The 55,220-nt window shown below is 61.6% G+C and carries 54 protein-coding genes and 8 pseudogenes (2 of these 62 only partly in view); 35 read left to right on the top strand and 27 right to left on the bottom strand.

Translation table 11 applies throughout. The annotated features are described in order from the left end of the window. On the bottom strand, window positions 1-331 hold the 5' portion of the coding sequence (locus BB934_RS39945; RefSeq protein WP_173909563.1) for a class I SAM-dependent methyltransferase. 482 nt of this gene lie to the left of the window's left edge; only the first 331 of its 813 coding nucleotides appear in the window; its start codon is at window positions 329-331; its stop codon lies off the left edge, out of view. Window positions 332-605: 274 nt separating this feature from the next. Further along, window positions 606-2,300, bottom strand: coding sequence for an AMP-binding protein (locus BB934_RS39940; RefSeq protein WP_099515189.1), 1,695 nt, complete (start codon window positions 2,298-2,300; stop codon window positions 606-608). Between the two features lie 762 nt (window positions 2,301-3,062). On the opposite strand from BB934_RS39940, the gene BB934_RS39935 reads away from it, so the two are divergent. Next, a complete protein-coding gene (locus tag BB934_RS39935) occupies window positions 3,063-3,431 on the top strand; it encodes a phasin family protein (protein WP_099515188.1) in 369 nt (122 codons plus the stop codon). A gap of 155 nt (window positions 3,432-3,586) precedes the next feature. On the opposite strand, the gene BB934_RS39930 is transcribed toward BB934_RS39935, so the two are convergent. After that, entirely contained in the window at window positions 3,587-4,477 is an 891-nt protein-coding gene (locus BB934_RS39930; RefSeq protein WP_099515187.1) for a LysR family transcriptional regulator, read from the bottom strand. A gap of 60 nt (window positions 4,478-4,537) precedes the next feature. After that, a complete protein-coding gene (locus BB934_RS39925; protein ID WP_099515186.1) occupies window positions 4,538-4,792 on the bottom strand; it encodes a hypothetical protein in 255 nt (84 codons plus the stop codon). Window positions 4,793-5,512: 720 nt separating this feature from the next. On the opposite strand from BB934_RS39925, the gene BB934_RS51315 reads away from it, so the two are divergent. Beyond that, window positions 5,513-5,701, top strand: a complete 189-nt coding sequence (locus tag BB934_RS51315) for a DUF1127 domain-containing protein (protein ID WP_418294833.1) — start codon at window positions 5,513-5,515, stop codon at window positions 5,699-5,701. Between the two features lie 26 nt (window positions 5,702-5,727). Further along, window positions 5,728-6,150, top strand: coding sequence for an acyl-CoA thioesterase (locus tag BB934_RS39915; RefSeq protein WP_099515185.1), 423 nt, complete (start codon window positions 5,728-5,730; stop codon window positions 6,148-6,150). Window positions 6,151-6,358: 208 nt separating this feature from the next. Here BB934_RS39915 and BB934_RS50485 read toward each other — a convergent pair whose 3' ends face one another. Continuing rightward, entirely contained in the window at window positions 6,359-6,928 is a 570-nt protein-coding gene (locus BB934_RS50485) for a hypothetical protein (protein WP_157934617.1), read from the bottom strand. Window positions 6,929-7,271: 343 nt separating this feature from the next. On the opposite strand from BB934_RS50485, the gene BB934_RS39905 reads away from it, so the two are divergent. Beyond that, complete coding sequence (locus BB934_RS39905) at window positions 7,272-9,092, top strand: PHA/PHB synthase family protein (protein ID WP_099515183.1); 1,821 nt, start codon at window positions 7,272-7,274, stop codon at window positions 9,090-9,092. A gap of 86 nt (window positions 9,093-9,178) precedes the next feature. On the opposite strand, the gene BB934_RS39900 is transcribed toward BB934_RS39905, so the two are convergent. Next, window positions 9,179-10,039: a class I SAM-dependent methyltransferase gene (locus BB934_RS39900; protein WP_157934616.1), complete on the bottom strand. Its 861-nt coding sequence runs from the start codon at window positions 10,037-10,039 to the stop codon at window positions 9,179-9,181. Window positions 10,040-11,212: 1,173 nt separating this feature from the next. Between BB934_RS39900 and ltrA the strand changes: the two genes are divergently transcribed. Next, entirely contained in the window at window positions 11,213-12,496 is a 1,284-nt protein-coding gene (gene ltrA / locus BB934_RS39890; RefSeq protein ID WP_237050102.1) for a group II intron reverse transcriptase/maturase, read from the top strand. Window positions 12,497-13,058: 562 nt separating this feature from the next. Continuing rightward, on the top strand, window positions 13,059-13,349 hold the full coding sequence (locus BB934_RS39885) for a hypothetical protein (protein ID WP_099515181.1): 291 nt from the start codon (window positions 13,059-13,061) through the stop codon (window positions 13,347-13,349). A 78-nt stretch (window positions 13,350-13,427) separates the two neighbouring features. Here the strand turns inward: BB934_RS39885 and BB934_RS39880 are convergent, their stop codons facing one another. Then, on the bottom strand, window positions 13,428-13,730 hold the full coding sequence (locus BB934_RS39880; RefSeq protein WP_099515180.1) for a hypothetical protein: 303 nt from the start codon (window positions 13,728-13,730) through the stop codon (window positions 13,428-13,430). Between the two features lie 635 nt (window positions 13,731-14,365). Between BB934_RS39880 and BB934_RS39870 the strand changes: the two genes are divergently transcribed. The 5 genes from BB934_RS39870 to BB934_RS50345 all read left to right on the top strand — a co-directional run bounded on the left by BB934_RS39870 (window position 14,366) and on the right by BB934_RS50345 (window position 19,806). Then, the gene (locus tag BB934_RS39870; protein WP_099515178.1) at window positions 14,366-14,803 is read left to right on the top strand and encodes a hypothetical protein; all 438 of its coding nucleotides are present in this window, start codon (window positions 14,366-14,368) and stop codon (window positions 14,801-14,803) included. A 216-nt stretch (window positions 14,804-15,019) separates the two neighbouring features. Then, the gene (locus BB934_RS39865; RefSeq protein ID WP_099507922.1) at window positions 15,020-16,315 is read left to right on the top strand and encodes an ISNCY family transposase; all 1,296 of its coding nucleotides are present in this window, start codon (window positions 15,020-15,022) and stop codon (window positions 16,313-16,315) included. Between the two features lie 160 nt (window positions 16,316-16,475). Continuing rightward, window positions 16,476-17,774: an ISNCY family transposase gene (locus BB934_RS39860; protein ID WP_099515177.1), complete on the top strand. Its 1,299-nt coding sequence runs from the start codon at window positions 16,476-16,478 to the stop codon at window positions 17,772-17,774. 318 nt (window positions 17,775-18,092) lie between these two features. Beyond that, window positions 18,093-19,088 (top strand): ABC transporter substrate-binding protein, encoded by a 996-nt coding sequence (locus BB934_RS39850; protein WP_099515176.1) that lies wholly within the window; start codon window positions 18,093-18,095, stop codon window positions 19,086-19,088. A 583-nt stretch (window positions 19,089-19,671) separates the two neighbouring features. Then, window positions 19,672-19,806, top strand: coding sequence for a hypothetical protein (locus BB934_RS50345; protein ID WP_257792391.1), 135 nt, complete (start codon window positions 19,672-19,674; stop codon window positions 19,804-19,806). A gap of 969 nt (window positions 19,807-20,775) precedes the next feature. Here the strand turns inward: BB934_RS50345 and BB934_RS39840 are convergent. Further along, on the bottom strand, window positions 20,776-21,363 hold the full coding sequence (locus BB934_RS39840) for a helix-turn-helix domain-containing protein (protein ID WP_099515174.1): 588 nt from the start codon (window positions 21,361-21,363) through the stop codon (window positions 20,776-20,778). Between the two features lie 193 nt (window positions 21,364-21,556). Between BB934_RS39840 and BB934_RS39835 the strand changes: the two genes are divergently transcribed. The 5 genes from BB934_RS39835 to dps all read left to right on the top strand — a co-directional run bounded on the left by BB934_RS39835 (window position 21,557) and on the right by dps (window position 24,390). Further along, a complete protein-coding gene (locus tag BB934_RS39835) occupies window positions 21,557-22,051 on the top strand; it encodes a fasciclin domain-containing protein (protein ID WP_099515173.1) in 495 nt (164 codons plus the stop codon). A gap of 90 nt (window positions 22,052-22,141) precedes the next feature. Continuing rightward, window positions 22,142-22,588 (top strand): response regulator, encoded by a 447-nt coding sequence (locus tag BB934_RS39830; RefSeq protein ID WP_157934615.1) that lies wholly within the window; start codon window positions 22,142-22,144, stop codon window positions 22,586-22,588. Between the two features lie 183 nt (window positions 22,589-22,771). Beyond that, the gene (locus BB934_RS39825; protein WP_237050762.1) at window positions 22,772-23,149 is read left to right on the top strand and encodes a hypothetical protein; all 378 of its coding nucleotides are present in this window, start codon (window positions 22,772-22,774) and stop codon (window positions 23,147-23,149) included. A 261-nt stretch (window positions 23,150-23,410) separates the two neighbouring features. Next, a complete protein-coding gene (locus tag BB934_RS39820; RefSeq protein WP_099515170.1) occupies window positions 23,411-23,806 on the top strand; it encodes a thiol-disulfide oxidoreductase DCC family protein in 396 nt (131 codons plus the stop codon). Window positions 23,807-23,901: 95 nt separating this feature from the next. Then, window positions 23,902-24,390 carry a DNA starvation/stationary phase protection protein Dps gene (dps, locus tag BB934_RS39815; protein ID WP_099515169.1) on the top strand — a complete coding sequence of 163 codons (489 nt, stop codon included), beginning with the start codon at window positions 23,902-23,904 and terminating at the stop codon, window positions 24,388-24,390. Between the two features lie 122 nt (window positions 24,391-24,512). Here the strand turns inward: dps and BB934_RS39810 are convergent. The 3 genes and pseudogenes from BB934_RS39810 to BB934_RS39805 all read right to left on the bottom strand — a co-directional run. Continuing rightward, window positions 24,513-24,932 (bottom strand): annotated as a pseudogene (locus BB934_RS39810) (DDE-type integrase/transposase/recombinase); the annotation flags it as partial. A gap of 39 nt (window positions 24,933-24,971) precedes the next feature. Further along, a pseudogene (locus tag BB934_RS50745) lies at window positions 24,972-25,499 on the bottom strand (L,D-transpeptidase); the annotation flags it as partial. Between the two features lie 42 nt (window positions 25,500-25,541). After that, the gene (locus BB934_RS39805) at window positions 25,542-25,865 is read right to left on the bottom strand and encodes a hypothetical protein (RefSeq protein WP_099515168.1); all 324 of its coding nucleotides are present in this window, start codon (window positions 25,863-25,865) and stop codon (window positions 25,542-25,544) included. A 353-nt stretch (window positions 25,866-26,218) separates the two neighbouring features. Between BB934_RS39805 and BB934_RS39800 the strand changes: the two genes are divergently transcribed. The 3 genes and pseudogenes from BB934_RS39800 to BB934_RS39795 all read left to right on the top strand — a co-directional run bounded on the left by BB934_RS39800 (window position 26,219) and on the right by BB934_RS39795 (window position 28,568). Beyond that, window positions 26,219-27,001, top strand: coding sequence for a Crp/Fnr family transcriptional regulator (locus BB934_RS39800; protein ID WP_099515167.1), 783 nt, complete (start codon window positions 26,219-26,221; stop codon window positions 26,999-27,001). A gap of 73 nt (window positions 27,002-27,074) precedes the next feature. After that, a pseudogene (locus BB934_RS51310) lies at window positions 27,075-27,401 on the top strand (PAS domain-containing protein); the annotation flags it as partial. Between the two features lie 147 nt (window positions 27,402-27,548). Next, window positions 27,549-28,568, top strand: coding sequence for a sensor histidine kinase (locus tag BB934_RS39795; RefSeq protein WP_237050760.1), 1,020 nt, complete (start codon window positions 27,549-27,551; stop codon window positions 28,566-28,568). A 51-nt stretch (window positions 28,569-28,619) separates the two neighbouring features. On the opposite strand, the gene BB934_RS51305 is transcribed toward BB934_RS39795, so the two are convergent. Continuing rightward, window positions 28,620-28,871, bottom strand: a complete 252-nt coding sequence (locus BB934_RS51305) for a helix-turn-helix domain-containing protein (RefSeq protein ID WP_418294838.1) — start codon at window positions 28,869-28,871, stop codon at window positions 28,620-28,622. Here BB934_RS51305 and BB934_RS49860 point away from each other — a divergent pair. The 3 genes from BB934_RS49860 (at window position 28,752) to BB934_RS39780 (ending at window position 31,654) form a co-directional block, all read left to right on the top strand. Then, entirely contained in the window at window positions 28,752-29,279 is a 528-nt protein-coding gene (locus BB934_RS49860) for a hypothetical protein (protein ID WP_237050752.1), read from the top strand. The genes BB934_RS51305 and BB934_RS49860 overlap by 120 nt on opposite strands. A gap of 262 nt (window positions 29,280-29,541) precedes the next feature. Then, window positions 29,542-30,609 (top strand): IS110 family RNA-guided transposase, encoded by a 1,068-nt coding sequence (locus BB934_RS39785; RefSeq protein WP_099509475.1) that lies wholly within the window; start codon window positions 29,542-29,544, stop codon window positions 30,607-30,609. A 598-nt stretch (window positions 30,610-31,207) separates the two neighbouring features. After that, window positions 31,208-31,654, top strand: a complete 447-nt coding sequence (locus BB934_RS39780) for a DUF6789 family protein (protein WP_099515164.1) — start codon at window positions 31,208-31,210, stop codon at window positions 31,652-31,654. A gap of 372 nt (window positions 31,655-32,026) precedes the next feature. Here the strand turns inward: BB934_RS39780 and BB934_RS39770 are convergent, their stop codons facing one another. After that, complete coding sequence (locus BB934_RS39770; RefSeq protein WP_099515162.1) at window positions 32,027-32,518, bottom strand: YsnF/AvaK domain-containing protein; 492 nt, start codon at window positions 32,516-32,518, stop codon at window positions 32,027-32,029. 287 nt (window positions 32,519-32,805) lie between these two features. Here BB934_RS39770 and BB934_RS39765 point away from each other — a divergent pair, with 287 nt between their 5' ends. Continuing rightward, complete coding sequence (locus BB934_RS39765; protein WP_099515161.1) at window positions 32,806-33,096, top strand: hypothetical protein; 291 nt, start codon at window positions 32,806-32,808, stop codon at window positions 33,094-33,096. A gap of 114 nt (window positions 33,097-33,210) precedes the next feature. Beyond that, a complete protein-coding gene (locus BB934_RS39760) occupies window positions 33,211-33,771 on the top strand; it encodes a hypothetical protein (RefSeq protein ID WP_157934613.1) in 561 nt (186 codons plus the stop codon). Window positions 33,772-34,948: 1,177 nt separating this feature from the next. On the opposite strand, the pseudogene BB934_RS39750 reads toward BB934_RS39760, so the two are convergent. Both BB934_RS39750 and BB934_RS39745 read right to left on the bottom strand, forming a co-directional pair. Beyond that, window positions 34,949-35,798: pseudogene (locus BB934_RS39750) on the bottom strand (IS110 family RNA-guided transposase). Between the two features lie 107 nt (window positions 35,799-35,905). Next, window positions 35,906-36,586 carry a sensor histidine kinase gene (locus tag BB934_RS39745; RefSeq protein ID WP_099515158.1) on the bottom strand — a complete coding sequence of 227 codons (681 nt, stop codon included), beginning with the start codon at window positions 36,584-36,586 and terminating at the stop codon, window positions 35,906-35,908. 562 nt (window positions 36,587-37,148) lie between these two features. Between BB934_RS39745 and BB934_RS39735 the strand changes: the two genes are divergently transcribed. Next, a protein-coding gene (locus BB934_RS39735; protein ID WP_418294697.1) for an IS3 family transposase occupies window positions 37,149-38,290 on the top strand; the annotation gives its coding sequence in 2 pieces (ribosomal slippage) (window positions 37,149-37,407 and window positions 37,407-38,290; 1,143 coding nt in all). On the opposite strand, the gene BB934_RS39730 is transcribed toward BB934_RS39735, so the two are convergent. Next, the gene (locus tag BB934_RS39730; protein ID WP_335645682.1) at window positions 38,266-38,955 is read right to left on the bottom strand and encodes a recombinase family protein; all 690 of its coding nucleotides are present in this window, start codon (window positions 38,953-38,955) and stop codon (window positions 38,266-38,268) included. The two genes, BB934_RS39735 and BB934_RS39730, sit on opposite strands and share 25 nt — an antisense overlap. A 292-nt stretch (window positions 38,956-39,247) precedes the next feature. Further along, the gene (locus BB934_RS39725) at window positions 39,248-39,793 is read right to left on the bottom strand and encodes a GAF domain-containing protein (RefSeq protein WP_099515157.1); all 546 of its coding nucleotides are present in this window, start codon (window positions 39,791-39,793) and stop codon (window positions 39,248-39,250) included. 310 nt (window positions 39,794-40,103) lie between these two features. Here BB934_RS39725 and BB934_RS39720 point away from each other — a divergent pair, with 310 nt between their 5' ends. Beyond that, window positions 40,104-40,631, top strand: coding sequence for a response regulator (locus BB934_RS39720; RefSeq protein ID WP_099508433.1), 528 nt, complete (start codon window positions 40,104-40,106; stop codon window positions 40,629-40,631). Window positions 40,632-40,922: 291 nt separating this feature from the next. Here BB934_RS39720 and BB934_RS39710 read toward each other — a convergent pair whose 3' ends face one another. From BB934_RS39710 to BB934_RS39700, 4 genes are all read right to left on the bottom strand, one after another. Continuing rightward, on the bottom strand, window positions 40,923-41,261 hold the full coding sequence (locus BB934_RS39710; RefSeq protein ID WP_210422133.1) for a Crp/Fnr family transcriptional regulator: 339 nt from the start codon (window positions 41,259-41,261) through the stop codon (window positions 40,923-40,925). 216 nt (window positions 41,262-41,477) lie between these two features. Beyond that, the gene (locus BB934_RS47990) at window positions 41,478-41,663 is read right to left on the bottom strand and encodes a hypothetical protein (protein WP_157934015.1); all 186 of its coding nucleotides are present in this window, start codon (window positions 41,661-41,663) and stop codon (window positions 41,478-41,480) included. 470 nt (window positions 41,664-42,133) lie between these two features. Next, complete coding sequence (locus BB934_RS39705; RefSeq protein WP_157934612.1) at window positions 42,134-42,517, bottom strand: hypothetical protein; 384 nt, start codon at window positions 42,515-42,517, stop codon at window positions 42,134-42,136. A 250-nt stretch (window positions 42,518-42,767) separates the two neighbouring features. Then, window positions 42,768-43,427, bottom strand: a complete 660-nt coding sequence (locus BB934_RS39700; RefSeq protein WP_099510067.1) for a DUF7986 domain-containing protein — start codon at window positions 43,425-43,427, stop codon at window positions 42,768-42,770. A 45-nt stretch (window positions 43,428-43,472) separates the two neighbouring features. Here BB934_RS39700 and BB934_RS39695 point away from each other — a divergent pair, with 45 nt between their 5' ends. From BB934_RS39695 to BB934_RS39685, 3 genes are all read left to right on the top strand, one after another. After that, window positions 43,473-44,828, top strand: coding sequence for an IS701 family transposase (locus BB934_RS39695; RefSeq protein ID WP_099515649.1), 1,356 nt, complete (start codon window positions 43,473-43,475; stop codon window positions 44,826-44,828). A 346-nt stretch (window positions 44,829-45,174) separates the two neighbouring features. After that, window positions 45,175-45,402, top strand: coding sequence for a hypothetical protein (locus BB934_RS39690; protein WP_237050750.1), 228 nt, complete (start codon window positions 45,175-45,177; stop codon window positions 45,400-45,402). 9 nt (window positions 45,403-45,411) lie between these two features. Beyond that, complete coding sequence (locus BB934_RS39685) at window positions 45,412-45,666, top strand: hypothetical protein (protein ID WP_099515155.1); 255 nt, start codon at window positions 45,412-45,414, stop codon at window positions 45,664-45,666. Window positions 45,667-46,064: 398 nt separating this feature from the next. Here the strand turns inward: BB934_RS39685 and BB934_RS39675 are convergent, their stop codons facing one another. Together BB934_RS39675 and BB934_RS51300 are read right to left on the bottom strand one after the other, a co-directional pair. After that, window positions 46,065-46,808 carry an IS630 family transposase gene (locus BB934_RS39675; RefSeq protein ID WP_237050034.1) on the bottom strand — a complete coding sequence of 248 codons (744 nt, stop codon included), beginning with the start codon at window positions 46,806-46,808 and terminating at the stop codon, window positions 46,065-46,067. 134 nt (window positions 46,809-46,942) lie between these two features. Beyond that, window positions 46,943-47,074, bottom strand: a pseudogene (locus BB934_RS51300) (helix-turn-helix domain-containing protein); the annotation flags it as partial. Between the two features lie 188 nt (window positions 47,075-47,262). On the opposite strand from BB934_RS51300, the gene BB934_RS39665 reads away from it, so the two are divergent. Beyond that, on the top strand, window positions 47,263-47,502 hold the full coding sequence (locus BB934_RS39665) for a hypothetical protein (RefSeq protein WP_099515154.1): 240 nt from the start codon (window positions 47,263-47,265) through the stop codon (window positions 47,500-47,502). A 247-nt stretch (window positions 47,503-47,749) separates the two neighbouring features. Further along, window positions 47,750-48,403: pseudogene (locus tag BB934_RS39660) on the top strand (alpha,alpha-trehalose-phosphate synthase (UDP-forming)); the annotation flags it as partial. 121 nt (window positions 48,404-48,524) lie between these two features. Here the strand turns inward: BB934_RS39660 and rsgA (BB934_RS39655) are convergent. Further along, window positions 48,525-49,010: pseudogene (rsgA, locus tag BB934_RS39655) on the bottom strand (GTPase RsgA); the annotation flags it as partial. Window positions 49,011-49,161: 151 nt separating this feature from the next. Here rsgA (BB934_RS39655) and istA point away from each other — a divergent pair. Beyond that, window positions 49,162-50,700 (top strand): IS21 family transposase, encoded by a 1,539-nt coding sequence (istA, locus tag BB934_RS39650; protein ID WP_099509451.1) that lies wholly within the window; start codon window positions 49,162-49,164, stop codon window positions 50,698-50,700. Between the two features lie 18 nt (window positions 50,701-50,718). Beyond that, window positions 50,719-51,480 (top strand): IS21-like element helper ATPase IstB, encoded by a 762-nt coding sequence (gene istB, locus BB934_RS39645; RefSeq protein ID WP_099509450.1) that lies wholly within the window; start codon window positions 50,719-50,721, stop codon window positions 51,478-51,480. Between the two features lie 93 nt (window positions 51,481-51,573). On the opposite strand, the pseudogene rsgA (BB934_RS39640) reads toward istB, so the two are convergent. Beyond that, a pseudogene (gene rsgA, locus BB934_RS39640) lies at window positions 51,574-52,098 on the bottom strand (GTPase RsgA); the annotation flags it as partial. Between rsgA (BB934_RS39640) and BB934_RS39635 the strand changes: the two are divergent. Together BB934_RS39635 and BB934_RS47985 are read left to right on the top strand one after the other, a co-directional pair. Next, window positions 52,009-52,983, top strand: coding sequence for a YihY/virulence factor BrkB family protein (locus BB934_RS39635; RefSeq protein ID WP_237050749.1), 975 nt, complete (start codon window positions 52,009-52,011; stop codon window positions 52,981-52,983). The pseudogene rsgA (BB934_RS39640) and the gene BB934_RS39635 overlap by 90 nt on opposite strands. Before the next feature lie 232 nt (window positions 52,984-53,215). Then, window positions 53,216-53,404 (top strand): hypothetical protein, encoded by a 189-nt coding sequence (locus BB934_RS47985; RefSeq protein WP_157934611.1) that lies wholly within the window; start codon window positions 53,216-53,218, stop codon window positions 53,402-53,404. Here the strand turns inward: BB934_RS47985 and BB934_RS39630 are convergent. After that, window positions 53,394-53,810: a DUF1236 domain-containing protein gene (locus tag BB934_RS39630; RefSeq protein ID WP_099515152.1), complete on the bottom strand. Its 417-nt coding sequence runs from the start codon at window positions 53,808-53,810 to the stop codon at window positions 53,394-53,396. The two genes, BB934_RS47985 and BB934_RS39630, sit on opposite strands and share 11 nt — an antisense overlap. Window positions 53,811-54,193: 383 nt before the next feature. Further along, window positions 54,194-55,220, bottom strand: the 3' portion of a protein-coding gene (locus tag BB934_RS39625; RefSeq protein WP_099515151.1) for an alpha/beta hydrolase. The gene runs 197 nt beyond the window's last position; the window shows 1,027 of its 1,224 coding nt (coding positions 198-1,224); its start codon lies beyond the right edge, outside the window; it ends in the stop codon at window positions 54,194-54,196.

Genomic DNA, 55,220 nt, shown 5'->3' with positions numbered 1-55,220 from the left:
AGTCGAAAGCGCCCCACTCGCCGTCGGTCAAAGGTGCGATCTCTGCATTTCCCTGCCGCATATCGATGAGATGGGCTTCGCCGTCAGCGTCGGCCTGCCTCTTCGCTTCGAGGATCTGCTCATTGCTGCGTTCGATCCCCACAACCGGCACGCCTGTTACCTTGGCCATGGCTCGCGAGAACTGGCCCAGACCAGCGCCGAAATCAACGATGCGTTCTCCGGGGGCGAGAGCGGCTTGTGCGAGGAACCGCTCGTTGAGGAGATGGTTCATCGCCGTGAGCCGTTGCTGCTCCTCGGGGCTGGTTCCATGGGTGTAGTGAGACGAGGACATGCAGCGCTCCCCGGACGGTCTGGTGAGACGTCCCAAGCCATAGCGACTCGCGTGCACAGCCCGGTTCCTCAGCCTGCATGAGGCCGCAGCGCTGCCCGATCATGATACCACCGAGGCATCGTACTGGCGACGTTGCTGGATCAGCAGTCGTGGGGTCAGCGAGGCGCAGTGGGCCGGGCTGCGCAGGCAGCGCGGATCGCGCAGTAGACCCTTCGCCTTGCGACGAGCGATGATTCCACACAAGTGGAAACAACTCCAACACAGATCCTTGCTTCTATGCGGTCTCGTCGGGCTTCAACCCGAGCTGCTCTTCCACCGCCTGACGCATGATGAACTTCTGGACCTTGCCGGTGACAGTCATGGGGAACTCGTCTACGAACTGGACGTAGCGTGGGATCTTCTGGTGGGCGATTTGTCCCCGGCAGAAGGCCCGCACCTCCTCCTCCGCCATCGTCTCACCCTCGCGTATCTTGATCCAGGCGCAGAGTTCTTCGCCGTACTTCGAGTCGGGGACGCCAAAGACCTGGACCTGCTGGATTTTTGGGTGGCGGAAGAGGAATTCCTCAATTTCGCGCGGGTAGAGGTTCTCGCCCCCACGGATCACCATGTCCTTGATGCGGCCGACGATGTTGCAGTAGCCTTCGTCGTCTAAGGTGGCGAGGTCACCGGTATGCATCCAGCGCGCGGCATCGAGCACCTCGGCCGTCTTCTCGGCATCGCCCCAGTAACCGAGCATGACGGAGTAGCCCCGCGTGCAGAGCTCGCCCGGCTGGCCGCGCGCCACTACGCGTCCCTCTGTGTCTACAATCTTCACCTCGAGGTGCGGGTGGATCCGGCCGACTGTGGAGACGCGCCGCTCCGTCGGATCATCAACGGCGCTCTGAAAGCTTACCGGGCTGGTTTCCGTCATGCCGTAGGCGATGGTGACCTCGCGCATGTTCATCTGCTCTACCACCCGTCGCATCACCTCAATTGGGCAGGGCGCACCTGCCATAATTCCAGTGCGTAGGGCGCTGAAATCGAAGCGTGCGAACTCCGGATGGTCCAGCTCAGCGATGAACATGGTGGGTACGCCGTAGAGCGCAGTGCAACCCTCAGCCTGCACCGCCTCCAGGGTCGCCAGCGGGTCGAAGCCCTCGCCTGGATAAACCATGGCGCAGCCGTGGGTCAGCGCCGCGAGGTTGCCCATGACCATGCCGAAGCAGTGATAGAGCGGCACCGGGATGCAGATCCGGTCCGCCGCAGTCAGCCGCATGGCACGGCCGACGAAGTAACCGTTGTTGAGGATGTTGTGATGGGTCAGCGTGACGCCTTTCGGCGAGCCGGTGGTGCCACTGGTGAACTGGATGTTCACCGCGTCGTCGAACTGGAGCTCGCGTAGCTCGGCACGCTCGGCCTCGCCGCCCCGGGCGGCGACCTCGTCAAAGGGGATCGCGCCTGGCACGGGCGGTCCGCCGATCTGGATCACAGCACGCAGCTGCGGCAGCCGCGCTGCGGAGAGGTGGCCCGGCACCGAAGCGGCGAGCTCCGGCGCAAGGGCATTGACCATCCCGATGTAGTCGCTGTTCTTGAACGCGCTCGCTGTCACCAGGGACGCGCAGCCGACATTGTTGAGGGCGAACTCCAGCTCGGACAGCCGATAGGCCGGGTTGATCGTCACCAGGATCAGCCCTGCCCGCGCGGCGGCGAACTGGGTTAGCGCCCATTCCGCGCGGTTGAGAGACCAGATGCCGATCCGGTTGCCGCGCCGGAGGCCGAGTGCGAGCAGGCCAGCTGCAAAGGCATCTGCTTGGTCCCTCAGCTCGCGCCAGGTCCATCGAATATCTTGGGCGCGTGCAATCAGGGCGGGTTGGTCTGCCCAGGTAGCAGCGGTACGGTCCAGCGCTTGCCCGATGGTCAGGCCGAGCAGCGGTTCGTTGTTGGCACCATGGACATAGCTAGGGATAAAGCCAGGCAGTAAGTTGTCCATTTTGTCCTCCCTCTTCACCGTGAATGGCCTGCGGTCAGCCGAGGCTGGCTAAGCCAGCTGCCGGACAAGATTAGATGGCATTTCGGCTCGGTAAGCCTGCAAGACCTGCACCTACGACAGCATTGTCGAATTCCGTCGATTCACGGGCGGGCCAATCGGACGTCTCGTCCTCCATCCAATCTGAAGCAATTTGTCCGGATGAGCCTTTGTTAACTCCCTTTGGGCTCCAGAAGTGTCGATTTGCACTTCTTGAAAGGACTGGGCAATTTGGACGGTAATTCGCGCACTTCATGTGAGCCTGAGGAGGCTGTCAGTCCCGCATGAACTGCAAACAAAAATTCGCCCATTGTTAACTGCGAGCTGCCACGTCTCGCTGAGCCGCTCAGGAGTGGCCTCCAGCGAATGGAGGCTTCCGAGCCCGCCATGCAAGTTTCGCCACCCCGCGTGAACCGGTTGGCCAGTCTCAAATGAAACGCAAAAAGTCTCACCTGAAATACAAAGCTTTGCACTTCAGTCTTGGCTAAGTCCTTGATTTGTCACTGGCTGCCAGTCCAATCATGAGGTGCAAATCGACACCGGCGATAGGAGTTGGGTTACCCCCGTGCCTACCGCGCATCGGACTTACCCGGCAGGTGTTCCCGCAACAAGATCCTATCGAGGCTGACCTCTGCGCATATTGTGCATTGCACAATAAAGGATCAGCCGAGGACTTGAACGGCGAGACCCACCAGCGGGCGCCGCGCCCAGCTTCGGAGAACCATCATGAACCAGCAGTTTGAGACCATCCAGAAGCTCGGCAAAGACAGCTTCGGCACCACCCTGAAGACTTTTGAGGTTGCCTCCACCGGCACGAAGGCGATCGCTGTTGAAACAGCCGATTATGCCAGAAAGTCGTTCGAGCAGAGCGCGGCCATGTTCGAGAAGCTCGTCGGCGTCAGGTCGCTCGAGAAGGCGATCGAGATTCAGACTGAGTACGTCCAGAGCACCCACAAGGGCTTTGTCGCTCAAGCCACCAAGACCCGTGAACTCTATACCAAGCTGGCTCAGGACAGCTTCGCGCCCTTCAATGCTCTTCGCTCGACCGCGATGGCCGCAATGGTCCCGGCCAAGGCTTCAGCTCACACTAAGTAACGCGTTCTTCATCCGCCTGTTCAAAACGCCCGGCCCCTATGCCGGGCGTTTTTGTCTGTTGGGTTGGCATCAGATTGATCCAGCTTCCGGATCGGTCTCGTTCCCGACGCCTCATACCGCATTTTCCGGGTTTGGCCACCTGATCTGGCAGAACTCTAGTAGACCCAGCGCTGCGCCTTCGTGACGAGGAAGTCGCGAAACACCTGAACCCGCGCGACCGAGCGCATTTCTTCCGGATACACCAGGTAGCTGTCGAGCGCTGGCATGTCGACCTCCTCCAGAACCCGTCGCACCTTCGGGTTGTCGCCCATGGCATAATCCGGCGCCATGCCGATCCCGGCGCCTGTCTCGATCGCATGCCGGAGAGCCAGGCTGTCATTGACCACAAACCGACTCGCGCGTGGGGACTTGGGGTCTCGCCCGAGGGTTGGCAGCCGGTGCAGGTCGAGGATGAAGGCAGGCTGGTTGCCGCCCAGGCAAACAATGCGGTGGTGGTCGAGATCCTCCAGGCACTTGGGCTCGCCGAAGTGATCGAGATACGCGTGCGCGGCATAGGCATGGTAGTGGATGGTGAACAGGCGCCGCTGGATCAAATCCGGCTGAACCGGACGCCGGAGCCGGATCGCAAGATCGGCCTCGCGCATGGCAAGGTCGAGATCGTCGTTGGTCAGGATCAGCTGCACGTTGACCTCCGGGTAGAGGTCGAGGAATTCCGCGATGCGGTTGGTGAGCCAGATGCCACCAATCCCGACGGTTGCCGTGACCTTGAGATCGCCGACGGGCCGTTCACTGGTTTCGGCGAACCGCTGACGCGTCACCTCCACGGACCGGCGCATGTCGAGCGCTGCCCGGAACAGGGCATCACCATGCTCGGTCAGGATGAGCCCACGGGCGTGACGATGGAAGAGCGGAACGTTCAGATCCCGCTCCAGGGCACTGATGCTGCGGCTGAGAGAGGACTGGTTCAGGTCGAGCTTTTCACCAGCCCGGGTAAAGCTCCCGGCTTCCGCCACCTCATAGAAGAGTTTGATCTTGTCCCAATCCAAGGCAGTCCCTCGCGATGACAGCGGAATACGGGGACGGGAGACGTGGCGTCCCCGTTGACGTCAGCCTGTGAGACGTTGGGCGTTCGCCTGCACGTGCCGGCGGTAGCCCCGCACGACATCATGGGCCGACCCACCGGTGGCCAGCGTCGTCGCGGCCTCGCCAAGCGCAAAGACCTTCTCGGACACCATCCGCTCGGCCTCTGCCATGGCGGCCGGTCCGCCGAGGGTCAGACGGGCCAGCCTGATCCCGATGATGGTTTGGCTTTCCAGTGCCAACAGTGCCATGTCCGCAGCAAGGTTTAGAAGAAGGATCATCGGACACCTGCTTGACAAAAGGGGCCGCTCCGGAGAGCGGCCAAGTTCAGGGAGGAAACGCCCCGAAGGGCTGCAACATCAAAGACGCATGATGCTGCAACGCACAATACATGTTGCAATGCACAATAGACAAGGTCAGCATTGCCGCAGGGCGTGGTGTCCTGAACGCCACCAGTGGAACAGTCCTATCCTTCGGCCTCATGGCGAAGTTCCGTGCCGGTTGCGCATAGGTCATATGCTCTGACCTGTATGCCGCAACGCAGCAAACACGCGCATGCTCTTCACAAGAACACTCACGGAAGCGCTCGGGATCATCGGTGTTTGACACCACAGGAGATGGCCCATGCCAGTTCAAACGGTTCCGCCCGGGTCCCTCAGGGCCGACCTGCACCCCAGGCTTGAGACCCAATGTCGTTCTGCAGAGCCTCCATGCACTGTGCTCCTGCCCACCATTCATGCGAATCAGACCACGACGGTGTCCGCCTCGTTTCCATCGGCGGTTGATCACCGACAATCTGGCGCGAGTCCGCACCAGGTGCTTGGTCGAACCCGCGCTCGGAGACTTGCCGTGATCGTCCTCACCTCGCTCCGCATGGCCACCAGCGTCTGGACCGAAGCCCGGGCGATGCAAGCTGAAATGATGCGGCGCTACCCGCACCTCAGGGACTAGAGGCTGTCGGCGCTGAGCCCCATTCGAACTCTCACAGAGGTAGCCTGCCCATGTTGATGTCGCTTGTTCTCACACAGGTTCAACGATGGCTCACATACCACAAGACCATCCGAGAGCTTGAAAGCCTCAGCGAACGCGAGTTGTCGGACCTTGGCATCGGCCGCGCTGACATCAGACACATCGCGCGTCAGGCCGCCCGATCGCGTCCCACCGCCATTGATGGTGTTCCCACCCATTGAGGCGAACCACACCTGAAGGATGCAGCATGAACCACGCAGTTCAGAAGCGAGATATCGTCGACGAGCCGCGGGGCGCCTTGGCGTCCCGCACCCTTGCCATGCCGGCCAACACCAATCCCCGCGGCGACATCTTTGGGGGCTGGATCATGGCTCTGATGGATGCTGCCGCCTCGATGACGGCAGCCTCGCACGCACAGGATTCGGTCGTCACGGTTGCGGTGTCCAACATCGCGTTCCTCCAACCGGTACAAGCCGGTGACGCAGTCTGCTGCTATACCGATCCGATCCGGATCGGACGGACATCCATCACCCTCAACGTCGAGGTGTGGGTGCTGCGGCAGGGCCGAGGAACCCGTCTCAAGGTGACTGAGGCGGAGTTTGTCTTTGTGGCCGTGAACGAGAACGGGCGGCCCTGCCCTTTGGGGGGAACAGGCGAGCGCCCCTCATGACATTCTGCTGTGCATTCGATTACGCCCGAACGGTCCGATCGATCAGGCCCGAAGGTGGGATGATCAGGAGAGTAGGATTGAGGATCTCTCGGCGGCACGAAAGCGCGCCTGCCCTGTCGCGTATCAGCAGGACCCGATAGCCGTTCTCGTGACGTCCAATACAGAGAGCGCACGTCTTGTATCTGCGCGGGCATCCCGCTGTTGTGTCTCACGCAGCTTGGCGGAATGCTGCATTCGGATGCTCGTTCAGGAGGTGCCGCAGCGTCGAGACAAGTTGCCGGGCATGAGCAACATCGTGCTGCCGAACGGCCGCGCGAATCTCATCCATCACCATGTCGCGGATCGTTTCGCACCTGCGCGGGCTTTGGAGCAGGTAATTGCCAAGCACAGCAGCCGCGGCCTGTGAGACATGCTCGTGCTCGGCCACGACCTGGACCTCCTCGGGCGTGAGATCACAGAAGCCGATCAAATCTTCAAGGGAGATCATGTGCGCCTCCGCTACCACCGAAGGATCACTCAGTTGTACCTGATTATCCGTGGTCTTCAATCTCCGGCCTGCGGCACAGCTGCATGTTTTGGGGCCTTCCTGCTGGTTCTCCAAGCCTCCGTCTGGCGCCCCATCCGCGCGCAAAGTCGCGGACCAGCCCTCCGGCCGTGATGGGTTGCGCACCTGTGAGTCAGCCGCGGTTTGAGGCTCATCGCGGGTATCTGGGAGGCTGCTTGCGGCGGATGGCACTTTCACAAGTGCCTCGCCATCGAAGACGATCTCCTCATCCACGTGGCGCGTACCAGCATGGCGAGTGCGAAGCCGCTCAGGGATAATGCCGATGCCCTCCACCTGAACGTGCACCGGATCCCCTATCGTCACCGGAGCGCGGAAGGTCAGCGTCTGAAACGGGTCAACATAGGCGGTCATGCCTCATAGCCGTGGAGCGGTGCGCCAGGGGCACAAAGCTTGGCGGCATGGCCAAGCCCAAAGCAATTGATCATTGGGCCGGGATGAACTCGCTCGGACACGGTCCGTTAAGTCAAGTTTAATATTTTACAGCAGGACTCGTGGTATGATTGACTGGGATCTCGTCCTGCGGTGGGCAGTGACAGCCTGTACTTGAGGCTTCAGAATGGGCCAGGAACAATATGAGGCAGCACGAACCCTCGGCTTCGAAATCAGGAACCCGCAGCGTTTTGCGCACAACATGGCACGGCTGAGTGAGGAAGCAGGCAAGGCCGCCGCAGTCTTTCTGCACCCCCATGCGATCAATCTGACGCATTTCACCCTGCACGATGATCTCGCTCCAGCTCTCAAGACACTGTCTCAACTCCAACAAGCCTGGCTGCAACAGCCCCACAAGGTGTTGGAAGCCCAAGTTGTACTCTGGAATAACTGTTTGGAGTTGTGGCATTCCTCGATGTGCCGGCTCATGGGACTGGAGAACGGCGACGTAAGGCCCCTTGCCGTCTCGCTGCCCGAAGATCCCCGGTTTCAGCATCCGGCTTGGTCAGAAAACCCCTATTTCGATCTGCTGCGGCAATCGTACCTGATCACCTCGCACTGGGCCGAATCCCTGGTCGATACGGCCGAAGATCTCGAACCCCGCACCCGGAACAAGGCTCGCTTCTACCTGACGCAGATCATTAATGCGATTGCGCCCTCAAACTGGGTGTTCACGAACCCGGAGCTGCTGCACGAGACCTTCGCGTCCGATGGTGAGAACCTGGTGCGGGGCATGCAGCTCCTGGCCGAAGACATCGAGCGCGGGAGCGGCCACCTCAAGATTCGGCAGACCGACACGACTAAGTTCGAAATCGGCAAGAACCTGGCGATCACCCCCGGCAAGGTCATTTTCCGTAACGAATTGATGGAGCTGATCCAGTACGCTCCGACGACCGAGAAAGTCCTGAAACGGCCCCTTCTGGTCGTGCCACCGTGGATTAACAAGTTCTACATCCTCGACCTCAGCCCGGAGAAGTCGTTTGTCAAATGGGCGGTGGACCAGGGCCAGACGGTGTTCATGATCTCCTGGGTCAACCCCACCAAGGAACTCGCCCACAAGTCCTTTGAGGACTACATGCATGATGGCATTCTGGAGGCGCTGGGCGCGGTCGAGCAGGCCACCGGCGAGCGGGCGATCCATGCGCTCGGCTACTGCGTCGGTGGAACCCTGCTTGCCGCCACGTTGGCCTATCTGGCAGCGACACGGGACACCCGCGTCCAGAGTGCCACCTTCCTCACCACTCAGGTCGACTTCAGCCAGGCCGGCGATTTAAGGATCTTCATGGACGAAGAACAGGTCGCCGCGATCGAGAGGGACATGGCCCGGCACGGGTATCTAGACGGTCACAAGATGGCGGCAGCCTTCAACCTGTTGCGCTCCAACGATCTGATCTGGCCCTACGTCGTCGACGTGTACCTGAAGGGTCAGACGCCGCTGCCTTTGGACCTGCTGTACTGGAACTCCGATTCGACCCGCATTCCCGCAGCGAACCACCGCTTTTATCTGCGGCGTTGCTACATCAACAATGATCTCTCGCAGGGACGCATGAAGATCGGCGGCGTCACCCTCGCCCTTTCGAAGGTGAAGATCCCGATCTTCCACTTGGCGGCGCGGGAGGACCATATCGCACCGGCGCGGTCGGTGTTCTTAGGGGCACGGTTCCTTGGTGGTTCCGTCCGATTTGTCGTTACCGGCTCGGGCCATATTGCCGGGGTTGTGAACCCGCCGACACGGAACCGGTACCAATACTGGACCGACGGGCCGCCCGTGGGAGAGCTCGAGACTTGGCTCGAAGCCGCAGAGGAGCATCCGGGCTCGTGGTGGCCGGACTGGCAGGCCTGGAGCGAGGCACAGGACAGGAGGCAGGTCCTGGCCCGGGAGATCGGCGGCGGTAAGCTCACGCCCATCGAGGATGCGCCCGGCAGTTATGTTCGGGTGAAGAGCTGAGCACCGAGGCACCTGCCGTTGCCACTCATACGATCAGCTTCGTCGTTCAGACGGCTGTCGGCCCGTCTCGATCGCCACAGCTTCCTTCAAACACTCGATCCGCATGCCCCTGGGGCGTCGTCCAAGAGCTTCAAATGGGCGATGCCATAGGGTCGAACGCCCGTGAAGAAGCGAAACGACGACCAGAGAATGTCGTATGGCCAACCCAGCCGCTCCATCACCGGGTGGGTGTCGATTACACACCAGTGCGGCTCGCCGAGCGACAGCTCCTCCGGGCCCGCCAGACCCCATTTGAACTCGGCCCCGAGCCGGCGCATGGACGAGTTCAGCCACGCCTGTCCCACCATCTGGGCACAGTAGTAGTCGTAGGCGAACTCCACCGGGCCGCCATTTTGCACCTCGGCGAGGTCTCGCGCCAACTGAAAAACCTGCGCGCGCTCAAGATACATCAAGAGACCTTCGGCCACCACGAAAGTCGGGCCTTGCAGATCTCCGAGGATGGAGGTCCAGCCTGCCTCTGCGACTGAGGCGCTCACGAGGCGCCTGCGCGGGTGGGGCGGGAACAGGGTGCGTCGCAACTCCGCGACCGCGGGGAGATCGACATCCAGCCACTGGAGCTGGCCGTTATCAAGGCGCTCGAACTGGGTCGATAGGCCGGACCCGAGGCTGAGCACTTGAGCGTCAGGGTGGTGGTTGAGGAAGTCGCGTAAGAGCTGATCCAAGATCAGACTGCGCTCGACCAAGCCCCGCAGCATCTCGCGATCGGCTTCGAACGGGGTGAGGTCGCAAGCAAGGCGCGCGGCGATCGCTTCGGCAGCCGGGTCAGCAAAGCCCTGGTTGGGAAAAAGGCGGCGAGCGAGCACGCGTGCGGCCAGGGGAATGAGTAAGGTCTGCTCGACGCAGTCCAGATCCGCAGTAGAGCGGCCGGTTTTCGGGCGGATGGTCAACGCCGTGCTCGCTCTCTCGATGGCGGTAGGGGCCGCCTCAGAGAGAACCTTGCTGCCCTGGCGAGCTGCCGCCGGGCATTCGCGCGATCCCGGATATTTAGATCCTGCACTGGCATAGCTTTAGCCTCTGCGGAGGCGAGGCGGGCACGCGTATCGTCCTGTCCCCCTTGAAGGTGAGTTCCTGGACCATCAGGGACGAGGGCCACCAGGCTGAGAGTGCGGCCCGCCCGGTTCGGAGATGCCTCTCAGAGCAGTCTCGGCATAATGGCCGTCCTATATCACCGCGACGTCACCCAGCGAGATGATGCAACGGGGCGCTTGTCCCTGTTCAGGACCGGCAAGCGCCGATCGGAATATATCGCGCCGACGCGGATGCACGGCCGCATGCTCATGGGTCATAGTACGCCTATCGCCCTGCCCCTACAATCTGCCGATGACTGCCCACTGGTCTGCCCCCTGGAGAGTGGTCCTCCATGACGTATGGCTTTTAAGCCGATGGTCCAATCCCCCGATGTAGTGGAAAGAAGACGGTGGTTCTGACCGAGTGGAGGCTGGACGACGAGGATGCGCCAGGGACTTGCCGATTGAGCTGACCCATTCCTGAATCTAGACCTCGGAAGGTCTGTAACGGGTGTGCGCCGTGACAAGGCGGCGCTTTCCAGTGGGTGCAAGTCCCACCCGGCCACCGCTCCAGCCGGAAGCAACCGGAGCAGTCATGGAGGTAACGAAATGGCTGAAGCCTTCGGATAGCGGGTCACGAATTGGTGACCGCGCGAGTGTGCAGGCCGCAACGTGAGTGAACGCTGAGCAAGCCTCGAAAAGGACGATGTGCAGGCCGACCCGACAACCCTTTCGGGGAAGGCTGATACGGCTGGGTGAATGAGCAAAGAGTACGCCCAGGCGCTGCACCGGGGTAGTGGCGGCAGCATGGACACAAGGAAAGCGCACGCAACACGGGAAGCCCCAGGACGTGGTCAGGGATGACCAACCGGAGGCCCGCGAGGGACAGGCCGGGCGCCCTGGGGTGGCGGAGAGGTCCGTAGTACCGCTGAAGCCAGTCAACGCTGGTCGAGGAAAGGGACCTCAGTTCAAGACAGACGCACGACGTGGTGAGGGATCTGGAGATTGGGCAACCTATCAACTCCGAAGAGTGTTCAGAAACTGCAGACGGCGTTGCACGCGAAAGCGAAGGCAGAAGCCGGTTATCGCTTCTACGCCCTGTACGACAAGATCAGCCGCGAGGACATTCTGGCGCATGCCTATGCCCAGTGCCGCTCCAATAAGGGCGCACCGGGTGGCGACGGTCAGGACTTTGCGGACATCGAGGCGTATGGGGTCGAGCGGTGGCTGGGTGAACTGGCGCTTGCGCTCAGGCAGGAGACTTACCGACCGGACCCGATCAGACGCGTGTTCATCCCGAAGGCCAACGGCAAACTCAGGCCGCTGGGCATCTCGACCGTGCGGGATCGGGTCTGCATGACAGCAGCGATGCTGGTGCTGGACCCGATCTTCGAGGCCGACCTTCCACCAGAACTCTACGCCTACCGGACTGGGCGCAATGCCCAGCAGGCGGTGATCGAGGTGGAAGAGCTGCTGTTCCGAGGCCATCCGGACGTCGTGGACGCCGACCTCGCGGACTACTTCGGGAGCATTCCCCATGCCGAGCTGATGACGTCAGTGGCGCGCCGCATCGTTGATCGGCGCGTGCTGCACCTGATCAGAGGGTGGCTGGACTGCCCCGTGGAAGAAACCGACACACGAGGACAGACGACACGGACAACGGAGGCGCGCGATCAACGGCGCGGCATCCCGCAGGGTTCACCCCTCTCACCCTTGCTGGCCAATCTGTACATGCGCCGGTTTGTGCTGGGATGGAAGAAGCTCGGGCTGGAGCACAGCCTCGGCAGTCGCATCGTGACCTATGCGGATGACCTCGTGATCCTGTGCAGGAAGGGCAAAGCCGAAGAGGCCTTGCACCGGCTGCGCGAGATCATGGGCAAGCTGAAGCTGACGGTGAACGAGGAGAAGACACGCATCTGCAAGGTTCCGGAAGGTGAGTTCGACTTCCTGGGATACACGTTCGGACGGATGTATTCGGCGAGAACCGGCCAGGCCCGCCTGGCGCAACGGCCCTCGAAGAAGAGCATCCGGCGCATGGTCGAGAAGATCCACGCGCTGACCGCCCGAGCGGGAACATGGCAAGAGACCACAGTGCTGGTGGGCAAGTTGAACCGCACGCTGCGCGGGTGGGCGAACTACTTCTCAGTAGGCACCGTCAACCCGGCGTATCGGGCGCTCGACACCTACACAGCGGTGCGGTTGCGCCGGTGGTTGCGCTCCAAGCATAAGCTCAGGCGACGCAAGGGCGGGGCTTATCCCCTCTCGCATCTTTACGGGCACTTCGGGCTCGTCCGCCTGAGCCGGCTTGGGCACGACGTGCCGTGGGTGAAGGCGTGAGGTCTTGTCCGAGAGCCGGATGCGGGAGATCTGCATGTCCGGTTCGATGAGCGGGGTGTGGAAACGGAGCAACGGCTCGGCTAGTGAGGCACCGCTCGGCGAAAGCGGCGGAAACAGATAGGCTGATCCTACCGCCACCGCGCCACACCTCGACTCTACCGAGAGTGTGTCAAAACGCGAACGGGCCGCTCCATGGAGCAATTTAATTTCTTGCAAGCCCTTATAGACCGGGAAATCCCCGGTACATGAGCGTGAACTTGTACGAATAGTTCGTCGAGGCGGGGCATGTAAGAGTTTTGACACACCCTCGGTCAGGCTGAGAAATTACCTGCCCTTCCAGGAGGTCCGGTGTTCCTGTCCTAGGCGGACCCTTGGCTTACTTCCGTCCCGTGCCGATAAGCGCTCGTTTGGGACCAGCCCCTGATGCCGCGCTGCCATCATCGCCCTCCCTGCCCATGAGCGATACTTGTAGACGCGCCCTGTCCGAAAGCGCACAGTCGCCTGCGCGATCCGGGGCAATCGTCTGTGTCATTCGCAGAAACGCTTAACGGAGGACCGAGCCATGCACGCCGTGATCAGAACCTATTCCGGTGAAGGCGCCAAGGAACTCTTCGATCTGCTGGAGACGCGTAAGTCCGATGTCGAGAGCCTGATACGATCGGTCAAGGGATTTGTCGGTTACTCCCTGATCCGCACCGGCGATGGCGGCGTCTCCGTCACGGTCTGTCAGGACAAGGCGGGCACGGATGAGAGTGTGCAAAGAGCGAAGGACTGGATCGGACAGAATGGGTCAAACATCGGCGCGAGTCCGCCGAAAGTGTCGGAAGGTCCGGTCATTCTTCAATTGAAGTAGTCGGGGGCGGCCACGCGATCCCATCACGTCGCGTCACCACATCCGGGGAGCCGGATGTGAAGGTTGGCACGAGGGGTGCTAATTCGCCGTTGGTTGCGGGCATTCGGGCAGAATGATGCGCTTGGCAATCGTCGCAATCCCCTCGGGCGGCGCGCATGCAGGAAAGCCGGCCGTGCGCATCGTCTCGATGAGGCGCTGGCGCTTGGCTTCGCTCCAGTCCGGCGTGCTGACATAGCCCTGGATCGTGATGCCCGGAAAGCGCTTGAGCGTCTCCGCGACGGCAGCTTTCGCTTCGTCCATCCGTCCGAGGGCAGCGAACACCGCAGCCCGCCGCACCGCAAAGCCGCGACTCCACTGATCCGGCGTCCGCCGCTCGATCATGTGCAACGCATCGTCATATCGCCCCGCATTCACCCCAAGGACCTTTTTTCATCAGCGAAGCAGCCCCGGAAATGCGAGCAGAAGCCCCGCACAGGCGACAAAAGACCCGAAGGCGATCAGAGCAACAGCGACGACAAATCCGCCCTGGCTCATGCCCCGGCGGCGTCTCATTGCCCGCTCGTATTCATGCCATATCGCCGCAAACCGCCGCTTCAAGCGGCGGGCCTCGTAATCGGGATCGCGGGCCCGGAAAAAACGAATGAACGGGACGTGGCTCATGATTGCCAAGCTTAGTGAGCGCTGGCAGGTCTCGCAAGTAATTGCCCCCGCGCCGGGTCCGCCTTCGAGGCCGTTTTTACTGAATAGGCGACGGCGCGCCCGCAAAACCCGCCCGAAGACTTCCCGAAACCTTCAAATCGCGTTCCATACTGCGGCTTACGCGCAAAATGACCTGACGCGCAATTCGCGGATAATCTTCTCACGCGCACGAGGCTGATATTGGCTGCGCTTGCCATGAGCAGGATACCAAACGCTATCCAGCCGATCTATTGTTGCATCAAAGAATTTGACATTCTGGTAGGCGGGGTTTCGACTCCTCTGGTGTGGATTTCGCACACGAGCTGTAGGAGGAAATCATGACAGAGCTCATGAGCCGCAGATCGGCAGTAGCACTTGGTTTGACAACAGCCGCCGCTCCCCTATTCGCTTTCGTAACCCCCGCAGGCGCTGCGGGGGTCCCAGCTTATGGTCCCAACGATGGCAAGGAGCTCAGCCCAGGGCGTCGGTTGGTGGAAGTCGGCACAGCACCCTCTGAGATGGCCGCCTACAAGAGCTTAAAAATCATCGACATTATTTTCCAGCCTGGAGCCGCCGATCCCACGGAGGCGATGATGGACATGGATATGATGTGCTATATTCTTGCAGGCGAGTTCAGCATCAAGAAGATGGGGAAGGAACCCTACACCGTGAAAGAAGGTGACTTCTACACGTGCGGGAAAGGCAGGACCGATCATGCCACTAACATCGGTAATGGGGTCGGAATCCATCGGATTGCCATTTTGATCCCCGCCTAACCAGACTGCAGCCCTGGCTTAGCTACTGGTGTGCAACGGGTCACAGCCGAGCCAGGGCAGTTCTACGCCGCACGATTGCGTAGGAAACGCGCGCAGTGCCATTCCATAAACGGCCTTCTCGGAAATTCACGTGTAGAACCCCGTTAGAAAGGTCACTCCTCTCCCCGTTACAAATGTCACTCTCCCTGGGTGATGGTGCTGGGGAGATTGGGTCTGATGACGGTGATCGGGATGAGCCGGCCGGAGATCGATCGGGTTCACATTCTGCGGGACGTCGTGGCGGAGCGAATTACGGTGCGCGAAGCTGCCCAACTGCTGCGGATCACACGGCGCCAAGTGTTCCGATTACTCAAGGCCTATCAGACCGGTGGTCCCACGGCCTTGGTGTCGCGCCGGCGCGGCAAGCCCAGCAACCGCTCCTACCCGGCGGCGCTGCGGACCGAGGTGCTGGCGCTGATCACAGCCAACTATGCCGATTTCGGCCCGACGCTCGCCTGCGAGAAGCTCGCCGAGCGGCACGGCATCGATCTGGGTGTCGAGACGATCCGGCGCTGGATGATCGCGGCGGGTCTCTGGCAGGAGCGCCGGCAGAAGCTCAAAGGGGTGCACCAGCCGCGCTATCGGCGCGACTGCGTCGGCGAACTCGTCCAGATCGACGGCTCCGAGCACTACTGGTTCGAGGATCGCGGCCCACCCTGCACGCTTCTGGTCTACATTGACGATGCCACCAGCCGGCTGATGCACCTGAAGTTCGTCGAGACCGAGTCGACCTTTGATTATTTCCGATCGACCCGGGAGTACCTGGAGGCCTACGGCAAGCCGGTGGCGTTCTACTCCGACAAGCATGCCGTCTTCCGCGTCAACGGCAAAGGAGCGGTGGGCGGTGACGGCATGACCCAGTTCGGGCGGGCGCTGCATCAGCTCAACATCGACATCATCTGCGCCAACTCGCCCCAAGCCAAAGGCCGCGTCGAGCGCGCCAACGGCACCTTGCAGGACCGCCTGGTCAAGGAGATGCGACTGGCTGGGATCTCGACCCTTGAGGCGGGCAATGCCTTCCTGCCGGCATTCATGGCGGACTTCAACCGCCGCTTTGCCAAGGCGCCCTACAGCGACAAGGACCTGCATCGCCCGCTCAGCGAAGACGATGAGCTGGATGACGTGTTCGCCTGGCGCGAGGAGCGGACGGTCTCGCGCAGTCTGACCCTGCAGTACGACCAGGTGCTGTTCATTCTCGAGCCGAACGCGATCACGCTGTCCCTCGCCCGCCAGCGGGTGACCGTCTACGACTATCCGGATGGGCGCTTTGCCATCAAGCACAAGGGCCTGGAGCTGCCGTACAGGCCCTTTGACCGCCGTCAGCAGGTGGATCAGGCGGCAGTTGTCGAGAACAAGCGGCTGGGCCCGGTTCTGGCCTACATTGCCGAGCGGCAGAAGGAGCTCGACATGAGCCGGAGCAACAGCGCCCCGCGGCGGCGCGGCCAAGGCAAGAGCCTGTTCAAGGTGGGTTGAGCTCTCAGCAGTCACTCCCCGGAGGTGACATCTCTAATGAGGACAATCAGAGACTTGTCTAACGAGTTCTGACACTGTAGACGCAATATAGAGATGACACCCCTCTGCAAAGTTCAAATGGCACTCTCCTGCTTTTCGGGGCTGCAGGAGGACGTGCCGTATGACGGTGGTGTCGATGAGCGCCAAGGAGTTTTCCCGGCTGGATGTGCTGATGGATTTAGAAGCCCGTCGGGTGACCGTTCGGGACGCTTGCGGCCTGCTCCGGCTCAAACGCCGACAGGTCTTCCGGCTGTTGAAGGGCTTCCGGCAGCATGGAGCTGTCTGCCTCGTGTCGAAGCGGCGCGGCCAGCCCGGCAACAACCGGCTTCCCGCGTCAGTCCGCGACTTGGTCATGACGATCATCAAGGAGCGCTATCCAGACTTCGGTCCGACGCTGGCTACTGAGAAGCTGCGGGAGACCCATGGTTGTCCCGTGTCCCGAGAGACGGTCCGCAAATGGATGATCGAGGAAGGTCTGTGGCTGGATCGCCGCCGACGGCTTCCTTCCGTGCACCAACCACGCAATCGCCGGGAGCGCATGGGCGAACTGATCCAGATCGACGGCTCCAAGCACTGGTGGTTCGAGAACCGCGGCCCGCAATGCACCTTGCTGGCCTATATCGATGATGCCACCAGCCAGCTGGTGCATGCGGCTTTCGTGCCCTCGGAGTCCACCTTCGATTATCTGCGTGAGACCCATCGATACGTCGCAGCCCATGGCCGTCCGATCGCCTTCTACTCGGACAAGCACGCCATCTTCCGGGTCAGCAACACAGAGGCTGAAAGCGGCGACGGCATGACCCAGTTCGGACGCGCCCTGCATGAACTCAACATCGACATCCTCTGCGCCAACACACCGGCTGCCAAGGGCCGCGTCGAGCGCTCGTTCGGCACCTTGCAGGATCGCCTGGTCAAGGAGATGCGGCTTGCCGGCATATCGACGATCGAGGCAGCAAACGCCTTCCTGCCGGGGTTCCTGGCCGATCATAACCGGCGTTTCGCCAAGGAGCCCATCAGCCCCTCGGATGCGCACCGTCCGGTGCCGCAGGACATGGTGCTGGAGGATATCTTCGCCTGGAAAGAGGAGCGCACCGTCACCCGCAATCTGACGCTCCAGTACGACAAGGTGCTGTTCCTGCTCGAGCCCACTGAGCTGACGCGCCCTCTCGCCCGCCAGCGTGTGACGGTGATCGACTATCCGGACGGACGGCTGGCGATCCGGCACAACGGGGTCGACCTGCCATACCGCACCTATGACAAGCTGCGGCGGGTGACGCATGCGGCGATTGTCGAGAACAAGCGCCTGAGTGAGGTGCTGGCCTATGTGGCGCAGCGTCAGCAGGAGCGGGACGAGCAGCGCTCGGCCAAGGCGCCGCGCCGGCGGGGGCAGGGCGAGCGTCACATGTTCAAGACACCGTAAGGCGCCCCGGCGGAGCAACCCCGACCAGCTCCGCCGGGGCGCCCTCCCCAACCGGTTTTAGACCCAGGGTGTCATGTCAACTTTGCACGCTAAGTGCCATTTCTGGATTGCGCCGAGACGGCTCTCGCGCGACAGGAACTCGGATCGGGAGTAGGATCACCACAGCCAAGCCCGACAACCGGCAGATCATCACATGCCCCACCATGAGCCGTGGCAACTCGAAGGCACCGCCGCAGAACCGTACGAGCGGTATCTCGTCCCGGCGATCACCGCCCTCTGGGCCGCTGATCTGGTCGAGCGGGTCGCTCCTGCGCCCGTATGCTGCGCGAGGTGCAAGGAAAGCTCATGAGAAGGCGGGAATTCATTGGGTTTGCCAGTGGCGCGCTGGCTTTGGCCGCTCCATGGCGCGCGGCTGGACAGGCGGCATCTCGCACTTATCGGATCGGTTTCCTCTCCCCCGGCGAGCTTGCGCCAGTCAATCCGGTGTTCGACGAACTGCGCCGGCACGGGTTCGTCGAAGGTCGAAATCTCACCATCGATCGGCGTGACCGGAATGCCGGATACCAGCAGCTTGCGGCCGCCGCCCTGGAGCTGGTCCGAACCAGCCCCGACGCCATCGTTACCGCCGGTCCCGAGGCAACCCGTGCAGCCCAAGCAGCGACGACGAGCGTCCCGATTGTTGCCATCACCGACGACATGGTCGGTGAAGGCCTGGCCCGCTCCCTGGCGCAACCGGGAGGCAATACGACGGGCATCAGCCTGCTCGCATCGGACCTCGACGGCAAACGTCAGGAGCTGCTGATCGAATTCACTTCAGGCGCGCCTCGAATCTCGGTGCTGGCCGATACACGGACCACGGGTCCTCAACGGCTTCAAGTCCTCGCCGAAGCCGCGCGAAGCCGGGGCGTCATCCTTCTGGTCCACCGCGTCGAAAAGGGCGAAGAGATCGGACCCGCGATCGACATGGCGAAAGCCGAGGCAGCTGCCGCGCTCAACGTCCTCGCCTCTCCGCTGCTGCACGCCTACCGCCACGTCATCATCCGGAAGACCGCCGCACTGCACATCCCCGACATTTACCAGTGGCCGGAGACTGCGCACGAGGGTGGATTGCTGGGATATGGACCGCGTCTCGACGACGTCATGCGGCAACTGGGACGCCAGATCGGCGAAATACTGGGCGGAGCCAGTCCAGCCAATCACCCGATTTATCAGCCCATGAAACTTGCGCTGGCGATTAACCTGAAGACCGCAAAGGAGATCGGCCTCACTATCACGTCATCGCTGGTTGTTAGCGCCGACGATGTGATCGAGTGAGACGGCGTGAGTTCATTGGGGGAGTTGTCGCAGCGACCGAATTTCCGGCTGCTTATACCAGGGGCGCTGGCATCTGACTCTCTGGGCGATTCCCCTCGCTCGTGAAGCGTGATTCCTTGGGCGAAGGAGGTCGACGTACCCGGTTTCGCTCAAGCCCTTGCGGTAGGCACGCATACGGTCCCCATCCGCGTCAGGCGAACCGCTGTCGAGGATCCCAATCACCGGCGGTGGTGCCTGCTGCCCTCGGGCGGCCAACGGCCACGCCACGGCGCCCCGAGCATCCTGATGAACTGCCGCCGCCTCATGCGATCACCTCGGATCGGAGTGGCCCAAGACCAATTCTATTCCAATACCTATGTACATTGAAGAGAACCGTTCCATAAACGGCCTTCCGCGAAATTCATGGCCGGCAAATAAAACGCCACAGCCGAGAAGGGTAGAATTCCCATACCAGTCGCCGATCATTGAGTTTCCGGACGCTCGATAGTCGGATGGATCTTGTGGGGCCTCTGCGACGTTTGTTTGTCCCCTGTGGATTTAGCTTGTAGGCAAACGCATGCACGACTCCAACTTCGACTCTCGCATGCAACTCAGCGACATCGATGCGAGGCTTGAGCGGTTTGAGAGGCAGGACGTGGTCGCGCTAACCTCCCTGTCTGGTCTGTTCGTGATGCTTGCCGTGACGGGCTATGCAATGGTGATGGGGACGCCGCTATAGGTGTTCTCACAAATCCCAGTAGCCCTGCTGCCGCTTCGCCTGGGCGATAGCCTCTGGCGTCGGTCCGTGTTCCATAAAGGCCCTTCGGAATTACGCAGCCCCACGGTGCTGTTGAGGATTAGGAGGCTGCTCTTCGAGGAGTGCGACACGAGCAAGCTCTGCTCTGATCACTTGTGCCGTCTTTACCCCAACGCTCGTGAACTGCTCGATCCGGTGAGCAACAGCCTTCAATCGGTTGAGCGTCATGATGTTCTCTCTGCGCAGCACGGCCCAGGCTCTTAAAGGCAGGCGGAGACCTTCAATGGGCCCGGAGCAGTTTTCATAAGCATGATGCACTTGCTTCACCTTCGGGAGAGGACGGTGCGAACTTGGGTGGCGACCAGGGCTGCTTGCTGGTCCCGCTGCGCCGCGCGCTTTCTCAGTCAGGGTTTCGGCAAAGAGCAGAAGATGGGGTCGTATGCCATCAGCCATTGTTCGCTCCGCACGAAAGGCGGGAGCATACAACTCTCTCCATCACCAATGCCTGTGAAGCACAAGTCGGCGATCGCTCACATATGGCTATCCCGGTTCACCATCGCCAGCGCAGATCCCTTAATGGCCTTCCAGACGCGGAGCCTTTTTGAGGAACCGTTCGAGCTTCAGGCTGTTGCTATAATGCGCTGCAGCAAAGTTTTCGCTGTTGCGAGATAGTGTTCCTAACGTCTGCGTTACGCCCACCAAAATCACATCCCTCTTAAACGCCTCTGGCTCAACCGAGGTTACTTAAACACGCGCTCGTGGCTCGCAAGCAACACCGGGCCGAGGGGCATCATCACCACTTTCGTATTGCGTCGGGTGATCACCTTTTCCAGATCTCATGAGGATATCATGACCACCATCAGACAACTTATTCAAACGGGTCCCGCTAAGGCCAATGAGCTTCTGGCCAAGCTCGTTGACACCTCCAGCGAATTTGAGCGGCCAATAAACCTACTTGGGCGCGGTTACCACAATCACTAAGCATTCGGAGGTGCCCTCTCCCCGATAGCTGTGCGGCGCACCCGAATCGAAATACATGGCATCGCCTTCCTCCAGAACGATATCATCTCCAGCAATGCCGACAGCAAGCCGTCCCTTGAGCACATAGATCAGTTCCGCTCCAGCGTGCTGGTGCGGCTCAGACGCGTCTGATCGCGAGGGGAACTCTGCATAGAATGCCTGAAGTTTGCGGTCGGTGACCGGAAAGTCGAGGCTCTCAAAGAAGTAAGACGGGATAGCGTCCCCAGCCCGATCTGGCAGGCGGAGCCGATCCTTCTTCCGGACGACTGCAATGGTTGGCCGCTCCGAGGCCTCAACAAAGAAGTGCTCCAGCCCGACGCCGAACACCATGGCAATGCGCAGCAGCGTCGGCAGCGTAGGAAAAAGCTGACCACGCTCAATCTTTGAGAGCATGGCGGGTGAGAGGCCGGTGTGCTCCCCAAGCTGCACAAGGCCGAGCTTCTTCTTCAAGCGGAGCGTTCGGATTTTTGGGCCGATCCGATACTGCTCCAGCCCAGAGGTGAGGGTATCCGACAGCATGACGGCACTCCGTTTTCTTCAGGATCAACTAAATGACCCTATCTTATACCATGATGAAAACAGATGTTCTCCACACGAAATAGTGAGTTGTAAGAAAATCAATTTGATCCACATTCAACTCCTGAGAGCCAGCGTGGTGGTCTCATCGGTTGCCGCAAGGGACCGTCCAAACCCACGCACAGGAGCACGAGCTATGAAATTCGAGATTGCAAATCTGGCTTTCGCCGCAATAGCTACGCTTGGTGTGGTGGCTGGCGGGGCAACCGCTGCCCACGCAGCCGAACAGGACATCGTTGATACAGCCGTCGCGGCGGGCCAGTTCAAGACTCTGGCGGCTGCGCTGGGTGGAGCCGGTCTCGTGAGCACCCTCAAAGGTGCAGGGCCTTTCACCGTCTTCGCTCCGACTGACGCGGCATTCGCCAAGTTGCCTGCCGGAACGGTTGACAACCTGCTGAAGCCGGAGAACAAGGACAAGCTGACCGCCATCCTGACCTATCACGTGGTCCCCGGACGCGTGATGGCGGCTGACGTTGGCAAGGTGCAAGAGGCCAAGACGGTCAACGGTAAGATGCTGATGGTGAGCACCAAGGGCGGCGGGGTCATGATCAACGACGCCAAGGTCACTGCCACCGACATCACCGCAACGAACGGCGTAATCCACGTCATCGACAGCGTGATCCTTCCGTAAACCAACTAATAGGATTGGCTGGAGCGCCGGAGTGGCGCTCCGGCCATGGCATCGCGCTACGACTGCCCTCCGGCCCTACGAGCCGTCAGAATGGCCAACGCACCAGTGGAACCCATGTCCACCATGATTGCACACACATCTGTTCAGCCCTTCTGCGTGATCATCGAGGATCAGGCCCTCATTGCCATGTCCTTAGAGGCTTATTTTGAGGATGTCGGCTTTGCGGTGCATACCTTGACCTCAATTGCGCAAGCGCAAGCATGGCTGAAGAACAACACACCCGAACTCGCCATCTTGGATTTCATGCTCAGGGATGGCCCAGCAACACAGCTTGCAGGCGAGCTTCATAGTCGCGGCGTTCCGTTCATCGTCTACTCGGGATACGCCCGGCATCTTGGGGTGCCAACCCAACTGCAAGAGGTGCCGTGGCTTGAAAAGCCCACCCGCCGTGAAGACTTGTTGAACGCGCTTGTTGCGTTACCACCCAGGAGCACATCTATTGCTGCTCTAAGCCCTCCGCCATCGGCACAGAACTGACCGAACTGGTACTGAGTCTTGGGGAGTGTCCGGGGCTCGAGATACGAAGCATCATGTGAAACGCTCTGCTTTTGATCGGAGCTGTTCTCCGCAGCAGGATCATCCCACGGAAGAAGTGAAGGGCCGTTCCTGTGGTTTCGAATGTGATCTGGCGCCGACGAGAAACATACAAGGATGGTTCAGATGAAACCTAAAGCTAGTCCAGAATACCGCAGCAACTCCGCACCGATTTCACCAGAAGGCGCCACACTCATGATCGCAAGCACCAGAAACTATGTCGCATATGCGTGGAACTTCTTATTCAACCACGAAGTTAGCCCGCTTCGCAACATTCCCGACGTCGGCATTCGGCATTATGTTTTGCAGGTGTTGGGATTCATGTGGGCGGTTAGTTCTTCCATCGCGATCGGAAGCTATACGTTTCTTGCTGCTAGCGTAATTGGGCATACTGTTTTGATAGGAGCCGCAGCGATTACGGTCGCAACCCTTACGGCCGCTGCGAACAGTCCGAAGCTGTTCATACGTGGTTCGAGTCGCCGCAATGATGGCGAACACGAGTAAGCATTGATGTCGGCGGTTAAACAAATGGTGGATAGACGGCCGGCCGTTGCATTGCTCTGATGCAGATCCACCAGGATTGCTGCGCATCTCTTGACGCAAACCCTATGGATTTTTCAGATCAGCGTATCACTCGCTAGACTGAAGTGGGGGGTGGGATCGTGCGGGCACTGATTATTGGCGCCAGCACGGGTATAGGTTTGGAACCGTACCGTCAGGCGCTTGCAGCTGGTCACTTGATGACCCAATAATTAGGAGAGATAGGTGGAAGCTGGGCCCTCAAGATCAACAGTTTATTTTGACGGCTCTTGTCCGTTATGTCGGGCAGAGATCGGCTATTATCGTCGCATTGATCGTTCCGACACGCTCTGTTTTGTCGATGTATCGGATCCGCATGTTTTAGTTCCTTTCGGTCTCACCCAGCGGCGGGCCATGGAACGATTTCATGTTCGCACTGGAGCTGGAGTGCTTCATTCCGGAGCAGCTGCTTTCGTTGAAGTATGGGCGCGATTGCCACGGTGGCGCTGGGCGGCGCGTGCTGCGGCGCTTCCTGGACTGATGGCGTTCCTTGAACTCAGCTACCGACTTTTCCTGCCGGCCCGGCCGGCGCTGGCCGTGATCCTTGGAAGGATAAAACGTCCGAGACGAGACACGCACTGACCATCTAAGAAGCCTGACGTCACTTAACGCTCAACAAGATTTCGAAATACCGCCGACAATGACTGTCTCTGAACTCCCTCAGCACGAGTTGACCCATGAAGCTTAACAAGACCCGAAACGATCTGAATTCCAACACCAAGACCACTGTAGCGGCGCTGCTCAACGCACGCCTGGCTGATGCGATCGATCTCGCCTTAATGACGAAGCAGGCACATTGGAATTTGAGGGGCCGCCAATTCATCGCCGTGCACGAAATGCTTGATGGCTTCCGGACCGAGATTGATGGGCATGCCGACCTTATGGCAGAGCGCATTGTGCAGCTCGGTGGAGTCGCACTTGGTACGACCCAGGCAGTTGCGCAAGGCTCCAAACTCAAGGCCTATCCGGCCGATCTCATCAGCGTGGATGACCATGTCGCTGCGTTGGCAGAGCGTTACGGCGATCTTGCCAATGCGACACGCGGAGCGATTGACACATCGGAAGAAGCCGGAGATGCCGGCACGGCTGACATCTTCACCGCGTTCTCGCGTTCGCTCGACAAGGCACTCTGGTTCCTGGAAGCCCATGAGGCAGACAGAGCTTGAATGCCTGACTGCCAAAACGTTGCCAGATGAGTTTTTTGGACAGCAACGAATGGACATGTCAGGCAGGTTGCGTCGCAAATTTGCAGCAGGGGCGCGAAGATAGCCGAGATCTCCTCTCAGGCTCAGGCGGCGAGCAGATTGAACTGCTCGGCCAATGACGGCTGCGGATTGCAGGCGTACTTCGCCTGCTGTTTGCGCATCATGTGCACCATCTCGATACCGCCGAGGATCACACAGGTCGTGGTCATGGACTTGAACCCGAGCATGGATCGGACCCGCCGCTTGATGGCTCGATGATCCTGCTCAATCTGGTTATTCAAGTAGCGGCTCTGCCGGATCTGGATTGGCTCGAGCCGGCGCCTTGAGCGATCCTGTAGATGGCTCTCTACATCACACAACAGGATGGCTTCCCGATTGGTCTGGCTGCCGTCGATGACGATCCGCTCGGGCCGGCCGTGCCGCTTGAGTGCTTTGCGCCAGAAGCGCTTGGCCGCAGTCAAGTTGCGCCGTTCACTGAACCAGAATTCCACCGTGGTGCCGTGGATGCGATAGCCCGTGTCCCCGCCGTCTGCAAAGAGGTACATCGCCCTCGCCCCGAGTGGGCTTGTCAGACCTCCTGGAACGCCCCGCCCGCGTGAGGTCGCCACGAGTTGTGAGCGGATCTGCGGATCGCGGGCCACCATCTCCTTCGGCGGCACCCAATCCGGCCAGCTGCGCCGCATGTTGATCTTTGCGGTTCCCGACCAGCCGAAGCCCTCGCGACCAACGCCAACGCGGGTCGCTTGTCCTGGGGCTTCGACAAAGAAGAGGTGACGCGAGGCCGGATCCACGACCACAGTGCCGGGGTCCTCCGTCCCGAGGTATTCCACCTCTTGGCGCAAGTAGGCTAGGTCGACCTGGGCGTAGTCAAATGCCCTCACCGGCGCGGGCTTGCCGGAACGGCTGGCGTACACAGCCGTGTAGTTCGGCTTGCTGATTGTACGGCCACTGAGCCCTCGGCGGGTTGATGTCTCGAGCAAGCCGGCGAGTGATGACCGGTCAGTTGAGCAGGCGGCTAGCGCCGCGGCCGTAGAGATAAGCCCAGTCGAAACAAACAGGCGACGTGACATCGTAGTCATGATCGGACTCCGTCCGAACAGATTCGGTTGGACTTACTGCTCAGTGAAGAAAGTCAGCACGACCTTGCCCTTCTCGCCGACGAGGCAGACGAAGCGGTTGGGCTTGTCGGTCTTCTCTCGCTGCAGGTAGGCATCGCCCATGATGACCATCTTGATCGGCGTGTCGCCGACCTTGGTGTCCGCCTTGGAGATAGCGAGCGAGTCCATGTCAAACGTGATCTGGTCGAGCGAGGGCGAACGTTCCTTGATCGCGACCAGACCCGACAGGCGGCAAGCTTCAACCTCTGCCGGCACCTGGGCGATGGCTGAAGCAGACATGACGAGACAGCCGGCAAGAACAGCAAGTGTATACCGCATAATAAACCCTCGTTGTGAGCTCTGAACCGCAGGAAGCCAATGCAGCGGCACCTTGACAAATCTTGCGCGCAGCGCCCGTTCCGCCCGGTGGATGCGAGAAGCAGAAAAGGCAGGCCCTTCTTGCCGGTATGGTTTCCGCTTCCCTAACGGAGCGGATCACCTGCCCACCACGGGGCCGACGAGGTCAAAACGAACCGACGGCCACGAGGCTGCGTTCTGGCCGAAAAGAGTTCACGACTAAGTCGAGTACTCGACGGACAAACGTGACGTTTTCTGACACTGTGCCATCCTGCACCCTGTGGGTCCGAGAAGGGCAGCCTTGAGACTGCTCCGGCAGCAGGACGGGGACACCGATGAAGCAACCTTTGATCCGCCCTAAAGAAGTTGATGCCTCTGCGGCTCGACATCTCATCAGCAATCGCCTGTTGGCCTCCCTTCAGCCCAGCGACCGTTCGCTCCTCGACCAGCACCTTGAAGCTGTGACGCTGTATCAAGGAGAGGTGCTCTTCGAGCCGGGCGACGACGTCACGCGCACGTACTTTCCATGCGCCAGCACAATGGCATCCCTCGTCGTGATGATGCAGACGGGGCGAGCTGCCGAGGCCGCAACCATTGGGCGCGAGGGAGCACTCGGGGGCATCGTGTCCTCGGGCTATAAGCCAGCCTTCACCCGGGCGGAAGTCCAGATTCCAGGCCCGGCTCTCCGGATCGAAACCTCCCGGCTGGAAGAGGCCAAGGAACGCTCAGCCACCTTGCGCGACCTGTTCAGCCGTTACGCCGACGCTCTTCTGGCCCAGATCGTCCAGTCCGTGGCGTGCAACGCGCTTCATCCTCTGGAGGCCCGCTGCTGCTGCTGGCTGCTCACGACCCAGGATCGGGTCAACAGCGCCGAGATCCCGCTGACGCAAGAGGCTCTGGCCGAGATGCTCGGGGTCCAGCGCACGACCGTCACGTCAGTGGCGCGAGCCCTGCGGGCCCGCGGCTTGATCCGATATGCACGCGGCCAGATCACCGTCGTGGACCGCGCCCGCCTGGAAGAGGCGGCCTGTGAGTGTCACGCCGCCGTCAGGCAACATTTCGACCGGGTTCTGCCCGAGATCAAACCTCAGAGCATCATCCTAAAGCCCGACAGCTGATAGGTCCGCGACCATTCGCGGCCCCGCCAGTCCGATCAATCCCGAAGAACGCGCTCCAGGTGCCTCAAGCACGATGAACCATAATTCCGCCACTGCACGATCTCTTCAGCCGAGGGGCGGTGACGCTCCTCGCGCTGGAGATCTGCTCGCGCTCGCTGCAGACACTGCGGCTGTTGGCTTGTGGTGGTTCGACCCCACCGCCGATCGTCTCGACGGCAACGCGGCGTTCCGGGAGCTCCTGCTTGGCCGCGCTGACATTGAAGGTCACCGCTGGCCATTGGCTGGGTCCACCTTCGTCTCTCTTTTGCATCCTGATGATCGGGAGCGGATCCGTGATCAGGTCCGTGCTGCTTTCAGGAATGGTCAGGGGGCATGCCTCGACGGGACGTTTCGCCTGCAGCGCTCTGAATCTGGAGAACGGGTTCAACTGAGTGCTACCGGGAAGGTAGTGCGGCCAGAGCCGAGTTCCCCGGCTGACGGGCTGTCAAAACTCTACCTTCTGGGCACAGTCCAGTCTCACTCGCTGGATGATCATCGTCCGGCCGGGATGGAGACGGATCAGGCGCGCCTTGAGGCGATCCTGAACACCATGCCGCAGATGGTCTGGTCGACGCAGCCGGATGGCTATCATGACTATTACAACAACCGCTGGTATGAGTTCACCGGTGTGCCCTACGGCTCGACCGACGGCGCGGCCTGGAACGGCATGTTCCATGCCGACGATCAAGCTCGTGCCTGGGAGCGGTGGCGGAAGTCGCTTGCCACAGGCGAGCCTTACGAGATCGAGTACCGGCTTCGCCGGCATGACGGCGAATATCGCTGGACCTTCGGACGCGCGCTGCCGATCCGACGGGCCGATGGAACGATCGAGCGATGGTTCGGAACCTGCACGGATATCCACGATCTCAAATCATCGGAGGAGCAACGGGAACTGATCAGCCGCGAGCTGTCGCACCGGATCAAGAACATCTTTGCGGTCGTCTCCAGCCTTGTGACCCTCACCTCACGGAAAGACGAGGCGGCCAGGCCGTTTGCGACTGGTTTGGTGCAGCGCCTGAACAGCCTTGCCCAGGTCCACGAGTATATCCAGCCGCACAATCCATGGGATCAGGCCGATCCAGCGAGTCGGACCGTTCTGGGCCTGCTCCGCATTCTTGGTCGCCCCTATATGCACGACCAGGATCGCCGAGCCTCCTCGGGCAGCGGGGCGGATGATGCCCGGCTGGCGATTTCAGGGGATGATGCCCCTGTGGGCGCAGGAGCCGGCACTGCACTTGCGCTGATCATCCACGAACTCGCGACCAATGCGGTCAAGTACGGCAGTCTCTCGCGCCCGGACGGACACGTGGCTATCAGGCGAGACATTCTGCGAGAAGGTCAGTTCCAGCTCACTTGGCAGGAGCGTGGCGGCCCTGTGGTCCTGGGACCACCAAGCCACAAGGGATTCGGAACGATGCTCGCCTATCGCGGTGCGACAGGGCAGCTCGGAGCCCTCATCGAGCAGGACTGGGCACCAGAAGGGTTGACCGTGCGCTTGACCATACCGCTCGAGAACCTCAAGCAATAGCAAGAGCAAAGGTGCTGATTGATGCTGAAGGAGTGGCCCTGCCGGGCGTTCCTAATGTACGGCAGGCAAGATGGTCCGGTAAGCCTCGCTTAAGACGCCATAACATTCACATGACACAGCTTCGAGACCAGCTCGATCGAGCACCCTGATGCATCCCGGCTCCACCTGGACGATGCCGCGTGCTTGAAACGACTTGGTCACGGCACTCAAGGTTTGTCGCCGCACACCGAGTACGACTGCCAGACTTGCTTGGGAAACCTGAACAGCGTCTCCACGCCCGGCCCGGTCATGCGCATGGAGCAGGCAGCGGGCACAGCGGGCCTCGAGCCTATGGAGACCAGTGCACGCGGCCGACTGGATCGATTGCTTGAGAAGCACCTTGCTGAAACGCAGAAGCAGGTCGTTCAGTGGACGGTACGCTCGGCTGATCGCCAGAAGGCTGTCGAGCGAGAGGCGTGTTGCCGTTCCTGGAACTTGAACGACGGCGCGGCACAACGCTCGATCGTCATCCCCAAGCACAGCCCAAAAGCCAAGGTATCCTTCAGACCCAATGGCTGCGGTTTCGACGGCACGGCCGTCCTCCATCGGAGAGATGAGCCCGATGACGCTGCCGTGCGGGAACAATGCTTCCCGCACCGGCTCGCCCGCCTCCTGCAGGACGCGGCCACGGGCCAGGGAGACGATGCTCGCGTGCTCGGTCATCGCGGATAAAACATCTGGCGGGAGAGCGGCAAGGATGCAGTTCCTGCCGTGCTCCGTGGTGTCGGACCGGGAATGCCCCTGCATATTCACGGCAGCCGTTCGAGGTGAGCTTCGGTTTCGCGGATAACGCGATGGATCGGGGCTGGTTCACGCGAACGAGCGTGGCAGACCGTATGTTCGTTGCCGGCGGAGGTGGCTCGTCCACACTATGCGATGAGCGAGGGTTGCGCCGGATGGGCCGGCGCCGAGCCTCCCGCACAGGGGACGAGCCATGCAGCAGAATAGCAAAGTGTTTGTCGGTCTGGATACGTCCAAACTGAAGATCGCGGTCGCCGTGGCTGAAGACGGCCGTCAGGGTGAAGTCCGTTTTCTGGGCGAGATCGACAACACGCCCGAGGCAGTGCGGCGCCTCGTCAGTAAGCTCAGTGGCAAGCATCGCGAGTTGCTGTTCTGCTACGAGGCCGGCCCGACCGGCTATGGCCTGCAGCGGCAGATCAGTGCTCTGGGACATGAGTGTGCGGTCATTGCGCCTTCGCTGATCCCCAAGCGCCCGGGCGAGCGCGTCAAGACCAACCGCCGCGATGCCCTGACCCTGGCCCGGCTGCATCGGGCCGGGGAGCTGACCGCCATCTGGGTGCCGGATCCAGGCCATGAGGCCGTGCGCGAGCTGGTGCGGGCGCGCGAAGCGGCCATGGCGGACCTGCGCGAGAAGCGCCAGCACCTGCAATCGTTTCTGTTGCGCCATGGACGGATCTTCTCCGGCCACAAGCCCTGGACCCGAGCGCATGCGCGCTGGCTATCCGAACTCATCTTCGAGCATCCGGCCCAGTATCTCGTCCTACGCGAGTACCGGCAGGCGATCGAGGATGCCGAGGCGCGATTGGAGCGCCTGAACCAGCAAGTCGCTGAGGTGGTCAAGACCTGGTCGATGGCGCCCGTGGTCGAGGCTTATCAGGCCCTGCGTGGGGTGGCGCTTCTGACCGCGGTGACCTTTGTAGCCGAGATCGGCGATGTACGCCGCTTCGAGAGCCCGCGCCAGCTGATGGCCTATCTCGGTCTGGTGCCGTGCGAGAGCTCGACCGGCGAGCGGGTGCGGCGCGGCAGCATCACCAAGGCGGGCAACCCACGGGTTCGCCGGGTGCTGATCGAGGGCGCCTGGACCTATCGCTTTCCGGCCCGGATGAGCCGCGTGCTGCAGGAGCGCCAGGAGGGCTTGCCAGCGATCGTGCGGGCCATTGCCTGGAAGGCGCAGGTGCGGCTGTGCGCGCGGTATCGCCGGCTGATGGCGGCCTTCCTGTGGGCGATCGGGCGCGAGATCGAGCCGCGCTCGGCCGCATAAAGCCGAACGAGCTCACGGTCATTGCGGAGGACCTCCTCAGTTTGGACTGACATCTGCGGTTGCCCAGCGCCGGCGGCAGGGCCTCGGAGGGGAACCCTCGCGAGAATTGTGTGGCCGATGATGTGTCATCGACGCCCGCTGACAGATCGAGGCAGCCCCGGACGAACACACGGAAATGCGGTGATCAACCCGCGCATCAGAGTTTGCTCAACCGTCGTCTTGACGGCTCTGCCGCCGGCCCTGCGCAATCGCTCCATCCTGCCGCGCCCGGCTTCTGCCCTGGGATCGCACACCCACGTCCAAGCTCATTGACAACGAACATCAGAGTTCTCAATTTTCCTGACCCATCGGTCGGGCTCAAAGCTTCTGAGCTGGGAAGCGCCAAGCTGAACTCGGGCAGGCACAAGGCCACGTCAGTCTCCAGCGCGCGGTCGACCGACAACTTAAGGTCCGCCCGTCCTGATCGTGCATGAACATGAAAGGGGCCGGCCGTCTACGTCGCCCTGCTGCCTTATGCTCAGGTGAACCGCGTGTGTGACGGGAAACATCCCGGCCCTTCGGCTGTTGAACCGCGGTGAACGGCCCATGTGGAGGCTCCATGATCAACATCGGCAAGGGCATCATCGCAGGGCTCGTCGCCGCAGCGGTGGTCTCAGCCACCCTTTTCCTCGGCAGCTTGATTGGCGTCCTCCCGGCGCCCGATCCGGTCCGCGTCGCAAGCGGGATCATGCTCTCGCCGCCCGGGCTCGGTTGGGTGGTGCATTTCGCCGTGGGCACATTCCTGTGGGGGCCAGTTTTTGCGGTGGTGAGCCCGGTCCTGCCCTCGCCCTTCTGGTTCAAGGGCGTGACATTCGGCATGCTCGCTTGGCTCCTGATGCTCTTCGTGACGTGGGCCGCCGATCCGATTGCTCTCCCCCAGCCCAGCCTCGAACCCGTCCTGCTCCATCTTCTCTTCGGAGCCGTGCTCGGGTCCCTTTATGGGACATTGCTGGACAGGAGAGAGCGTCAAGTCCCAACCAGAGGCGCAACACTGACCGACCGGTGAGATCGTCCCGGCCCAGAGCGGGTTTGTCGCACCACGCGAGTTCCACGGCAACATCGTGCGTCCCGAATGTCGACAACCAAACGCTACTGGGAGACCGGGATCCCTCAAACACAACATGCTCCGATTGTATCTCATCTCGGGACAGGTGGCGCAAGGATTCCTACAGCCTGGCGCTCGCCTCGGGGAAAGGCAGCGGGCCCGTGCCTCCGGCGGGTCGGAGGCCGCACTCGCCATCTCCCGCAGTGAGGCGGATGCAATCTTGCGTGATGCCAGCCGCTGGGAGGCGGCCGATGGCATCCTCTGCATTGGTGTGGCGTTGGAAGAAGGTCGTCACGGGACTTCGGCTTGACGAACGCATCATCGTTCCGGAGCTCATGAACTTGTATCTCCGTCAGGCTTTGGCGCATCGGGAACAAGCCGCTCCACGATGGCGCGCTGCTTGCGCAGGGTAACCGGCACCTCGACGGCCTCTGATTCGACGCGACGCCGGATGTGCACTTCCTCCTTGAGCACAAGGCGCTTCTCGACCACGAGCACCTCCTCGAGAGCCGGCACGATCGTCACATCGCCTTCAGTTCTGATCTCAGGGGCGGTCTCGACGATCCTGTCGATAGGCACGCGCGTGACATCGACGGTTTCCCGCTGCACGTCGGCACGGGCGAGTTCCTCGATGACGTCGGTGACCGTCTGCACGCGCACGCGGCCGGTTATGACCTCCCGCTTTCCGACAATTGCGGTTTCCTCAACGAGAGGGATGACCTCCTCGGAAACAGCGCGTGCCCCGCTCCTCAATGAGTCATCGAGAACGGGAACGTGCTCCTCGTCGGCCGTGTGCATCCCGGAGGGTGATGTTGGTTCGCTCATCGCTACTCTCAGGTGAACCGAGGGCAACGGGCCCTGAGCATGGGAGTTCCCCGGCGGACCGGTGTGAGCACGATCGACCCCAGGGGCCAAGCCAAGGCAACGTCCGGCATCAAACATCTCACGCTCTCGGGTCGGACACTATCGACGAGCTGGAGCAACAGACTGGCATGCCACGGCAGCAACTGCTGTCGATCATTTCACACCCGACGGTCGACTGCCGACAGAGCAGGAACGCAGGCGTCTGGCCAACGTTGATCCGCAGCCCTAGTGGGCGAAAGGGAGACACGATGTTCGACAGGCTCTACGCTTTTACGATCGTGACGCTCGGCACGGCAAGCGAGGCCCTCGCCCAAGCCACGCCGCCTGCCACGTCCGGCTCACCTGCTGCACCCGCGGATGACGGCAGCGGCGCGTCCTGGCTCTGGATCATCATCGGTCTGGTGATCATTGCCGGGCTTGTCTGGTACTTCATGCGCGGCCGGTCACGGGCGACAACCGCCGGCACGACCGGCCCCTCGGCCACTTCCGGAACGCCCACGAGCCATCCCAAGGTGTTCGACAACGACAAACGCAAGTAGGCCGCGTTCCACCGCGCGACCGAGATCAGGTGGTCTGCCATGGCTTGTGTAACACGACTAATACTGGATAGGTGTTACACCCAGGGCAGGGATACGGCAGGCGATCGGATCCGATTGGGTTTCAACCGGTTGGCAGGGGCGCGCAGCGGGCGGAGGAGCGTGGTGAATACGAATGCAGTCTTTGTTTGCTCTATTCTTGTGACGTCATCAGCATTCGCTCAGCCGACGGAGCAGACCGTTGCGATTGGTCCTTGGGAAATCGCGACAACCTACAAGGCTGGAAAGTTCGATAGCTGCTCAATGTCGAGAACGGCGGGCGATCTCGCGGTAAGCTTCGTGCGTGCCGAAAGCGGCTTGCTGCTGCTGCTCGACTCGTCCAAGTGGAAGCTTGAGCGTGGCAGTGCCTATCCAGTTCGCTTGGCGGCGGCCGGTCAATCCGTGGAAGTCAAAGCGCTGGCGGAAACGAAGGGCGTCACGATCGCCCTCGCGGAGAGTTCGTTTAATGCCAAGCTCCGAACAGCGAATGCCCTGGAGGTGCAGGCAGAGGGCGCCGCACTTCGCGTGCCGTTGGACAAGAGCGCGCAAGCGCTTGAGCGACTTGAGATATGCTTCGACAAGAATTCGCGGGAGGGGCCGGAGACTAATCCGTTCGTCGCTCCAAGTCGGAGGCCCTGAGCGGGCAGCCCGAGAGACCCAGGCTCTGATCGACCTGAGAGGCTCGCGCGTGCTCTGAGAGAAATCGGTGCCGATCTGAACGAGGGGCGGCGTTCGCCCCTGTTCTGTGCGCGTTCGAGGGTGCCTGGGGAAGTTATGCCCCTCCGGGCACCCTCGTCCATTTCTAGATAAGGTGATGCTATCAGCCAGCAGGCTTCGCATCCATGGCTTCCACGAGTGCCGTTGCGCACGCGCTTGCGACGGCAGATCGATATTTTTCGTTCACGTTAGCGACCCAGCCGGCCTTGGTGACAAAGGCGTCACGACTCCAGGTGCTCTCTTTCTTCAAGAGCACAAGCTGTTCCGGTTGCTGCTCCCCCTTTGCAACGCAGAGTGGCGTAAGTGCTAGGACTGAAGCATCCTGGGCGCTGGCCGACGCCATTTGTCCGGCTGTTCCTCCCGTTACCCAGCCCCCCCAAACGAAGCCAATTATCATTGCAGCGACCGCGCCGCCGATTGCGCCCCATATTGCGGGCTTTACTGATGCTGGTACCTGCATTGTGAAACTCCCACTTCCAATTTTGACCCAGGATTAGGCGCTTTCTGAACAAACTATAACCCAATTGGCTCCCGCGACATATCAGAAAGCTGGCCCCGTCGGCGGAGCCTCCTTAGGAGGCGGTGACGGGGTTTGAGCATACCGCTTGCGGACACGAGGTCATCGCTGGCCCAGCTCAATGTGCTGGGCTGATCTGGCGCAAGCCCGGGATGGCGCGCAGCATCGCGGTGCTGGTGGCTCCAGAACATCTGCCCGTGCTACGCCCATCCCAACCGGTCAAAACCTCTGAGCCAAGAATCTAGTCCGATCAACCCATCGAGAAATTCGATCACGTCAGAGCTGTCCACGTAGGACATCGGCGTAATTCCGATAAGACCTGTGTGGACGGCGCCTGCGTGGCAAGGGGATTTTGGTGTTTTGACGGTCTGGTCGTGGGCAGCCATGTGTCCGGCCTTGTGATGCGGCCTACCTGACCGCGGGCCTTGATGAAGTTCGCGGATCAGATCCCCAACATTTATGCTGCGTCAGAGCGCAACGGCTTATCACGGGTTTGTCTGATCCCCGGCTCGACCGGTCCGTCATCACACCATCACCACCTCCACCAACCTTGCAAACCTCTCATCCGGCTCCCGCAGCAGCTTATGCGGTTGGAGCCCGATACCCCTGGTTACCCTGCAAAACGGCCCAAGCGACCCGGGCCAATTTGTTGGCGATTGCAATCTTGACGATGCCGGCTGGGCGACGGGCTAGGAGCGCGTTGATCCATCCCGCAGACACTGAAGCTTTGCCGCGGGCATGCCGCAAGAGTGTCGTGGCCCCGAGCACGAGAAGCCGGCGCAGATATCGATCTCCTTGTTTGGAGATGTGCCCCAGCCGCACCTTGCCGCCTGTCCCGCTCTGTCGTGGCACCAGCCCGATCCAGGCTGCCAAGTGCCGGCCCGAGCGGAAAGAGTTCGGATCAGTGATGGTGGCCGCAAGCGCGCTGGCCGTGATGATGCCGACGCCGGGGATCGTCTCGAGGCGCTGGCTCACCTCATTCGTGCGATGCCAGATCAGGATCTCCTGCTCGACGTCATGGATCCGGACATGGGCCTCCTCAAGTTGCGCGCAGCTCGCGAGTACGGTGGAGCATCAGCACGGCCTGCTGCTCTGGGCTTTTGATGGCCACATAGCGCATGGTTGGGCGGGTCACGGCCTCGCAAATACCCGCAGCATCAAGCGCGTCGCTTTTGCCGCGTTTAATGTAGGGCTTCACGTAGGCTGCGGGCATGAGCCGAACTTCGTGCCCGAGGGCCGCCAGCTCTCGCGCCCAGAAGTGGGCGGTGGAACATGCCTCCATGCCAATCAGGCAAGGCGGCAAGCGCCGGAAGAAGCCGATGAGCTCGCCTCGGCGGAGCTGACGGCGGATCAGTACCTGTCCATCCTGGTCAATACCGTGGACCTGGAAGACGTGCTTGGCGAGATCGAGACCAACAGTCGTGACATGCATCGGAGCGGCTCCCTGTCTGGCGCTGAAGCAATCACCCTACCTCATAGGGCGCTGCCGGGAGCAGGCGCCGTCCACTCCATCATTTATGGAATTGGCAGATCCAAATGTCAGCGGCGGCTGAATTCGAGGCAGAGGGCTGTTCCTTGCGATGACGACCAGTCCAGCTTAGCGTCAAGCTGGCGTGCGAACGCCTCGATCAGCTTCATTCCAGTGCCCGAGCCGGGCCGTGCGGGACGTGGTTCGGCGGGCAGCCCCTTGCCATTGTCGGACATGCGAACGCGGATTCCGTTGTCCTCCAGCACCTCGACCCTCACGGAAATGACACCTCCCTGCCCGCTCTGGCCATCGAAGGCATATTTCAGGCTGTTGGTGACGAACTCGTTCAGGATGAGACCGAGCGGCACCGCAATCTCAGGGGCGAGGTCCACCTCCTCGATGGCAAACTCCAGCCGCACCTTGCCGAACTGGCCTTCATCCAGATGGCACAGGCTCTCGACAAGCTGCATCACATACGGACGCAGTCGGAGAAGATCGGTCGTGCCGGCGACATAAAGCAGCTCGTTGACCAGGCGAAGCACCTCGATCCGTTCGCCGACCGTGGTCAATTCCCGGCGGGCCTCTTCCGAAGTGACGTCCCTGGCACGCATTCTCACGAGGCTGGTGACGATGCTGATATGGTTCTTGACCCGATGTTGCAGCTCCTTGAGCAGATGCTGGTTGGCTTCGATAGTCTGAATGCAAATGACAAAAGCGGGTAGCTTCGCCATTTGAGCTGGTTGGAATGGCATAGCGGATCTCGACCTCTCCGTCGGTGACGATCACCCGCACCACCAGCCACTCGATGAGCTGCCGTTTCTGCTCCCAGGTTGCCTGCTCGAGCCCTTTCTGCACCCTACGGCAGAACTCGTCGATGGTCAGGCTCACCCGTGCGATCTCGCCCTGACGGTCGACCTGCGCCTCCAGCTGCTGCCTCTGGGCCCCAAGGCTGTGCGCCTTCTGTTCCAGGTCGTGACGGCGACGGCGATATTCCTCCAGGCTCACAACCTCGCTCAAATAAGCCTCAGTCAGTCGCTCGATCTGCTGCTCCACACGGACTTGCCCCCGCTTCAAGGCATCGCGCCGGGCTTGCAGATCCTGAGGCAGCCAATGGCCGCCATGCGCCCGCTCCAACGCATAGCCGATGGCCTCCGGATGGGTCAGCAAACGGCATAGATCCTCCCAGACCAAGCTCTCAATCGGCTCGGCCGGAATAAAGCGCGAGCGGCACTTCGTCTCTCGGTAAGAGTGGAGGGCCGACAGTGGTCTTGCTTCGAAAAAATGGAGAGCTTCTGATGAAGCAGGAGGATCTCCATGCCGAAGACCCGTTTTAAGAGAGAGTTTCAGGATGAGGCCGTCCGCCTCGTTTTGACGAGTGGGCGCTCGCAACGCGCGATCGCCGACGATCTTGGGGTGAACCGTTCGACGCTCGCGCGCTGGATGGCGGAGCACCAGGATATGCGGCCTTCGTCGGCCCCGCCGCCCAATGAGGATGTCATGGACGAGCTCAAGCGCCTCCGTCGCGAGAACGAGGTGCTGCGGCAAGAGCGCGACATCCTCAAGAAGGCCACCGCTTTTTTCGTCAAGGAGGGAAGTCGATGAGGTTCACGTTCATCGATGCGGCGAAAGCGGAATTCCCCATCCAGCGCCTGTGCCAGGTTCTTGAGGTGAGCCAGAGCGGCTACTTTGCCTGGCGAAGTCGTCCGGCCTGCCAGCGTCAGCGCGACGATCTGGTGCTGCTCGCCCATGTCCGATCCGCCTTTCGAGAATCGAATGGCACCTATGGCAGCCCACGGATGACGCGCGAACTCCAGGATCAGGGCCTGCCGATCGGGCGCCGTCGGACGGCCCGACTGATGCGCGAGAATGGGCTCAAGGCCCGGCAGAAACGTCGCTTCAAGCGCACCACCGACAGCCACCACGCCTTTCCTATTGCTCCCAACCTGCTCGAGCAGGACTTCTCGGCCGAGCGCCCGAACCAGAAATGGAACGCGGATATCTCGTACGTGTGGACGAGCGAGGGCTGGCTCTACCTGGCCGTGGTCCTGGATCTCTTCGCGCGCCGGGTGGTTGGCTGGGCGGTGAGCGACCGGCTGCACAAGGAACTGGCGCTCGAGGCGCTGCGCAAGGCTCTGGCGATCCGAAGACCCGGTGAGGGGCTGACCCATCACGCGGACCGCGGCAGTCAATATTGTTCGATCGAGTATCAGGCCGAGTTGCGGAAGCACGGCATCCGGATCTCAATGTCCGGGACAGGCAATTGTTTCGACAATGCCGTGGTCGAGACTTTCTTCAAGACCTTGAAGTCCGAGCTGGTCTGGCGCACCGTCTTCCAGACGAGAGCCGAGGCCAGGAAGGCGATCGGTCGTTACATCGATGGCTTCTACAATCCCGTCCGGCGTCATTCGACACTGGACTATGTCAGTCCGGCTCAGTTCGAAAGGCTGGCCGGATAGCTACCAAACCGCTCTCCACTAAACCGAAGCAAATCCACCGCGTCCTGATGCAGCTTGTTGGCCAAGCCATACAGGCTGCGACCCTCATCAGCATACCAGGTGAACATCTCGGCCACCACAGCGGCCTCGGCTTCGTCCTGACGCACGCCGGCGGGATCGCGCGGGCGATCCGGATCGACGCGATAGCCATACGGCACCCGGATCCACGGCAACAGGACGCCGGCCTGCAGCTTGCGCAGCCGGCCGCGCCGCATCCGCTCGGCAATCAGGCTGCGCTCGTATTCGGCCACGGCCCCACGGATTTGCAGCAGAAGCTGGTCGTGGGGATCCTGGCTCATCGGCCGGTCGAGGAAGTGGACCTGGCATCCAGTGGCCGTGATCTCCTCGAGCAGCAACACCTGATGCACATAGTTGCGGGCGAGCCGGTCGGGAGCGGTGATCAGAATGCCATCCAACTCCCGCATGGCCACGCGGTCGCGCAGCCGCTCCAGCCCGGGCCGCTTGAGCGTGGCGCCACTGTAGCCGTCATCACGGAAGACGTTCTCGGGCGCGACGGCCCATCCTTGCTGGTATGCATGCGCCTGCAGACGCTCCAATTGCTGGGCGAGGCCATCCGCCTGGGCCTGGCGCTGAGTGGACACCCGTGCATAGATCCCGATCCTCATCCTTCACCTCCTGTGCGGGAGGCGCGGGGTCGGCCGGGAGCGCGGCGCATCGTGGTCCGGCGTGGGTCCAGGCCAACAGCTGCTGATAAGTCCGATCCCAGTGCCGCTGTCCGTCCGAGTGGGGCTGCAACACGCGACGCACCCGCCAATCCCGCATCGTTGCCTCCTGCTGCAGATATGCTCTGCGACACAGGGCAACGCCCTAGCTCCGGCTGGCGCAAGCGCAATGGCAATCGCCACCAGTTCAGCTTAAGCTGCCCGAAGCGGCTCAGGCAGAATTTGTCATTTGTGATTAGACCATCTCAAGGGCTTCCTTCAGGCTATAGGCCTTGTGCAATCGGTCAATCACCGGCCCCAGGATCGTGGCGTAGGTTCGCAGGAACGCGATGTCCTCCTCCCCGAACTCGCGCGGTTCGCGGCTGTCCACCTGGAGCAGTCCGTAGGGCTTTCCGCCGGGCAGGAAGATCGGCACGTTGACGATGGCAACGGCCCCGTGTTCCTTCAGGAAGGCCGGCAACTCGAAGCGGTCTTCCTTGTCGATGTCGTTCGTGACGACCGGCTTGGCAACCTTGATCGAGTAGGTCTCGGAGGACCGCTCGTTCATGGGCAAGTGCACTTTTCCGACATATCCCGGCTTCCAGCCGACCCCTGCCCGCATGAACACGGACCTTCCATTCTGCTCGATTTCCAGAACTTTCGCGAGATCCGTCCCAAGGGCATCGCCAACAAGGCGGCAGGCTTCCGTCAAAATCTCGTCGAGATCCTCGTTGCGCAGGGCGAACTCACCGAAGTCGGCGAGCACCTTCTGCCGCTTAATTATCTGTTCGCGATCTGGCATGGTGCCCTTCTTGACTAAGACCTGCGATTTAACTTTGCCGTATAGAGGTATGTTCCGAGGACCTGCGTTAAGCCAGGATGTAATCAGACCAGAAGACTGGCGTTTTATCCCGCTCTCATTGCTACAAGCCTTTCAACCCGAGTGGGAACACGGCGCAGATAATGGTGTCCTGGCGCTGTATCCTTTCTGAGTTTGAGGCTATACAGTGTTTTCAGTCGCCGGATTCTCCCGGCAGGCTTTGGCATGACGCCACACAGCCCGAGCGCCCCAGCACTCTTGACTGAGTGCAGAGAGAAAATGGGCGCATTTCATGAACACCACCGAGAACAGGCCTCCCGTCATCCTCGTCGTTGAGGATGAAACATTGCTACGAATGCTTGCAGGGGACATCCTGACCGACGACGCGGGCTACAGGGTCATTGAAGCTGTCAACGCGGACGAGGCCCTGATCATGCTCGAAAGCCGGCACGACGTGCGCCTGGTCTTCACGGATGTCAACATGCCGGGGTCGCTGAACGGCTTTGCGCTGGCTCGCATCGTGGACATGCGGTTCCCGGGGATCAAGGTCATTGTCACATCAGGACTGGCCCGGCCCGGTGTGGGAGACCTCCCGAAGGGCAAGCGGTTCCTGCCCAAGCCCTATGCGCCTTCTGCTCTGATCACCATGGTGCAGGAGATGCTAGGCGAGACGGCAAAGCCTGCCATGGTCCCGCTCGATACGGTCACGGTTGAGCAAGGTTCTCCGGTTCTCCCGACGGCCATAAAGATCAGACGGATGCACAGCGGCATTGGTGCTGTGGGCGGCCTCGCACAGCCCCTCCCCGGGCCGGAAGAATAAACCTTTGTCGGTGCGGATTCCCGAACAGGAAAGTGAAGATTAGCGCGATCAGGCTCAATGGGCGAGGCGCTGGCCGATCCAGTCCTGGGCTGCGTCCAGCGTGGCAAAAGGTGGGGTGGTTGGGACCATCCAGCCGACCATAGCCTGCTTTCAGATACAAGTGACCTAATATGCTGTCATGCCGCTGGCCAAGGTGGGTCAGTACCGCCACCAGCCGTTGCTTGCCATCGAGGACCAGCATGCCCTCTTCATCGCTGCCAGTGGCAACACGCATGGGCTGAAGGGTGAAGGTCATGCGGCAGTCTGATTGCTCTCAAGGTGCAGGTAGCGCGGGGTGAACGCGCCCACTTCCTTCGACTTGTCCGATTCAGGAACGGTCAGCCGGTCGCCGCTCAACTCGATCAGACCGTCAGCCCGCATCTGCTGGAGAACCCGGTTGACGTGCACCGGCGTGATACCCATTGCATCCGCGAACTCGCCTTGGATGATGGGCAGGGCACAGCTATAGTCCTCTGCCAGACCAACGGCTCTGAGGCGCACCAGCACCCCGCACAGCACATGCGCTATGCGCTGGTAGGCTTCGCGGCGTCCGATATTCATCACTCGTTCCGGAAAGATCGATGCATCCATCGATGAGGGTCTCGCGCCAGAAGGCTGCGGCGAGGCGTGGATGGCGCTCGCAGAGGTCGTGCAGGTCCTCATGGGTAATGAACCCCACCCGGCATTGGGTGAGGGTACTGACGCTGCTGTCCAGCACCTTCAGGTGCAGACCTGTTTGTGGCACCAGGTTGAAAGTCATCTTACATTGCACAAGGGCAGGATTCTACTGGACCGGGCCGCACTCAGTCAGAGTTTGGTGTTGCCACATGCCAGGGATTTTTCGCGGTTGTCACAAGGCTCAAGGTAGAGTTTGCCGCAGAAGCGGCACTCTTTGAGTTCAGCTCGGGCTTCGGCAGGTCTCACCTTGTGAGCCGCCGCTCTGGCGGCAATCCCATCAAGGATAGCCTGAGCGGCATCGTTTGGTTTCTTCATGGGTTCGTCCTCCAACCGCGAGAGGCCCGCGGGCTACAAGTCAGAAGGTCACCCGCTGCCGCCGCGCAGGGATGCTGGAAAACCGGCTCCGTGGCGCAGGCCGCTCTTGGTGCAGCCTAGGCCGCCAAGGTGCTCTGGGCCTCGACGCGGGCCGCCTCGACCCCCATCGCATTCGATCCCGTGTGATCCTCCGAGGGCGTCTCGCTGTCATGCGAGTCAAAGAAGCAGCGAGGCATGGGGTGCTCCTTTGCCTAAAGGCGGGAGCACTCGCATCTCTCAGTCGGCAACAGCCTGAACGCTTGGCTGCCGATGACCTTTATGTAGGCTCTTCAACCCTGATTGCGAGCGGGGCCATGGATGACCACACAGCGCCATGGTCGCGGAAGGCCGTTCATGGATGGGTCGCAACGCAGCCTGGCCAAGCATCGTCGAGATGACCCGCGTGTTTCCGGTGAACCCCTTGATCCCGATCAGAGGGCCTCGTGCTTGACCAGGTGCAGGTAGGTCGGATCGAACTCGCCCACCGTCGTCAGCCCCTTCCAGTTCAGCACCCTCAGGGTTTGCCGTGCAGAGCGATTAAGCCTGCACTCCGAACATCCTGGAGCACCCGGTTGACGTGCACGTTTGTAGGTGACTGGCTGTGCGGTTGCTGCTGGCACCGCCCAGTCGAGCATCGTACGACCAGCGTCGTCCATCACGCGCAGAGCATCGGTGCGGGTTGGCCAGTATCTCATCCCGGCAAGGCGCCTGGCGAATGCCAAAGCCGCGGCACCGTCAGCAGCGGCAATAGGCAGTGTTCCGATGATCTCGGGAACACCGCGTCGAAACCTCTTGAACTGGACCAGGAATGTCATGGCAACCTCCTCAATGCGGAACTTCTCCAAGGAACGCCTCAGAGGCTGACTGAAAACTCTTGGAACGCATCCTGTGGCTGCATCCTGGCAGGAAAAGGAAGCTCAATCAGGTCCAACCGGGACTGATTTTCACCGTTTCACGTGTGGGGAGCGCCAGGAAAACACCTCGGATGCAGCGGATAGCTGCATTTTGAGTCAGACTCTCAGCTCGACTTTGGCCAATTTCGCGGGCCAGTAGGCCACCTGCGGGTCAGTCCGGATCGGCAAATCTCACAAGGCTCATGAGCGCGTCCATTACGGCAATCCGATAGATTGCGGTAGCAAACCGGCGATCATTGGCAATTGCGTCGGCATCGCCATGCACGCGCTCCAGCATGGTGTCGAACACCTCCTCCATCATCTCCACATCCACCGGCACGACAACCCCACACGTCATCGCAAAGGCCTCCGGAGTACTCAGCCGCATCGCCAGCGATGTGCCAGGATGAGCCGTCTGCTCCAGATGCTCATCGACCAGCCAAACCTCTTCCTGGCGCATGAGATCCAGCACCACCAAGCCGGCCGTCTCGTGGCGACGCTCAACCCGCCAGACCGAGAAGCGGGCCCGCAGCAGAGCCTGCAGCATCACGTCCTCATCCGAGCCGGGCACCACGACAGCGTTGCGGGTATAGCGGTCCATCCCGCGCGAGCGGCCCGGCGGGGCGGTGTAGAGAGCCAGGTCGTAGGCCAACGTCACCTCGTCCAGGCTCTCGGCCACCAGCATCTTGCCAGCCGTGAGCCCCAGCCGGCGCGCCTGCTCCATCAGGGCCGAATCCGGTACGCAGCGAAGAGCCTCGTTGTGATGGTGGGTGCTGATCGCGCGGAGATGACGATAGCGCGTCAGGATCTCGGTCCGACCCATTTCGGCCATGGCGACCTCCCAGGCTCTTGAGCCTGATTGTGGGAGATCGTGGCCATGCCCGTCCAGCCCCATGTTCCTGACCTCCTGTCCACCTGGCTGGCTCCGTTCCGGTCCGGCCTGACCGGACCAACCTTCCGCCATGCCCTTGTGCTCGTCCTGGGGGCTCTTCTCACCCCGGGCCGTCGCACCGTCACGGCCATGCTCACCGTTGTTGGCCTCGCCCGCACCCGCAGCTTCACGAACTATCACCGTGTGCTCAACCGCAACCAGTGGTCCAGCCGCGAGGTGGCGCGCCGTCTGCTCGGCCTGCTGGTGGCAGCTTTTGTGCCGACCGGGCCAGTGGTGATTGGCCTGGATGACACCCTTGAGCGTCGCTGGGGTGCCCGGATCAGGGCCCGTGGCATCTACCGGGATCCGGTCCGCTCCTCCCATGGCCACTTCGTCAAAGCCTCGGGATTGCGCTGGCTGTCCATCATGATGCTCGCTCCCATCCCGTGGGCCGGTCGCGTGTGGGCCTTGCCCTTCCTGACGGTGCTGGCGCCCTCCGAGCGCTTCTCGCGTGAGCATCGCCAGCGTCACAAGGCGCTCACGGACTGGGCCCGACAAGCCCTTCTCCAGGTCGCCCGCTGGCTGCCGGACCGGCGCCTCGTGGCAGTGGCTGATCAGAGCTACGCGGCGATTGAGCTGCTGAACGCGGTTCGGCATCGCCTGTGCATGATCACGCGCCTGCGCCTGGATGCGCGCCTGTTCACGCCGGCTCCGCGCCGTCGGCCCGGAACCCGAGGACGCCCTCGCGTTGTTGGTCAACGTCTTCCGAGCCTGGCCGAACGCCTGGCCCATCCCAAGACGGCGTGGCGGCAGGTTTGGGTCGACGGCTGGTACGGCGGTGGCGAACGCCTGATTGAGTTCATCTCGGGCACGGCGATCTGGCACCATCCCGGCAAGCACGTGCCGATCCGCTATGTTCTGGTGCGGGACGTGGCCGGCCTCCTCAAGCCACAGGCGTTTCTGTGTACGGACCTGCAAGCCGATCCTCTTGAGATCGTGCGCTGGTTCGTGCGGCGCTGGAGCACCGAGGTGACCTTTGCCGAGGCTCGCAGACACCTGGGGATGGAGACGCAACGCCAATGGTCGGACAAGGCGATCGCCCGCACGACACCAGCCCTGCTGGGGCTGTTCTCGCTGGTCAGTCTCTGGACCGCTGACCCCGCCATTCGGCGCTTGGCTCGCCCGCAGTGTGCCGCTTGGTACAATAAGCGCACCATCACCTTCAGCGATGCTCTGGCGGCCGTCCGACGCTCGCTCTGGGCCGCCGCAGTTTCTGATGCGTCACGCCGGCCCGCCAACATGACAAAAGGCCAAATCGATGTTCTGAAGCGATTGACGGCGACACTCTGCTATCCAGCATAAATGGCCAAAGTCGAGCTCAGGCCTGAGGCAAACCAAGTTGCACTGCCTGAGCAGCGCTGACCTGATCCTGCAGGCAGAAGTTACATTAAATCTATTATAAGAATATGGGAACTCGCTACCTGAATAAAACAGCGCCTAATCTAAATATAGAACTTAGGTAATCTGTTTATCTGTGTTACGTTGACTTTGAGGATACAAAACTTTCTTCCGCTATCCCAAGGGAAACATCATGCAAACCCCTGAATGGCTGAAGCCTGGCCTCTAAGGCGCCGCCTGTGGCGCTGTCGCGCTTGCCGTCATCGGGTTCTCCTGGGGCGGTTGGGTCACCAGCGGCACGGCTCGCACAATGGCCGCCGATCAGTCGAAAGCCGAGGTAGTCACGGCTTTATCCCTGATCTGCGTTGATCAATCGAAGCGTGATCCACAGCTTGCCGAGCGTGTTGCTGCCATCAAGACCGCCTCGCCCTGGAACAGGGGCGACCTCGTGATGAAGAACGGGTGGGCGACAATGCCCGGCACCATGGAAGGCAACAGCCAGGTGGCCAAAGATTGCGCCGACAAGATCGCCGCTTAGGAGCAGCTCATGCGCACAACACGAGAGACTATGACCTTCGATCACCCCTTCTCACTGACGGCCGTGGACAAGGTACAACCCGCCGGCACATATACTGTCGACATTGACGAGGAACTGATTGAGGGTCTGTCGTTCCTCGCCTACCGGCGCGTTGCGACCACCATCTACCTGCCCCTCATCGAAGGGAACCACGGCTCGGTCCAGGCGGTCAGGGTCGATCCTCGAGAATTGACGGCAGCCCACCAGGAGACGCCGCCAGCCTGAGGCGGCATCAACCACCTTTGCGGACACCGGCATCGTCAACTGAACTCTCTCAGGAGCGACCATGAGCACCAACACGTCTGCTGGCTTGTGTCGGTGCTCATGCAAATGGTGTAGGCGAGCTGCAGGCACGTCTCGCGCGAAACAATGCTGATGTCGCGGCTCTGTGCGAGACAGAGCCTCTATAGTGTTTATCATCGAGTTTTTCGGTTTCGAGACACAGGCGAAGCTCCTGTGACCCTGGATCGGGTTGAACATGACGCAACGGATCTGGAGGACGCCAAAGTGAGAGCCCTGTCCCTCTTTGAGACGTTGGATATGCCGCAGACGCCGGATGCCATGCGGATCCTGGATCACAATGGCGATGAGGTGTTTGCCTGGGGTCCAGAGCGCCCCAGCGCCTAAGCAGCGATTCGGTGGTTGGCCAACGGATGGCGACTTCGCTCGCAATTGAGCATCGCGACCGCCTCGTGGATGGCATCATCGAGGGTCTCTGGACCCGCGAAAGTCTGGTGAGCAAGATGATGCTGCTTCAGATCGCGCCAGAGCTCTTCGATGGCGTTGAGTTCGGGAGCGTACTTTGGCAGCCATTCGACCGTGAGCCAGGGCGCCCGCTCGGCGAGGGCGGCGCGCGTCGCCTTGCTGGTGTGGATCGGGCCATTATCGAGGACGAGCACGATCGGCTTCGTCGCACGAGCGGACGTTGGGCCATACTGCGTGTCGATCTGGTCCAGCAGCGCGATGAAATCGGCACTGCGCTTGCTCCGGCTGGTGCGCACGATCAGGTCCCGCGGGGCCCAGTCGAGCAGACCGAGCATCGCCACCTTGGCGGCTTGGCCGGGCGCTGGAATGCGCAGATCCGCGCCCTTCTTGGCCCAAGCATGGGCGAGATAGGGGTGGGTGAGCGCTTCGGATTCATCCCCGAACAAGAGCACGATATCGCCCGCCTCGGCCTGCGCCTTCAGGAGCTTGCGGCGCAGGCCAGCGCGGTCCACGGCGTCTGCATCCTGGCGGCCCTTCAGGGTATGGCGCGGCCGGCGCCAGCGGAAATCCCCTTTTGGCGCAACACGACCGAGAGCCGTGAGCGCGAGATGCGCACGCCGGAGCGCTTCTCGATCTCGTCGGCCAGCCGCGGCAAGGTCCAATTGGGGCGATTTGCGACCGATCCCGCCAGAACCGCCTCGGCCACCGCGAGCGCCCGCTCGGCCTTGACCGGTGCCGGTCCCGGGGCAACGGATCGCCGCAGCGCGTCGACCCCACCCGTCATGAAAGCGCTGCGCCAGAGCCGCACGGTATCCTCGCGCACGCCGAAGGCCTCGGCGATCCGCGGGCTCGTCCAGCCCGCCAGGGTCAGCAGGAGCGCCCGCGCCCGATCCGCCTCGCCCCGATCGCGCGAGTGGCTGAGAGCCATGAGCTCACGCCGCTGCGCGGCGCTTGCGACAACAGGGGATTTGCCCGCCATGATCCGCATCCCGAACCAAACTATGAGATGGAATCACAGACAGCATCCGTTGGCCACCCCGCTGAAACCTGCTTAGATCCGGAACTGCCTCTCCTCGCAGGTTGTTCGCCCGCATTGAGGCCCCCAGGAGAATAGCTATGGTCAATGTTCATTACAGGATCGTCGAGCACGAAGACGGATGGGCCTACAAAGCCGGGGATGTTTTCTCGGAACGCTACGCCACCCATGAGGAAGCACGCGAGGCAGCGGAGCGAGCTGCCGCCGAACAGAGGCTGCCGGGCGCGACTGAAGACATCGAGTACCAGGACGAAGCGGGTGACTGGCACGAAGAAGTCTCTCAGGGAAAGGATCGGCCGGAGACCGACGTCACCGGATAAGCGGAGAGGCACCCCTCGAAGCGCGGGATCTTGAGCAATGGCTTGGCCCGCCGCGTCGCGGCCCACAATGGCCTCTCCCTGCTTGATCTGACTAAGCCCCAGTGCGCGGTATTTGCCACGGTGTTTGTCCTTGGGCTACCCTTCACCATGTGACAAGAGGGAAGATGCTTTGCGACGGCTCGTTGTCATCTCCAACCGCGTGGCTATCCCGGACGCTACCGGAAAAGCCGCTGCAGGAGGCTTAGCCGTGGTCCTCGGGGTTGACCGGCTGGATTACTCAAAAGGCATTCCTGAGCGGATGGAGGCTTTCGAGCGCTTTCTGGTCAGCCATCCGGATCAGCGGGGACGGGTGACCTATCTGCAGATCGCCCCAACAAGCCGCAGCGAAGTGCCCGAGTACGCAACCCTCAGCCGAGACGTGAATGAGACGCTGGGGCGGATCAACGGCTCCTTGGGAGAGCCTGGCTGGGTGCCGATCCACTATGTGACCAGCACCTATTCTCGCGCGGTCCTTGCTCGCCTTTATCGGCTGGCCCGGGTCGGGCTCGTGACCCCCATGCGGGATGGGATGAATCTCGTGGCCAAAGAATACGTGGCGGCTCAGGACCCGCAGGACCCCGGTGTTCTCATTCTGTCGAAATTTGCCGGGGCTGCTGAGGAGTTCACCGATGCACTCATCGTCAACCCGAACGACAAGGTCGAAGTCGCGGAGGCGATTCAGCACGCGCTGCACATGAGCCAAGAGGAGCGGATCGCTCGCTGGCAGGCGATGCTGAAGATTCTTTGGAATTCCGATGTCTCACGGTGGGCGGCGGCATTTATCAAGGATCTGGCCGCCAACAAGGCAAGCAGAGCCCGCAGCAGAACGGGGCTGGCGAAAAAAGAGAATGATGATCACTAAGGGCTGAACAAAGAGCACCGTCGGATCTGTTGCAACGCAACCTCTGCGTAGAGGCCAATGCGGCCGGATCGATCGCATAACGATCGATATCGTGTAGGTGAGCAGCCCGACCGATCGTCATTCAGCGCCTCCTGCTGCGACCCGCAGCGGCACTGCCGCCACGTGGCCCGCTGCGGCTCGATGGGTTGCTGCTGCTTTCCTCAACCAGCTTGCGCCAACGGGTGAGACGCTCCGGGTCCAGCACACCTGCGGCGACGGCACCCTGGACGGCGCAGCCTGGCTCGTGGGCGTGGGTGCAGTCGCCGAACCGGCACAGAGGGGCAAGCTCGGTAATTTCAGCGAACAGGGTCCCGATGCCAAAAGCCGCATCGCTGACACGGAGCGTGCGCATGCCCGGCGTGTCGATCACCCATCCGCCACCGGCAATGGCATGAAGCGAGCGCGAGGTTGTGGTGTGGCGTCCTTTGGCATCGTGTTCGCGGATTCCTCCGGTTTGCTGGGCCAGCTCCTGCGTCGGGCCTGCCAGTGTGTTCACCAGCGTCGATTTGCCGACACCGGAGGAACCGACCAGCGCCACTGTCTGCCCGATACCGCACCATGGGGCTAAGGTGCGTGTTTCGCGTGATCGTGAGCAGCGATTTCGCGGCACCGTGAGCAACGATTTCAGAGGATCGTGAGCACCTTTTCGGAGGTGCCGGGAGCTTCGGCCGACAACTCAACCGGCTACGGGTGCCTCGTTCAACCCACGAGGAGGCCCGATGCCAACCCAGAGATTGTCGATGCGCCGGATCCGAGAAGTACTTCGTTTAAGACATGTCCAAGGCCTGACCGAGCGCGTCATCGCGCGCACGCTGGGGATCAGCAATGGCGTCGTTCATGGCTACCTGCGCCGCGCCCGTCTGGCAGGGCTGAGCTGGCCGCTGCCGGACGGGCTCGATGACGACGCGCTCGAACTCCTGCTGTTTCCGGCACCATCCTCGGCTCAGACCGATCGGCGCCCGGTCCCCGACTGGGTTTATGTCGAGAAGGAGCTGCGCCGGCGTGGCGTGACGCGCGTGCTGCTCTGGGAGGAATATCGCGCCGCCCATCCCGATGGCTTCGGCTACACCTGGTTCTGCACCACCTACGAGGCCTGGAAGGGGCGCGTTCGCCCAACAATGCGCCAGACCCACAGGGGCGGCGAGAAGGTGTTTGTCGATTTTGCCGGCGACACCATCGACGTCTTCGATCCGCTGACCGGCCAAGCCCATCCCATGAAGCTGTTCGTCGCCGCCATGGGCGCCTCCAACTACACCTATGCCGAGGCCTGCGCGAGCGAGAGCCTGCCGGACTGGATTGCCGTGCACGCCAACCTGTTTGCCTTCCTGGGCGGGGTTCCGAAGTTCGTGATCTGCGACAACCTCAAGGCGGCGGTGACCAATCCCGACCGCTACGATCCCGGCCTCAACCGCACCTATGCCGAGATGGCCGGCCATTACGGCACCGCCATTCTCGCGGCGCGGCCGAGACGCCCGAAGGATAAGGCCAAAGTTGAGGTCGCGGTCCAAATCGCCCAGCGCTGGATCCTGGCCCGGCTGCGCAACCATCGCTTCTTCGCGCTCGCCGAGCTCAATCGCGCCATTCGCAGCCTGGTCGTCGAACTCAACGCCCGCCAGATGCGCGGCTTCGGCTCCAGCCGGGCCGAACTCTTTGCCGAGATCGACCGGCCCCGGCTGGGAGCGCTGCCAGACGAGCCCTACGTCTTCGCCCGCTGGAAGCGCTGCCGCGTCGCGCCGGACTACCATGTCGAGGTCGACGGCCACTGGTACTCCGTGCCCTACCGCCTGATCCGGGAACTCGTCGATGTGCGCCTTGCCGGTGCGACGGTCGAGATCTTCCACAAGGGCCAGCGGGTCGCCAGCCATGCCCGGGCGCCGAACCGGCGCGGCCACACCACCGTTGCCGAGCATATGCCGAGCGCCCATCGCCGCCACGGCCAGTGGACCCCACGAGGCCTGATCGCCGCCGGTGAACGGATTGGGCCCTCCGTCGCGGCTTTCTTCGAGGCGGTGATCGCCGACCGTCCACATCCCGAGCAGGGCTTCCGCACCTGCCTCGGCATCCTGTCGCTGGCCAGGAGCTATGGCGACACCCGCGTCGAGGCCGCCTGCCGGCGCGGCCTCCTCATCAAGGCACGCTCCGTCGCCTCGATCCGGTCGATTCTCAAGAATGGCCTCGACCGCGCCGTCGTTGACGAGACGCCCGACCACGAACCCCTGCGCCACGGCAACATCCGCGGCCAGGGTTACTTCCACTGAACCCAGGAGACCCAACCGATGCTGACCCATCCCACCCATGAGCGCCTGATCGCGCTTGGCCTGACCGGCATGGCCAAAGCCTTCGAGGAGCAGCGACGATTGCCCGATCTCGACGCTCTGTCCTTTGAGGAGCGCATCGGGCTGTTGGTCGACCGCGAAGCGGCCGAGCGCGACACCAAGCGTCTCACCGCGCGGCTCAAGTTCGCGGCGCTGCGCCAGAACGCCTGCGTCGAGGACGTCGATTGGCGAACCCCGCGCGGCATCGATCGCGCGGTCTTTGCCCGGCTGGTTGTTGGCGACTGGATCGACCGGCATGAGAATGTGCTGATTACAGGGGCGGCCGGCCTCGGCAAGAGCTGGATCGCCTGCGCGCTCGGCCACAAGGCCTGCCGGGATAACCGCTCGGTGCTCTACCACCGCGTGCCGCGCCTGTTCGAGGCATTGGCGCTCGCGCGCGGCGACGGGCGCTATGGCCGCCTGCTCAAGGCCCTCGGTCGCGTACAGGTGCTGATCCTCGATGATTGGGGCTTGTCAGTGCTCACCGGGTCCGAGCGGCGCGATCTCCTGGAAATCCTCGACGATCGTCACGGCCGCTCATCGACCATCGTCACGAGCCAGGTTCCCGTGGACGCATGGCATGACCTGATTGGGGATCCCACTCTTGGAGACGCAATCTTGGATCGTCTTGTTCACAATGCCCACCGCCTTCAACTCGCCGGAGAAAGCATGAGAAAGCAGAACGCCAGAGCCCGCCCTCTTGACGGCGACCAAATCTCCTGACTCCATCACCCCATCGGTCGACGCGACCGCTCATGATCGCGTGAAATGCCTGCTCACGATCCCACGAAATGAGCGCTCACGATCCGCGAGATGCGCAGCTAAGGCAGTCGCGGCATCCCGGGAGCGGGGGTTCAGCGTCACGACGGCCAGCCCGCGTTGCAGCGCCATGGCCTGCTGTTCATACGCCCGCGCATCCGTCACGGTGTCAGCTTTGGTCAGCAGGATCACCGGGGTGGTCCCGGCCTCGTTCGCCAGCGCCAGATAGCGTTCCAGCCGAGCGGGGTTGAAATCAGCATTGCATGAGGTGACGATGAACAGCGTGTCGACATTGGCGCCAGCGAGCTGCGGTGTCTTGCTGCCTTCGGTGCGACGCTCCAGCACTGTCTTGCGGATCAGTCGGCGCTGCAGCAATCGGGTTTGAGGGTTGGCAAGCACCCAATCCCCCACGGCAAAGTCGCCGGTCTGGCTGTGAACCGGAAGTGTCAGCTCGACTGGCCCGGTTGGAGAGATGGCGGTCAGGCGGGCGCGGTGGACCGTGGCAACACGGTGCGGGGCGAGATCTGCCTCGGACGCGAGGCCATCACACCCACGGCTATCCCGGCGCGCGGCTGGAAGGATATTCTCTGGCGCGTGTTCTGGTCGATTCCGGACGACCGCATCCTGTCGACCTCAGGTGGGGTCGCATTCTTCGCCCTGCTCGCCATCTTCCCGGCAATTGCCACAGTCGTGTCGCTCTACGGGCTGTTTGCCGATACCGGCACGATCAGGGGCCATCTGTCGCTTCTCGCCGGGGTTCTGCCCGGGGGCGTGCTGGAGCTCATCGGAGAGCAGGTCACCTTGATCATCACCCAAGACAGCGACGCACTCAGCCTTGCCTTCGTTGTTGGTTTTCTGGTGGCACTCTGGAGTGCGAACTCCGGGGTTGCAGCCCTCTTCGATGCCCTCAACGTGGTCTATGGCGAGAAGGAGAAGCGGAGCCTGGTTCGGTTCTATTCCACGACGTTCCTGTTCACCCTCGGCATGATCAGTGTCGTCATGGCGGCCATCGGCGCCGTGGTGGTTGCGCCCATCATCTTTACCTTCATGGGCTTTGCGACACCGGCCGAACAGTTCCTGGCCGTCCTGCGCTGGCCTGTCCTTCTTGTCGTCGTTTGTGCGTGGCTGGCTATGATCTACCGCTACGGCCCGAGCCGCGAGGACACCAAGTGGCGCTGGGTGACCTGGGGCAGCGTCATGGCGGCGATGCTCTGGCTCGGGGCGTCGATGCTGTTCTCCTGGTACGTCGCCAACTTCGACAGCTACAACAAGACCTATGGCTCACTCGGCGCCGGCGTCGGCTTCATGATGTGGATCTGGCTGTCGGTGGTGATTGTCCTGCTCGGCGCCGCGCTCAATGCCGAGATGGAGCACCAGACGGCTACGGACAGTACGCAGGGCGCTGCCCTTCCGCTCGGGTCTCGGGGCGCCAACATGGCGGATCACGTCGGCGCGTCGCACGCCTGAGGCCGGCACACAGACAACGCACGAGTTCATGGGAGACAGGCAGACTGCTGACGTCGACCATGCGGCCGACATCCACGACTATGTCGTTTGGATGCTTGGGCCGTTCTCGCCGAACCAGAACTTGACGCTGTCTGCAGCGCGATCGACGCTTGATATCGATACTTCCACCTCACAATACGCTTGCGCGAGTTGACGCGCTTGAGCAGTTCAGCAGGCGGCGGACGACTCACGGATGGATCGTCGCGTGGCAACGGGAGATCCGCTCGCCCATCATCTCTTTGAGTTTGCCTTTGGCCGTGACAATGACGTCGCGGCTGTTCTGAGCGTGGAAAAGGCAATAGACGAACGCGGAGCCGACGTAGATAAGGGCGGCCGTTCGGCCGCCCTTATCTATGCGTCACGGTCAATGATTACTGAATGATCTGCACGATCTGACGTGTGCGAGGATCCACGAGAACCGGGGTCTGGTTCACATAAGTGTAGCGATAACCAGGCACGTTATATTCCGCCGGAACTTCATAATAAGTCACGCCGGTCTCAGGCAGCACTGCGCCAACGCGGATATCCGACTCGTAGCGATAGGACTGCGGTACTTGCCTCACCACATACTGACGGAATTGCGGCTGCTGGTCTCCGACGATCCCTCCAACGATAGCGCCCCCCACTGCGCCAACAGCCGCACCAACCGGGCCACCCACGATTGCGCCACCGATTGCGCCAGTTGCCGCACCCGATGCGGCACCGCCAGGAGCGTTCGTCTGCGCAAATGCTGCGGCCGGTGTGAGTATTACGAGAACCGCACCAGCGAAAATGATTTTATTAAACATGATTAAACTCCAGAAAGCCAAATTGCAACATCAGGTCACAACATCCATTCTAAAGCTTAACCGATACGCAGAGCAATTGTTCCTCTTGAGGGCATCTTAAAAAAAATTATAATTACTTTGAGCTGGGACGTGCCGACAAAGCCAAAAATCATTTTCCTGAAATAAGCTTCAAGATAGCCAGGATTGTCCAACGATAAGCTGCCGGAGCTGACATGGCGCTCGAAAGTTTGGTGGCGCAGCACAAACTGCGGATGACTGCGAAGCGTAGCCGGCACAGCTTCAGGCGGCGATCACCCACGGCTGGGGTGGCATGGAGCGGACGCGCCCGTTCCGAGGTGCCGCGCCAACGTGGCGGGAGCGCCGGCACGAGCAAAATAAAGACATCAAGGTATTGGCGTCACGGGAAGGGTTTGCCTAAACTCCTGCACGTGTCCGACCAGGCTTGCCCTTGTGCGGGGATCGACAATGGCAATCGGTGCCGCAACTACGACCCCTGCTGCCCTTCCGACCGAAGACGCCAGGCCAGTGGTGGCACCGATAATCACATCGCCCGCACCAACCCGGGAGTCGGTGAGGACCTGTCCCCCCGCAAGCTGCCGACCAATGATCTGAACGACCTCAGGGCTTTCTGCAAACTTGCCATGGTTCAGGATGTCGCCGGAGTTCAGCTTGGTGAGGTTGAGAACCGTGATGTTCGATCGGTGCAGATCAGTTCGGTACGGCTCCTGATCCGGATCGATGGCTCCCAGCCTGACTGAACCGCCCCACACACGGCTCGATATGGCGAGAGCTCGGTCGTCCTGGGACACCAGCAGCGTGACATTCGGGCGATTAGGACCCATGTTGCTCACGGCTTCCCGTGCAAGATCGACATCGACATCGGGCGCGGCGAGCACGACATTGCGGATCTTGGGAGTGACCCTGCCGTCCCGGATCGCCATCTGGCGCAAGGCTTCGAGGGTCACGACGTTGCCCATCGAGTGGGCCAGAATCGAGATCTCACCCACGGCTGGATCCTTGGCCAAGGCCTTCAGCACGTCCTCGAGCGCGTTGCGGGAATAGGTGCTGCTTTCACGATCATATCCGTAGGCCAGGACACTGCCGCGGGACGGCCAGGTGAAGAGCACCGGAACGACCGGCGCTTGCGAGTCATGGATGATCTGGGCGAAGCGGAAGACCGCGTCATCAAACCGGTTGTTGAAGCCATGGATAAAGACGAGAACGCGGCGCTTCGGGATCTTGGTGACAGCCCGATTGAACCAGGCCATCGCCTGCTTCTGATTGATAACGTCTGCCTTGAGCGTCACGAACTCGGTCGCAGGACTGCCTGGAACGCGGCTTGGCCACTGCACTTCCCCGACCGTGCGGGCGCTTTCGGGCGGGATCGAAACCGTGATGTTGGCGAAGGAC

Origin of the sequence: Microvirga ossetica (assembly GCF_002741015.1) — a bacterium.
GTDB lineage: Bacteria > Pseudomonadota > Alphaproteobacteria > Rhizobiales > Beijerinckiaceae > Microvirga > Microvirga ossetica.
This window is presented reverse-complemented; position numbering and strand designations above follow the sequence as displayed.

What these genes read in the sequence shown, in the direction of transcription:
- BB934_RS39770 (WP_099515162.1), bottom strand. Translation starts at nt 32,518, where the DNA reads ATGAGCGAACCAACATCACCCTCCGGGATGCACACGGCCGACGAGGAG.
- BB934_RS39835 (WP_099515173.1), top strand. Translation starts at nt 21,557, where the DNA reads ATGAAATTCGAGATTGCAAATCTGGCTTTCGCCGCAATAGCTACGCTT.
- BB934_RS39785 (WP_099509475.1), top strand. Translation starts at nt 29,542, where the DNA reads ATGCAGCAGAATAGCAAAGTGTTTGTCGGTCTGGATACGTCCAAACTG.
- BB934_RS39925 (WP_099515186.1), bottom strand. Translation starts at nt 4,792, where the DNA reads ATGATCCTTCTTCTAAACCTTGCTGCGGACATGGCACTGTTGGCACTG.
- BB934_RS39665 (WP_099515154.1), top strand. Translation starts at nt 47,263, where the DNA reads ATGGTCAATGTTCATTACAGGATCGTCGAGCACGAAGACGGATGGGCC.
- BB934_RS39905 (WP_099515183.1), top strand. Translation starts at nt 7,272, where the DNA reads ATGGGCCAGGAACAATATGAGGCAGCACGAACCCTCGGCTTCGAAATC.
- BB934_RS51315 (WP_418294833.1), top strand. Translation starts at nt 5,513, where the DNA reads ATGTTGATGTCGCTTGTTCTCACACAGGTTCAACGATGGCTCACATAC.
- BB934_RS39870 (WP_099515178.1), top strand. Translation starts at nt 14,366, where the DNA reads ATGACAGAGCTCATGAGCCGCAGATCGGCAGTAGCACTTGGTTTGACA.
- BB934_RS39685 (WP_099515155.1), top strand. Translation starts at nt 45,412, where the DNA reads ATGCGCACAACACGAGAGACTATGACCTTCGATCACCCCTTCTCACTG.
- BB934_RS39705 (WP_157934612.1), bottom strand. Translation starts at nt 42,517, where the DNA reads ATGACATTCCTGGTCCAGTTCAAGAGGTTTCGACGCGGTGTTCCCGAG.
- BB934_RS39780 (WP_099515164.1), top strand. Translation starts at nt 31,208, where the DNA reads ATGATCAACATCGGCAAGGGCATCATCGCAGGGCTCGTCGCCGCAGCG.
- BB934_RS39630 (WP_099515152.1), bottom strand. Translation starts at nt 53,810, where the DNA reads ATGTTTAATAAAATCATTTTCGCTGGTGCGGTTCTCGTAATACTCACA.
- BB934_RS39850 (WP_099515176.1), top strand. Translation starts at nt 18,093, where the DNA reads ATGCTGCGCGAGGTGCAAGGAAAGCTCATGAGAAGGCGGGAATTCATT.
- BB934_RS39840 (WP_099515174.1), bottom strand. Translation starts at nt 21,363, where the DNA reads ATGCTGTCGGATACCCTCACCTCTGGGCTGGAGCAGTATCGGATCGGC.
- BB934_RS39830 (WP_157934615.1), top strand. Translation starts at nt 22,142, where the DNA reads ATGGCCAACGCACCAGTGGAACCCATGTCCACCATGATTGCACACACA.
- BB934_RS39800 (WP_099515167.1), top strand. Translation starts at nt 26,219, where the DNA reads ATGAAGCAACCTTTGATCCGCCCTAAAGAAGTTGATGCCTCTGCGGCT.
- BB934_RS39695 (WP_099515649.1), top strand. Translation starts at nt 43,473, where the DNA reads ATGCCCGTCCAGCCCCATGTTCCTGACCTCCTGTCCACCTGGCTGGCT.
- BB934_RS39700 (WP_099510067.1), bottom strand. Translation starts at nt 43,427, where the DNA reads ATGGCCGAAATGGGTCGGACCGAGATCCTGACGCGCTATCGTCATCTC.
- BB934_RS39885 (WP_099515181.1), top strand. Translation starts at nt 13,059, where the DNA reads ATGCACGCCGTGATCAGAACCTATTCCGGTGAAGGCGCCAAGGAACTC.
- dps (WP_099515169.1), top strand. Translation starts at nt 23,902, where the DNA reads ATGAAGCTTAACAAGACCCGAAACGATCTGAATTCCAACACCAAGACC.
- BB934_RS39745 (WP_099515158.1), bottom strand. Translation starts at nt 36,586, where the DNA reads ATGCCATTCCAACCAGCTCAAATGGCGAAGCTACCCGCTTTTGTCATT.
- BB934_RS39710 (WP_210422133.1), bottom strand. Translation starts at nt 41,261, where the DNA reads ATGGATGCATCGATCTTTCCGGAACGAGTGATGAATATCGGACGCCGC.
- BB934_RS50345 (WP_257792391.1), top strand. Translation starts at nt 19,672, where the DNA reads ATGCAACTCAGCGACATCGATGCGAGGCTTGAGCGGTTTGAGAGGCAG.
- BB934_RS39805 (WP_099515168.1), bottom strand. Translation starts at nt 25,865, where the DNA reads ATGCGGTATACACTTGCTGTTCTTGCCGGCTGTCTCGTCATGTCTGCT.
- BB934_RS39730 (WP_335645682.1), bottom strand. Translation starts at nt 38,955, where the DNA reads ATGAGGATCGGGATCTATGCACGGGTGTCCACTCAGCGCCAGGCCCAG.
- BB934_RS39880 (WP_099515180.1), bottom strand. Translation starts at nt 13,730, where the DNA reads ATGATCGAGCGGCGGACGCCGGATCAGTGGAGTCGCGGCTTTGCGGTG.
- BB934_RS39795 (WP_237050760.1), top strand. Translation starts at nt 27,549, where the DNA reads ATGGAGACGGATCAGGCGCGCCTTGAGGCGATCCTGAACACCATGCCG.
- BB934_RS39860 (WP_099515177.1), top strand. Translation starts at nt 16,476, where the DNA reads ATGACGGTGGTGTCGATGAGCGCCAAGGAGTTTTCCCGGCTGGATGTG.
- BB934_RS39690 (WP_237050750.1), top strand. Translation starts at nt 45,175, where the DNA reads ATGGCCGCCGATCAGTCGAAAGCCGAGGTAGTCACGGCTTTATCCCTG.
- BB934_RS39725 (WP_099515157.1), bottom strand. Translation starts at nt 39,793, where the DNA reads ATGCCAGATCGCGAACAGATAATTAAGCGGCAGAAGGTGCTCGCCGAC.
- BB934_RS39865 (WP_099507922.1), top strand. Translation starts at nt 15,020, where the DNA reads ATGACGGTGATCGGGATGAGCCGGCCGGAGATCGATCGGGTTCACATT.
- BB934_RS39765 (WP_099515161.1), top strand. Translation starts at nt 32,806, where the DNA reads ATGTTCGACAGGCTCTACGCTTTTACGATCGTGACGCTCGGCACGGCA.
- istA (WP_099509451.1), top strand. Translation starts at nt 49,162, where the DNA reads ATGCCAACCCAGAGATTGTCGATGCGCCGGATCCGAGAAGTACTTCGT.
- BB934_RS39935 (WP_099515188.1), top strand. Translation starts at nt 3,063, where the DNA reads ATGAACCAGCAGTTTGAGACCATCCAGAAGCTCGGCAAAGACAGCTTC.
- istB (WP_099509450.1), top strand. Translation starts at nt 50,719, where the DNA reads ATGCTGACCCATCCCACCCATGAGCGCCTGATCGCGCTTGGCCTGACC.
- BB934_RS39940 (WP_099515189.1), bottom strand. Translation starts at nt 2,300, where the DNA reads ATGGACAACTTACTGCCTGGCTTTATCCCTAGCTATGTCCATGGTGCC.
- BB934_RS47990 (WP_157934015.1), bottom strand. Translation starts at nt 41,663, where the DNA reads ATGAAGAAACCAAACGATGCCGCTCAGGCTATCCTTGATGGGATTGCC.
- BB934_RS39915 (WP_099515185.1), top strand. Translation starts at nt 5,728, where the DNA reads ATGAACCACGCAGTTCAGAAGCGAGATATCGTCGACGAGCCGCGGGGC.
- BB934_RS47985 (WP_157934611.1), top strand. Translation starts at nt 53,216, where the DNA reads ATGGATCGTCGCGTGGCAACGGGAGATCCGCTCGCCCATCATCTCTTT.
- BB934_RS39720 (WP_099508433.1), top strand. Translation starts at nt 40,104, where the DNA reads ATGAACACCACCGAGAACAGGCCTCCCGTCATCCTCGTCGTTGAGGAT.
- BB934_RS39825 (WP_237050762.1), top strand. Translation starts at nt 22,772, where the DNA reads ATGAAACCTAAAGCTAGTCCAGAATACCGCAGCAACTCCGCACCGATT.